General features: G+C 70.8%; 53 protein-coding genes and 1 pseudogene (1 of these 54 only partly in view). 41 read left to right on the top strand and 13 right to left on the bottom strand.

The features are described 5' to 3' along the window. Positions 1–58 precede the first annotated feature (58 nt). From ABZU32_RS33715 to ABZU32_RS33735, 5 genes are all read left to right on the top strand, one after another. Positions 59–1,489: an aminobutyraldehyde dehydrogenase gene (locus ABZU32_RS33715; protein ID WP_354928775.1), complete on the top strand. Its 1,431-nt coding sequence runs from the start codon at positions 59–61 to the stop codon at positions 1,487–1,489. 309 nt (positions 1,490–1,798) lie between these two features. Continuing rightward, the gene (locus tag ABZU32_RS33720; RefSeq protein WP_354928778.1) at positions 1,799–4,906 is read left to right on the top strand and encodes a nitrate- and nitrite sensing domain-containing protein; all 3,108 of its coding nucleotides are present in this window, start codon (positions 1,799–1,801) and stop codon (positions 4,904–4,906) included. A 5-nt stretch (positions 4,907–4,911) separates the two neighbouring features. Further along, complete coding sequence (locus tag ABZU32_RS33725; RefSeq protein ID WP_203968521.1) at positions 4,912–5,325, top strand: roadblock/LC7 domain-containing protein; 414 nt, start codon at positions 4,912–4,914, stop codon at positions 5,323–5,325. Between the two features lie 143 nt (positions 5,326–5,468). Beyond that, positions 5,469–5,810: a DUF742 domain-containing protein gene (locus tag ABZU32_RS33730; protein ID WP_354842385.1), complete on the top strand. Its 342-nt coding sequence runs from the start codon at positions 5,469–5,471 to the stop codon at positions 5,808–5,810. A 13-nt stretch (positions 5,811–5,823) separates the two neighbouring features. Beyond that, positions 5,824–6,387, top strand: coding sequence for an ATP/GTP-binding protein (locus ABZU32_RS33735; RefSeq protein ID WP_354842388.1), 564 nt, complete (start codon positions 5,824–5,826; stop codon positions 6,385–6,387). A gap of 150 nt (positions 6,388–6,537) precedes the next feature. Here the strand turns inward: ABZU32_RS33735 and ABZU32_RS33740 are convergent, their stop codons facing one another. From ABZU32_RS33740 to ABZU32_RS33755, 4 genes are read right to left on the bottom strand one after another with little or no spacing between them, the layout of a single operon-like run. Beyond that, entirely contained in the window at positions 6,538–7,335 is a 798-nt protein-coding gene (locus tag ABZU32_RS33740) for an ABC transporter ATP-binding protein (RefSeq protein WP_354842168.1), read from the bottom strand. A gap of 9 nt (positions 7,336–7,344) precedes the next feature. Continuing rightward, positions 7,345–8,211 (bottom strand): ABC transporter permease, encoded by an 867-nt coding sequence (locus tag ABZU32_RS33745; RefSeq protein WP_354928781.1) that lies wholly within the window; start codon positions 8,209–8,211, stop codon positions 7,345–7,347. Further along, complete coding sequence (locus ABZU32_RS33750; RefSeq protein WP_354928784.1) at positions 8,208–8,981, bottom strand: ABC transporter permease subunit; 774 nt, start codon at positions 8,979–8,981, stop codon at positions 8,208–8,210. The genes ABZU32_RS33745 and ABZU32_RS33750 overlap by 4 nt, the downstream gene beginning before the upstream one ends. After that, positions 8,978–9,967, bottom strand: coding sequence for an ABC transporter substrate-binding protein (locus ABZU32_RS33755; RefSeq protein WP_354928787.1), 990 nt, complete (start codon positions 9,965–9,967; stop codon positions 8,978–8,980). The genes ABZU32_RS33750 and ABZU32_RS33755 overlap by 4 nt, the downstream gene beginning before the upstream one ends. Positions 9,968–10,510: 543 nt before the next feature. Here ABZU32_RS33755 and ABZU32_RS33760 point away from each other — a divergent pair. The 18 genes and pseudogenes from ABZU32_RS33760 (at position 10,511) to dprA (ending at position 30,080) form a co-directional block, all read left to right on the top strand. Further along, positions 10,511–13,732 carry a nitrate- and nitrite sensing domain-containing protein gene (locus ABZU32_RS33760; RefSeq protein ID WP_354928790.1) on the top strand — a complete coding sequence of 1,074 codons (3,222 nt, stop codon included), beginning with the start codon at positions 10,511–10,513 and terminating at the stop codon, positions 13,730–13,732. A gap of 5 nt (positions 13,733–13,737) precedes the next feature. Next, complete coding sequence (locus ABZU32_RS33765) at positions 13,738–14,151, top strand: roadblock/LC7 domain-containing protein (protein ID WP_279339489.1); 414 nt, start codon at positions 13,738–13,740, stop codon at positions 14,149–14,151. A 5-nt stretch (positions 14,152–14,156) separates the two neighbouring features. Then, positions 14,157–14,540 carry a DUF742 domain-containing protein gene (locus tag ABZU32_RS33770; protein WP_354842392.1) on the top strand — a complete coding sequence of 128 codons (384 nt, stop codon included), beginning with the start codon at positions 14,157–14,159 and terminating at the stop codon, positions 14,538–14,540. A 10-nt stretch (positions 14,541–14,550) separates the two neighbouring features. Then, a complete protein-coding gene (locus ABZU32_RS33775; protein ID WP_354842182.1) occupies positions 14,551–15,111 on the top strand; it encodes an ATP/GTP-binding protein in 561 nt (186 codons plus the stop codon). Between the two features lie 124 nt (positions 15,112–15,235). Next, complete coding sequence (gene ffh / locus ABZU32_RS33780; RefSeq protein ID WP_354928793.1) at positions 15,236–16,798, top strand: signal recognition particle protein; 1,563 nt, start codon at positions 15,236–15,238, stop codon at positions 16,796–16,798. Between the two features lie 241 nt (positions 16,799–17,039). Then, the gene (rpsP, locus tag ABZU32_RS33785; protein ID WP_354842188.1) at positions 17,040–17,507 is read left to right on the top strand and encodes a 30S ribosomal protein S16; all 468 of its coding nucleotides are present in this window, start codon (positions 17,040–17,042) and stop codon (positions 17,505–17,507) included. Between the two features lies 1 nt (position 17,508). Next, positions 17,509–17,751, top strand: a complete 243-nt coding sequence (locus ABZU32_RS33790; protein WP_354842190.1) for an RNA-binding protein — start codon at positions 17,509–17,511, stop codon at positions 17,749–17,751. Between the two features lie 143 nt (positions 17,752–17,894). Then, a complete protein-coding gene (gene rimM, locus ABZU32_RS33795; protein WP_354928796.1) occupies positions 17,895–18,410 on the top strand; it encodes a ribosome maturation factor RimM in 516 nt (171 codons plus the stop codon). 40 nt (positions 18,411–18,450) lie between these two features. Continuing rightward, positions 18,451–19,197: pseudogene (gene trmD, locus ABZU32_RS33800) on the top strand (tRNA (guanosine(37)-N1)-methyltransferase TrmD); the annotation flags it as partial. Positions 19,198–19,710: 513 nt separating this feature from the next. Further along, positions 19,711–20,076, top strand: a complete 366-nt coding sequence (gene rplS, locus ABZU32_RS33805; protein ID WP_354842196.1) for a 50S ribosomal protein L19 — start codon at positions 19,711–19,713, stop codon at positions 20,074–20,076. A 268-nt stretch (positions 20,077–20,344) separates the two neighbouring features. Then, positions 20,345–21,166, top strand: a complete 822-nt coding sequence (gene lepB / locus ABZU32_RS33810; RefSeq protein ID WP_354928799.1) for a signal peptidase I — start codon at positions 20,345–20,347, stop codon at positions 21,164–21,166. 149 nt (positions 21,167–21,315) lie between these two features. Next, positions 21,316–22,101: a signal peptidase I gene (lepB, locus tag ABZU32_RS33815; RefSeq protein WP_354928802.1), complete on the top strand. Its 786-nt coding sequence runs from the start codon at positions 21,316–21,318 to the stop codon at positions 22,099–22,101. Positions 22,102–22,231: 130 nt separating this feature from the next. Continuing rightward, the gene (locus tag ABZU32_RS33820) at positions 22,232–22,927 is read left to right on the top strand and encodes a ribonuclease HII (RefSeq protein ID WP_354928804.1); all 696 of its coding nucleotides are present in this window, start codon (positions 22,232–22,234) and stop codon (positions 22,925–22,927) included. Between the two features lie 39 nt (positions 22,928–22,966). Further along, positions 22,967–23,290, top strand: a complete 324-nt coding sequence (locus ABZU32_RS33825) for a DUF2469 domain-containing protein (protein WP_012888569.1) — start codon at positions 22,967–22,969, stop codon at positions 23,288–23,290. A gap of 497 nt (positions 23,291–23,787) precedes the next feature. Further along, positions 23,788–26,034, top strand: a complete 2,247-nt coding sequence (locus ABZU32_RS33830; protein ID WP_354928807.1) for a CehA/McbA family metallohydrolase — start codon at positions 23,788–23,790, stop codon at positions 26,032–26,034. Positions 26,035–26,368: 334 nt separating this feature from the next. After that, complete coding sequence (locus tag ABZU32_RS33835; protein ID WP_354928810.1) at positions 26,369–26,716, top strand: YraN family protein; 348 nt, start codon at positions 26,369–26,371, stop codon at positions 26,714–26,716. Beyond that, positions 26,717–28,264, top strand: a complete 1,548-nt coding sequence (locus ABZU32_RS33840; RefSeq protein ID WP_354928813.1) for a YifB family Mg chelatase-like AAA ATPase — start codon at positions 26,717–26,719, stop codon at positions 28,262–28,264. Positions 28,265–28,949: 685 nt separating this feature from the next. Beyond that, positions 28,950–30,080 carry a DNA-processing protein DprA gene (gene dprA / locus ABZU32_RS33845; protein WP_354928816.1) on the top strand — a complete coding sequence of 377 codons (1,131 nt, stop codon included), beginning with the start codon at positions 28,950–28,952 and terminating at the stop codon, positions 30,078–30,080. A gap of 348 nt (positions 30,081–30,428) precedes the next feature. Here the strand turns inward: dprA and ABZU32_RS33850 are convergent, their stop codons facing one another. Further along, positions 30,429–31,151: a peptidoglycan DD-metalloendopeptidase family protein gene (locus tag ABZU32_RS33850; protein WP_354928819.1), complete on the bottom strand. Its 723-nt coding sequence runs from the start codon at positions 31,149–31,151 to the stop codon at positions 30,429–30,431. A 618-nt stretch (positions 31,152–31,769) separates the two neighbouring features. Between ABZU32_RS33850 and ABZU32_RS33855 the strand changes: the two genes are divergently transcribed. Then, positions 31,770–33,140 carry a CoA transferase gene (locus ABZU32_RS33855; RefSeq protein WP_354928910.1) on the top strand — a complete coding sequence of 457 codons (1,371 nt, stop codon included), beginning with the start codon at positions 31,770–31,772 and terminating at the stop codon, positions 33,138–33,140. Between the two features lie 369 nt (positions 33,141–33,509). Here ABZU32_RS33855 and ABZU32_RS33860 read toward each other — a convergent pair whose 3' ends face one another. Continuing rightward, complete coding sequence (locus ABZU32_RS33860; protein ID WP_354928822.1) at positions 33,510–35,021, bottom strand: MFS transporter; 1,512 nt, start codon at positions 35,019–35,021, stop codon at positions 33,510–33,512. 40 nt (positions 35,022–35,061) lie between these two features. Further along, a complete protein-coding gene (locus ABZU32_RS33865) occupies positions 35,062–35,298 on the bottom strand; it encodes a hypothetical protein (RefSeq protein WP_354928825.1) in 237 nt (78 codons plus the stop codon). A 115-nt stretch (positions 35,299–35,413) separates the two neighbouring features. On the opposite strand from ABZU32_RS33865, the gene ABZU32_RS33870 reads away from it, so the two are divergent. The 6 genes from ABZU32_RS33870 to ABZU32_RS33895 all read left to right on the top strand — a co-directional run bounded on the left by ABZU32_RS33870 (position 35,414) and on the right by ABZU32_RS33895 (position 41,161). Next, positions 35,414–35,992 (top strand): helix-turn-helix domain-containing protein, encoded by a 579-nt coding sequence (locus tag ABZU32_RS33870; RefSeq protein ID WP_354842229.1) that lies wholly within the window; start codon positions 35,414–35,416, stop codon positions 35,990–35,992. Between the two features lie 664 nt (positions 35,993–36,656). Beyond that, positions 36,657–37,649 carry a 30S ribosomal protein S2 gene (gene rpsB / locus ABZU32_RS33875; RefSeq protein ID WP_354928828.1) on the top strand — a complete coding sequence of 331 codons (993 nt, stop codon included), beginning with the start codon at positions 36,657–36,659 and terminating at the stop codon, positions 37,647–37,649. Positions 37,650–37,763: 114 nt separating this feature from the next. Then, entirely contained in the window at positions 37,764–38,597 is an 834-nt protein-coding gene (tsf, locus tag ABZU32_RS33880; RefSeq protein ID WP_354842234.1) for a translation elongation factor Ts, read from the top strand. Between the two features lie 129 nt (positions 38,598–38,726). After that, the gene (pyrH, locus tag ABZU32_RS33885; protein ID WP_248960581.1) at positions 38,727–39,425 is read left to right on the top strand and encodes a UMP kinase; all 699 of its coding nucleotides are present in this window, start codon (positions 38,727–38,729) and stop codon (positions 39,423–39,425) included. A 9-nt stretch (positions 39,426–39,434) separates the two neighbouring features. Continuing rightward, positions 39,435–39,992, top strand: a complete 558-nt coding sequence (frr, locus tag ABZU32_RS33890) for a ribosome recycling factor (protein ID WP_354842238.1) — start codon at positions 39,435–39,437, stop codon at positions 39,990–39,992. A 167-nt stretch (positions 39,993–40,159) separates the two neighbouring features. Further along, positions 40,160–41,161 (top strand): phosphatidate cytidylyltransferase, encoded by a 1,002-nt coding sequence (locus tag ABZU32_RS33895; RefSeq protein ID WP_354928831.1) that lies wholly within the window; start codon positions 40,160–40,162, stop codon positions 41,159–41,161. Between the two features lie 10 nt (positions 41,162–41,171). Here ABZU32_RS33895 and ABZU32_RS33900 read toward each other — a convergent pair whose 3' ends face one another. After that, positions 41,172–42,200 (bottom strand): suppressor of fused domain protein, encoded by a 1,029-nt coding sequence (locus ABZU32_RS33900; RefSeq protein WP_354928834.1) that lies wholly within the window; start codon positions 42,198–42,200, stop codon positions 41,172–41,174. Between the two features lie 108 nt (positions 42,201–42,308). Between ABZU32_RS33900 and rlmN the strand changes: the two genes are divergently transcribed. Continuing rightward, positions 42,309–43,409, top strand: a complete 1,101-nt coding sequence (rlmN, locus tag ABZU32_RS33905; RefSeq protein ID WP_354842251.1) for a 23S rRNA (adenine(2503)-C(2))-methyltransferase RlmN — start codon at positions 42,309–42,311, stop codon at positions 43,407–43,409. Positions 43,410–43,411: 2 nt separating this feature from the next. Here rlmN and ABZU32_RS33910 read toward each other — a convergent pair whose 3' ends face one another. Beyond that, a complete protein-coding gene (locus tag ABZU32_RS33910) occupies positions 43,412–43,666 on the bottom strand; it encodes a hypothetical protein (protein ID WP_354842254.1) in 255 nt (84 codons plus the stop codon). 312 nt (positions 43,667–43,978) lie between these two features. Between ABZU32_RS33910 and rnhA the strand changes: the two genes are divergently transcribed. From rnhA to ABZU32_RS33925, 3 genes are all read left to right on the top strand, one after another. Continuing rightward, positions 43,979–44,464, top strand: a complete 486-nt coding sequence (rnhA, locus tag ABZU32_RS33915) for a ribonuclease HI (RefSeq protein ID WP_354842255.1) — start codon at positions 43,979–43,981, stop codon at positions 44,462–44,464. Between the two features lie 120 nt (positions 44,465–44,584). Next, positions 44,585–44,734, top strand: a complete 150-nt coding sequence (locus ABZU32_RS33920) for a hypothetical protein (protein ID WP_354928837.1) — start codon at positions 44,585–44,587, stop codon at positions 44,732–44,734. Between the two features lie 38 nt (positions 44,735–44,772). Further along, entirely contained in the window at positions 44,773–45,654 is an 882-nt protein-coding gene (locus ABZU32_RS33925) for an LLM class F420-dependent oxidoreductase (RefSeq protein WP_354842261.1), read from the top strand. Here ABZU32_RS33925 and ABZU32_RS33930 read toward each other — a convergent pair. The 3 genes from ABZU32_RS33930 to ABZU32_RS33940 form a co-directional block, all read right to left on the bottom strand. Beyond that, on the bottom strand, positions 45,638–46,444 hold the full coding sequence (locus ABZU32_RS33930; RefSeq protein WP_354928840.1) for a methyltransferase domain-containing protein: 807 nt from the start codon (positions 46,442–46,444) through the stop codon (positions 45,638–45,640). The genes ABZU32_RS33925 and ABZU32_RS33930 overlap by 17 nt on opposite strands. A gap of 205 nt (positions 46,445–46,649) precedes the next feature. After that, complete coding sequence (locus tag ABZU32_RS33935; RefSeq protein WP_354928843.1) at positions 46,650–47,333, bottom strand: hypothetical protein; 684 nt, start codon at positions 47,331–47,333, stop codon at positions 46,650–46,652. Next, positions 47,330–48,292, bottom strand: a complete 963-nt coding sequence (locus ABZU32_RS33940) for an ATP-binding cassette domain-containing protein (RefSeq protein WP_354928846.1) — start codon at positions 48,290–48,292, stop codon at positions 47,330–47,332. Before ABZU32_RS33940 ends, ABZU32_RS33935 begins: the two co-directional genes overlap by 4 nt. 112 nt (positions 48,293–48,404) lie before the next feature. Here ABZU32_RS33940 and ABZU32_RS33945 point away from each other — a divergent pair, with 112 nt between their 5' ends. Further along, positions 48,405–49,508: a DivIVA domain-containing protein gene (locus ABZU32_RS33945; RefSeq protein ID WP_354928849.1), complete on the top strand. Its 1,104-nt coding sequence runs from the start codon at positions 48,405–48,407 to the stop codon at positions 49,506–49,508. 31 nt (positions 49,509–49,539) lie between these two features. On the opposite strand, the gene ABZU32_RS33950 is transcribed toward ABZU32_RS33945, so the two are convergent. After that, positions 49,540–50,040, bottom strand: a complete 501-nt coding sequence (locus ABZU32_RS33950; protein WP_354928852.1) for an Lrp/AsnC family transcriptional regulator — start codon at positions 50,038–50,040, stop codon at positions 49,540–49,542. Between the two features lie 216 nt (positions 50,041–50,256). Here ABZU32_RS33950 and ABZU32_RS33955 point away from each other — a divergent pair, with 216 nt between their 5' ends. The 6 genes from ABZU32_RS33955 to ABZU32_RS33980 form a co-directional block, all read left to right on the top strand. Continuing rightward, positions 50,257–51,690, top strand: a complete 1,434-nt coding sequence (locus ABZU32_RS33955) for a gamma-aminobutyraldehyde dehydrogenase (protein WP_354928855.1) — start codon at positions 50,257–50,259, stop codon at positions 51,688–51,690. 64 nt (positions 51,691–51,754) lie between these two features. Beyond that, positions 51,755–52,906, top strand: a complete 1,152-nt coding sequence (locus tag ABZU32_RS33960; protein ID WP_354928858.1) for an ABC transporter ATP-binding protein — start codon at positions 51,755–51,757, stop codon at positions 52,904–52,906. Between the two features lie 8 nt (positions 52,907–52,914). Continuing rightward, complete coding sequence (locus ABZU32_RS33965) at positions 52,915–54,186, top strand: spermidine/putrescine ABC transporter substrate-binding protein (protein ID WP_354928861.1); 1,272 nt, start codon at positions 52,915–52,917, stop codon at positions 54,184–54,186. A 4-nt stretch (positions 54,187–54,190) separates the two neighbouring features. Further along, entirely contained in the window at positions 54,191–55,045 is an 855-nt protein-coding gene (locus ABZU32_RS33970) for an ABC transporter permease (RefSeq protein WP_354928864.1), read from the top strand. Beyond that, a complete protein-coding gene (locus ABZU32_RS33975; protein WP_354928867.1) occupies positions 55,042–55,917 on the top strand; it encodes an ABC transporter permease subunit in 876 nt (291 codons plus the stop codon). Before ABZU32_RS33970 ends, ABZU32_RS33975 begins: the two co-directional genes overlap by 4 nt. Positions 55,918–55,983: 66 nt before the next feature. Then, positions 55,984–56,601, top strand: the 5' end (the start) of a protein-coding gene (locus tag ABZU32_RS33980) for an FAD-dependent oxidoreductase (RefSeq protein WP_354928913.1). 777 nt of this gene lie beyond the right edge of the window; 618 of the gene's 1,395 nt are visible here — the first part of the coding sequence; the start codon lies at positions 55,984–55,986; its stop codon lies off the right edge, out of view.

Consider the following 56,601-nt stretch of genomic DNA (forward strand, 5'->3'; position numbering starts at 1 on the left):
CCCGCCCCCGCGCCGTGCGCGGGCCGCGGGCCGGCGGCCCCGCCGGAGAGAGAAGCACATGAACCACACCCCCATCGACCCCGCCACCGGAGCGCCGCTGGCCACGGTGCCCGACAGCTCCCCCGAGCAGGTGGCGGGCGCCGTGCGCGCGGCGCGGGAGGCCTACCAGCAGTGGTCGCAGGCGACGCCCGCGGAGCGCTCGCGGGTTCTGCTGCGCCTGGCCGACCTGGTGGAGTCCGACGCCGAGGAGCTGACGCGGCTGGAGGTGGCGCAGACCGGCAAGCCCGCCGCCGTCTTCCGGGACGGCGAGCTGCCGTTCGCGGTGGACAACCTGCGCTTCTTCGCCGGCGCGGCCAGGTCGCTGGACGGGACGGGCGCGGGCGTGCTGAGCGCCGGCTACACCTCGGTGCTGGTGCGCCGCCCGGTCGGCGTGGTCGCCTCCATCGCGCCGTGGAACTTCCCGCTGGTGATGGCGGTGTGGAAGATCGGCCCCGCGCTGGCCGCGGGCAACGGGGTGGTGATCAAGCCGGCGCCGCAGACCCCTGGCACGACTCTGCGCCTGGTGGAGCTGGCCGCCAAGGCCGGCCTCCCGGACGGGCTGCTGCGGGCCGTCACCGGCGACGCCGAGGTGGGAGAGGCCCTGACCGGCGACCCGGGCGTGGACATGATCAGCGTGACGGGTTCGACGGCGACCGGCCGCTCGGTCATGCGGGCCGCGGCCGGCGATCCGGCGGGCGGGCGCTCCGGCCTCAAGCGGGTGCACCTGGAGCTCGGCGGCAAGGCGCCGGCGCTGGTGTTCGGCGACGCCGACCTGGCCGAGATGGCGAGGGGCGTCGCCATGGGCGCCACCTACAACACCGGGCAGGACTGCACGGCGGCGACGCGCGTCTACGTGGAGCGTGAGGTCCACGACCAGGCGGTCGAGGCGCTGCGCGAGACCCTGGCCGCGATCGTCGCCGGCGACCCGTGGGACCCCTCGACCGACATCGGGCCGCTGATCTCGGCGGGGCACCGCGAACGCGTGCACGGGTTCGTCCGGCGGGCCGTGGCGGGCGGGGCGCGCGTGGTGACCGGCGGCACGGTGCCGGAGGGCCGGGGGTTCTTCTACCCGCCCACGCTGATCACCGGAGCCGCCCAGGACAGCGAGGTCGTCCAGGGGGAGATATTCGGTCCGGTGGTCGTCGTGCTGCCGTTCTCCGGAGAGGACCAGGCCGTGCGGCTGGCCAACGACACCCCCTACGGCCTGGCGTCCTCGGTGTGGTCGCGTGACGTGGCGAGGGCCCTTCGGGTGTCGCACCGGTTGGATGTGGGTGTCACCTGGGTGAACGATCATCTTCCGATCGCCTCGGAGGCGCCGCACGGCGGGGTGAAGGGCAGCGGCTTCGGCAAGGACATGAGCCAGGAAGCGGTGCAGGAGTACTCCGTCACGAGGCACCTCATGATCAAACACGCGCCGTCCGAGACCCGTGAGGGCTTCCGTCCCGCATAGTTACGGAAGCGAGTCGACGGTTTTATCCCTAGAAGTACCAGTTTGAGTTGATTGTCCATACATGTTCTGTTGGCCGATCTGGTAGGGGTGTGCTGCAATTACCATCGCCTGATGGATGTCTCGGACGTCTCATGCGCCTCGCGCGTGACGTACCCCCCTGCACGCCAGGCTCGGTGAGAGGTTGCGAAATCAGTGAGGAACCCAGAACCCCGGGGCAACCCGGGGCGAAATGACCGTGTGGAGCGGTCCGAGCCGGCCATGACGGGCACTCCGAAGACAGGCAGCCGTCTGAGGCTGAAGAACTGGCGTGTGCGGTCCCGCCTGATCGCCCTCATCATCGTCCCGACGATCGTCGGCGTCATCCTCGGCGCGGTGCAGCTCACCAACGCCGTCGGAAACTCCGCCGAGTACAGCCGCCTCAGCGAGGTGGCCGCGCTCGTGCAGAAGATCGACGTCCTGGTGCACGAGGTCGACCGCGAGCGCGACCTCACCGCCTGGTACCTCGCCGAGGGACGCCGCCAGGCGCGCCTGAAGAAGGTGCGCGCCCAGCAGGCCGTCGTGGACCGCGCCAGAGAGCCCGTGCTCGCCGCGGTGTCGGCGCTGGACGACACCCACACCGCCCGTGTCCGCGCCGAGGCCGCGCAGATCCGCAGATGGCTGGAAGGCCTGCCGGGCCTGCGCACCCGTATCGCCGCCGGCGTGCCCTCGCGAGCGGCGCTCGGCATCTACTCCAGCCTCATCAACGTCCTCACCTCCATGCAGGGCGAACTGGGCGCCTCCGGCAAGGACCAGCGCCTGTTCGGTGACACCATCGCCCTCGGCGCGCTGAGCCGCGCCAAGGAAGAGGTCTCGCGCCAGCGCGGCCTGATGACGGTCGGGCTCACCACCCTCGGCACCCTGGGCGGCGGCTTCGACTACGACGACTTCGTCGACTTCCCCGGCTCCTGGAGCCGTCAACAGAGCGAGACCGCGACGTTCCTGTCCGAGGCCCAGCCCGCCGACGTCAAGTTCTACAACGACACCGTCCGCGGGCAGCAGATCGACAAGGCCGACTGGATGCGCGCCCTGGCGCTGGCGCAGCTGCGCCAGTTCAAGGAGATCCAGGACCTCGACCCGATCCGCCGCGACGACACCACCATCTGGTACACCTCCACCAGCGCCGTCGCCGACCGCATGCGCAAGGTCGAGGAGCGGCTGGTGGACTCGGTCGTCCAGCAGAGCCAGGCGCTCCAGCAGGAGGCCGGGCGGCAGGCGTTCATCTCCGGCGCCGTCATCATCCTCCTGCTGCTGCTGGTCCTCATCATCACCGCCGTGGTCGCCAGCTCGCTGACCCGCCCGCTGCGCCGCCTGCGCGCCGAGGCTTTGGAGATCGCCGGCAGCCGCCTCCCGCAGACCGTCCAGCGGCTGCGCGAGAGCGGCGACACCGCCCCGGCCGCCGACGTCGTGCCCATCGGCGTCAACTCCAGGGACGAGATGGGAGAGGTCGCCCGGGCCTTCGACGAGGTCCACCGCGAGGCGATCCGGCTGGCGGGCGACGAGGCCCGCCTGCGCAGCAACGTCAACGCCATGTTCGTCAACCTCTCCCGGCGCAGCCAGACCCTCGTCGAGCGCCAGCTCAGTCTCATCGAGGGCCTGGAGCAGGGCGAGGAGGACGAGACCCGGCTCGGCAACCTGTTCAAGCTGGACCACCTGGCCACCCGTATGCGGCGCAACAGCGAGAACCTGCTGGTCCTCGCCGGTCAGGAGACCGCGCGCAAGTGGAGCGACCCGGTGCCGCTGGTCGACGTCTGCCGCGCCTCGCTGTCGGAGGTGGAGGGCTACGAGCGCGTCGACGTGCGCGTCCAGTCGGCCACCGCGGTCACCGGCCAGGCCGTCAACGACGTCGTCCACCTGATCGCCGAGCTGGTCGAGAACGCCGTCTCCTTCTCCCCGCGCGACACCAAGGTCGTCATCACCAGCAACCGCGTCGACGGCGGCGGGGTGATGGTGTCGGTCAGCGACACCGGCATCGGCATGACCGCCGAGGAGGCCGCCGAGGCCAACTGGCGCCTTGCCAACCCGCCGGTCGTGGACGTCTCGGTGTCGCGCCGCATGGGCCTGTTCGTGGTCGGCCGCCTCGCGCTGCGCCACAACATCAAGGTGCAGCTGCGCCAGCAGGATGGCGGCGGGCTCACCGCGATGGTGATGATCCCCGAGTCGCTCCTGTCGGTCCCCGGCGGGCCGCGGATCCCCGGCGCGCCCGCCGAGACCGTCGCCGGCCAGTTCGGCGCCACGACGCAGGCCGCCTCGTTCGGCGCGGGAGGCTTCCCGGCCCCGGCCGGCTTCGAGACACCCGCCTCGCGCGGGATGCGCGCGCCGGTCTTCGGAGCCGACGACCCCGGGGTGGCCGCGGCCCCCGGTCCGCAGAAGCGCGGGCCGTTCGAGCGCGGGCCGTTCGAGCGCGACCCCTTCGAGCGTCCCCCGCTGCCCACGCGCGACCCGTTCGAGCGCCCGCCGGCGGGGCAGGGCAGCGCGTTCGCCGCCACGCCGTCGCCCGGCGACCGCGGGCCGTTCGACCGGGACCCGGCCTCCATGGACGACCTGTTCGACCGCTACTTCGACCCCAACCCGCCGATCGACACCCCCTGGCCGGCCGACGTGCCGGCTCCCGGCACCACCGGCGAGGGCGCGGCCCCCTGGTCGTCGGACCTGGCCGACCAGGACACCGCCTCATGGCCGGCCGTCCCCTCAGGGCCCGGCGGGATGACCGGGCCGCTGACCGGAGGCGGGCCGGTGACCGGCGGTCCCGGCGGCCCCGTCACGGGCGGCTCCGTCACGGGCGGCCCGGCCGGTCCGGTGACCGGCGGGGCGGCCGAGGCCCCGAGGCGCGGCTTCGGGGCGATCCCCGACGACCACACCGGCCCGCTGCCGGTGGTCCACACCTCGGCCCTCGACGACGGGCCGGAGGAGTTCCTGCCGATCTTCGCGGCGGTCGAGTCCGACTGGTTCCGCCGCACCGACCTGGAGCCGGCCCCGCGCGAGAGCGCGCCCGGACTCCCGCAGGAGCCGGCGCTCCCGGTGGAGCGCGAGGCCGAGCAGGCCGTCGTCGTGCAGCCGGCCGAGGGCAGAGGCTGGTCCTCGCCCGCCGACGCCGGCTGGCAGGCCGCCCGGGCGGCCAGCGATCCCTCTCTGGGAGGCGTCACCCCCTCCGGGCTCCCCAAGAGGGTGCCCAAGGCGAACCTGGTGCCGGGGTCGGCCGACCCCGGGCCCTCGGTCTTCACCCCGCAGCCCTCGCTGTCGCCCGACCGGGTGCGCAGCCGCCTGTCGAGCTTCCAGCAGGGCGTGCGGAAGGGGCGGGCCGTCGCCCGCGGCGAGAGCGAGCAGAACGACGACTTTGCCCCCAACTGGAACGTTGACCGCAACAAGGAGGACTCGTGAGGGAGCTGAGCCAGGCCGCCCGTGGAGTCAACTGGCTTATCACAGACTTTGTGAACAATGTCCCCGGTGTGGCGCACACGGTGGTCGTGTCGGCCGACGGGTTGCCGCTGGCCTACTCGGAGGGGTTCCCCAAGGACCGGGCCGACCAGCTCGCGGCGGTGGCCGCGGGTCTGATCAGCCTGACCCAGGGCGCCTCCCGGGTGTTCGAGGGCGGCGCGGTCACCCAGACCGTGGTGGAGATGCAGCGGGGCCTGCTGCTGATCATGTCGATCAGCGACGGGTCCTGCCTGGCCGTGCTGGCGGCGGCCGACTGCGACATGGGCCTGGTCGCTTATCAGATGACGTTGCTGGTGGAGCGTGCCGGTCAGGTGCTGACCCCGGCCGTGCGTGCCGAGCTGCAGGCGTCTCAACCCAGGTGAGGGGCCGATGACAGGAGGACGCTGTGGCACGCCGCGGCTGGACAGATGACGGCGATCCGCTGAGCGGCGGATCGCCGTACCCGCCCATCGAGGACGTCCGCCGGTTCTCCGGCGCGGCGGCCCCGCTTCCCAACCCCGAACCGGTGGAACGCAGTTCCCTGGTCCGGCCGTACGCGGTGACCGGGGGCCGTACCGCCCCCCGGACCTCGCTCGCCATGGAGGCGCTCGTCTCCTCCTCCACATCGTCACATCAAGATCTGTCGACTCTCACTCCGGAGAAGCAGGCGATCAGTACGCTGTGCCGTCAGGTGCGGTCGGTCGCCGAGATCGCCGCGATGCTGCGCATGCCCCTCGGCGTGGCCCGCGTCGTGATCGCCGACATGGCGGCAGAGGGCCTGGTCCAGGTGCACCACCCGCAGCTGGAGACGGGTAAGCCGGACCTCAACTTGCTTGAAAGGGTTCTCAGTGGACTTCGCAGGCTCTAGCCGCGGCCCGGCGCTGACGTCGACGAAGATCGTCGTCGCGGGCGGGTTCGGTGTCGGCAAGACGACCTTCGTCGGGGCGGTGTCGGAGATCGTGCCCCTCACCACCGAGGCCGTGATGACCGACGCCAGCGCGGGCATCGACGACCTGGGGCTGACGCCGCACAAGACCACGACGACCGTCGCCATGGACTTCGGGCGCGTCTCCCTGGACCAGGACCTCATTCTGTACCTGTTCGGCACGCCGGGGCAGCACCGGTTCTGGTTCATGTGGGACGACCTGGTGCGCGGCGCCATCGGCGCCGTCGTGCTTGTCGACACCCGCCGTCTGGCCGACTGCTTCCCGGCGATCGACTACTTCGAAGAGGCCGGCCTGCCGTTCGTGGTGGGCGTCAACGGCTGGGACGGGCACTACCCGCACGCCGACGAGGAGGTGCGCGAGGCGCTCACGCTCGCCCCGCACATCCCCATGGTGCGCACCGACGCCCGCTCACGCGACTCGGTCAAGGGCACCCTCATCGCGCTGGTGGAGCACGCCCTGACGATGCGGGTGGCCGTTCCCGGCTGGGGAGGCCGCTGAACCGGCCGGGCCGCCCGGGCGCGCCCCGGCCGCGCCGCCGTCACGGCGGTGGCGCGTCCTGTACGGGCGATCGTCGCACCGGCCGGCGGAACGTGAGAAGGGGGACGCGGTCCCGGTGAGCCGGGCCGCGTCCCCCTTCCATGTGCGCCTCTAGGCGTCCGCGGGCCGGCCCCCGGCCCCCATGGCGTGGTCCTTGCCGCGCACCAGCCGCCCGACCTCGGCGCGCAGGTGCACGAACGCCGGAAGCTCCCGGGTCGCGATCTGGTCGCGCGGGAACGGCAGGTCCACGCTCAGCTCGCCGGCCACCCGCGCCGGCGACTTGCCGAGCACGACGACGCGGTCCCCGACGTACACGCTCTCGTCGATGTCGTGGGTGATCAGCAGGATGGTCATGCGGTGGTCCTCGCGGACCCGCAGCACCAGGTCCTCCAGGTCCTCGCGGGTCTGGGCGTCCACCGAGCCGAAGGGCTCGTCCATGAGCATCAGCGCGGGACGGTAGGCGATCGCCCGGGCGATCGCCACGCGCTGCTGCATGCCGCCGGACAGCTCCCATGGGTACTTGCCCGACGCGCCCGGCAGACCCACGGCGTCCAACGCCTCCGCCGCGGCCGCCCGGCGCGCCGCGCGGTCCTTGCCGCGCCGGCGCAGCGGCAGGGCGACGTTGTCCCCGACCGACATCCAGGGGAACAGCGACCGGCTGTAGTCCTGGAAGACGACGGCCAGGTCACCGGGGGTGTCCGCGATCTCGGTGTCGCGGATGCGGATGTGGCCCTCGGTGGGCTTGATCAGTCCGGCGATGGAGCGCAGCAGGGTCGACTTGCCGCAGCCGGAGGGTCCGACGACGCTGACCAGCTCGCCCTCGGAGACCTTCAGGTCGATCCCTCCAAGGGCCTGGTGGGCCTTCGGGCCTTCGCCGTACGTGTGACGCAGGTTGACGACATCGAGCACGATGGTTCCTCAGGTTGTCTGCCGGGCACGCCGGTGCCAGGAAAGGACGCGGCGCTCGATCATGATGAAGGACGCGTTCAGCGTGTAACCGAGGATGCCGAGCAGGACCACGCCTCCCCACATCCCTGGCAGGTCGAAGCTCTGCTGCTTGTACAGGATCAGAAATCCGATGCCGTTGACCGCGCCGACGAGCTCGGAGACCACCATGAGGATCACGGCGATCGACAGGCTCACCCTCATCCCGGCGAAGATCTTGGGAGCCGCCGCGGGCAGGATGATGCGGAAGAACCGCTGCGCCCGGGTCAGCCCGAACACCTTGGCGGTGTCGGCGTGGACGCCGTCCAGGTAGCGGGCCCCGTCCACGCTGTTGATCAGGATGGGCCAGATCACCGTGTAGACGATCGTGGCCAGCTGCATCGGCGTGCCGATCTTGAAGATGATGATGAACAGCGGGATCAGCGCGGGCGGGGGAGTGGCCCTGGCGAACTCCACGATCGGGTTGATGTAGTCGTACAGGGCGGAGGACCGGCCAAGGGCGATGCCCAGGGTGATCCCGACGACGCAGGCGAGGATCCATCCGGCGAACAGCCTGCCGAGGCTCGGGCCGAAGTTCGCGACCGCCTCCTCGGTGAGGAACAGGTGGCTCGCGGGCCCGGAGAACCACAGGTCGTACATGCGCACGACGATCGCCGACGGCGGCGGGAAGTAGAACGACTCGGCCTGCCGGGTGGCCAGCTCCCAGGCGGCGATCGCCACCGGGATCAGCCAGACCCGGGTCAGCGCCGTGGCCAGCGAGAGCCGCAGGCTCCCGGAGCGGGAGGAGGGGGAGGGGCCGGTGGAGCCCCGCAGATCCTCGGGGACCGTCGTGACGCTCATGTGGCGCCTCCAGACTTCACCACGTGCCATCGGAACGCCCAGCCGTGCACCTTGACCAGCAGTGCGTTCGCCAGGAGCCCGAGCGTTCCGGTCCAGACCGTGGCCGCGAGCACCAGGTCGGTGCGGAAGCCGGACTGGGCGCGGATCATGTAGGTGCCGATGCCGTCCACCCCTCCGGCCAGCAACTCGGCGCTGACGGTGACGATCAGGCCGATGGAGGCGGCGACGCGCACACCGGTGAGCACGAACGGCGCCGCGCTGGGCAGCGAGACCCGTGCCAGGACGGCGAGCCTGCCGAACCCGAAGCTGCGCAAGGTCTCCTTGGCGACCGGGTCGACGTCCCGCAGGCCGTACATGGTGTTGATGAGGATGGGCCAGATGGCGCCGTACACGACGATCGTCATCTTGGTGCCGTGGTCCCACGCCATCAGCAGCGTGACCAGCGGCAGCAGGACGACCGACGGGATCGGGCGCATGAACTCGACCAGCGGCCGCACCGCGAGCTCGACCTTGGGAAGGCTTCCGAGCAGCAGGCCGAGGGGGGTGCCGAGCAGCACGGCCACGAGCAGTCCACCGCCCCAGACCTCCAGGGTGCCGCTCAGGTAGGACAGGAACTCAGGGTCGACGATGAGCCGGCCGGCGGCCGGAAGCACCGTGGAGATCCGTGGGAGGAGGGCGGGGTCGACCAGTCCTGACCGCCCCACCAGCTCCGCGACGACCAGAAGGCCCGCGACGCCGATGGCGCCGCGGACCGCTCGTGCTCGGATCATTGAGGCAGCGGCACCAGGAGCGGGGCGGCCTCCATCTTGCCCTTGAGGAAGCCGTACTCCAGCATCAGGTCCGGGACCCGCTGGATGCGCGTGGCGTTCAGCGAGGTCGGGAAGACGCCGAGCTTCATGACCGCGGCGACGTCCGGCTTGATCTGGGTGTAGTCGGGCAGCACGGCCTCGACCGCCTTGCGGTCGGACGCGGCGACCTGCTGTCCCTTGAGGATGGCGCGCTGGAAGGCGGCCATGGTCTTCGGGTACTTCTTGGTCCACTCGGCGGTGGCGGCCCAGCCGGCGATCGGGAAGTCCGCCATGGCGCCGGTCATGGTGTCGGCGATAACCCTGGCGCCGTTCTCGCGCTGGATGTTGGACAGGAAGGGCTCGGGCAGCCAGGCGGCGTCGATCTCACCGGAGATGAGCTTGGCCGGCATCTCGGGGAAGGCCAGGGGAACCCACTGGACGCTCTTGTTCGGGTCGAGCCCCGCGGTCTTCAGCGTGGCGCCGACCGCGAGCTGGCCGACGCTGTTGAGGGAGGCGATGGAGACCCGCTTGCCGTCGAGGTCCTTGACCGAGGTGATCTTGGAGTCCTTCGGTACGACCAGGTCGATGACGTCCGGGCCTGCCTGGTAGGCGTCCGCGACCACGCGCCAGTCGCCGGCCTTGGCCTCCTGGGTGGCGAAGATGGAGAAGTAGGCGAGGGCCGCGACGTCCAGGCTGCCGTTGATCAGCCGGGGCAGGGTGGCCGCGGTGCTGGGAGTGATCTCCGTCTTGACCGTCAGCCCTTCCTCTTTGAAGAAACCCTTCTTCTGGGCGATGTAGAGAGCGGAGTGGTCGGCGATCGCCGAGGTCGAGACGTTGATGGTCGTCTTCTCCAGCCCGCTGCCGTTCGCCGGCGCCGCGGAGGATTTCGGCTCGTTGCTCCCGCATGCCGCGAGCGCCAGGCTGGCCAGTAGTCCGACGACGAAGGTACGACCCCTAAGGCTTCTCATTGAGGTGTCCTTTTAGTTGTGGGGGAAGAGTGCCTAGCCCGCCTCTGGGGAAGGCAAAGGTGGCACGGCGAGCGTGAAGCCTAGCGGAGGAAGATCTGCGGTCACACGAAAGCGTGCCCTATGTGGAGGAAGTTGTAGCAAAATCCGCTTTAGTGTGAAATATTGCGATATGTCTGTTTTTGTGACTTTGGAACGGTGTAGACGGCGATGTATGAGCGTGACACGGGTCCGGAGGCGCGGCCGGGGCAGTGATCTCGCACGGCCCCTTTGGCGAGGATCCGTCCGGGCCGAATAATGCTTTGGACCGTTCTAATTACCCATAGCTATTGGTCGACCTCGTAGGCTTATGCTCCAATTGCCCCTTGACTTGCCACGTGTAACACGCGCGTGGCCTTCCCCCCATGAAGCAGACCAGCTGGCGAGAGGTTGCGACCAGTGAGGACAGCAACAATCGAGAGCGGTCGCCGTACCACGCCGGACGCAGCCCAACCGCCTTCGGATCCGGGTGCGCCCACCGACCAAGGAACCAAACCCGAACGGTCGATGGCTCTGCGTAACTGGCGGGTGCGAACCCGTCTCATCGCGCTCATCCTGGTGCCCACCACGGTGGCCGTCCTGCTCGGTGGACTCCGAGTGGCCACCTCCATCCAGAGCGCCACTGAATATGAACGCGTACGGACCGTCGCCGAGTTCGTCACGACTCTGAGCGACCTTGTCCACCAGCTCGACCTCGAACGCGACCTCACCAGCAGGTTCGTCGCCAACGGTCGCCGCGGGACGCAGGCACGCCTGCTCATCCGCGAACAGCAGAGCGACGTCGACGTCGCCGTGCAAAGAGTGCTCGACCGCAAGTCGACGGTGCAGCAGGCCCTGGGCGAGGTCGGCAAGCAGGAGTTCTCCCGCGTCCTCGACCGCCTGTCGGAACTGCACACGCTGCGCGACATCGCGGTGAGCTCCCAGCTCCCGCCCCTTCCAAGCCTTCAGAAGTACGACCTCGTCATCGACGACCTGCTCGCGGTGTTCGACGAGACGGCGCGAGGCAGCACCAACGAAACGCTGGGCTCCAGCGCCGCCGCCTTCGCGGCGTTGTCGCGCTCCGCCGAGCAGGCGTCCAGGCAGCGAGGGCTGATGCTGACGGCGCTCGTGGTCCGCGCCTTCGACAAGAACACGCTCAGCGCCTTCCAGACCGCCAAGTCCCAGCAGGCGAGCGAGCTCAACTCCTTCCTCTTCCTCGCCACGCCGTCCCAGCGCCAGGCGTACTCCGACACGGTCAGCGGCCGGCAGATCGACCTCGCCGCCGCCATGGTGGACCGCGCCCTGTTCATCACCCAGTCCGGCGCCGTCCGGTCACAGACGGGAGGCCCGCCGCAACCCGGATCCGCCACGCTCGACCTCATCGACGGCGGAAACGACGTGCAGGCCTGGTTCGACGCCGCGAGCGACGGCCTGAACCGCATGCACGAGGCCCAGCGGACGCTGGGACGTTCCATCGTCGACCAGGCCGCCGATCTGGCGCGCGCCGACCAGAGCCAGGCCGCCGTCAACATCGGCGTCGTGGCCCTGCTGCTCATCCTGGTGCTGGTCATCACCACCGTCATGGCGCGGTCGCTGGTCAGCCCGCTGCGCCAGCTCCGCCGCGAGGCCCTGGAGATCGCCGGCCGCCGCCTGCCCGAGATGGTGCAGAAACTGCGCGAGTCGGAGGGCAACTCCGGCCCACCCGACGTGAGCCCGATCGGCGTCGGCTCCACCGACGAGGTCGGTGAGGTGGCCCGGGCCTTCGACGAGGTCCACCGCGAGGCGATCAGGCTGGCGAGCGACGAGGCGCAGCTGCGGAGCAACGTCAGCGCCATGTTCGTCAACCTCTCCCGGCGCACGCAGACCCTCGTGGAACGGCAGATCACCCTGATCGACGGCCTCGAGCAGGGCGAGCAGGACGACAAGCGCCTCGGCGACCTGTTCCGCCTGGACCACCTGGCGACCCGCATGCGCCGCAACAGTGAGAACCTCCTGGTCCTCGCCGGCCAGGAACCCGCCCGCCGCTGGAGCCAGCCGGTGGCGCTCCTCGACGTCACCCGGGCCTCGCTGTCGGAGGTCGAGAACTACGAGCGCGTCGCCATGAACGTCCCGGGCGGCGTCTCCATCGTCGGCCAGGCCGTCAACGACGTCATCCACCTGCTGGCCGAGCTGGTCGAGAACGCCATCTCCTTCTCGCCGCGCGAGACCAGGGTCAGCGTCACCGGCAACCGCATCGACGGCGGCGGCGTGATGATCTCGATCACCGACGCCGGCATCGGCATGACCGACGAGGAGCTCGCCCAGACCAACTGGCGGCTGGCCAACCCGCCGGTCGTCGACGTCTCGGTCTCCCGCCGCATGGGCCTGTTCGTGGTCGGCCGCCTCGCGCTGCGCAACGGCATCCGCGTGCAGCTACGGCGGCACGACACCGGCGGCCTGACCGCCATGGTCCTGCTGCCGGAGTCCCTGATGGGATCTCCCACGCATCTCGGCGGCGCCCCGGGCGCGCATTCCGGGGCGCAGGCCCCGGCCTGGTCCGCGATGGGAGGGCAGCCCGCGGGGCAGGGCATGTTCGGCGCGACCCCGCAGACCAGCGGCGCGTTCGACGTGCCGGCGGGCGCCGGCGCCTTCGGCGGCTCGTTCGCCGACGCGGGGGCCTTCGGCGGCCCCAACGGCGCCGGCCCCATGGGCCCGACCACGGGCGGCGGCTTCGGCGGCCCGAGCACCGGCCCCGGCTCTTTCGGCGGCCCGGCGACCGGCTCCGGCGGGTACTCCGGACCCCCCACCGGATCGGGTGGTTTCTACGGCCCCGGATCCGGCGGCTTCGGCGGCCCTCCCACGGGCGGCGGCTACGGCGGACCGCCGAGCGGCCCGAGCTCCTTCGGCGGCCCGGCCACCGGCGGCGGCTACGGCGGCCCGGCCTCGGACGCCTTCACCCGCGGTCCCGCCCCCGACGCCTTCGGCACCCGTAACGGCCCGCCTTCGGACGCCTTCGGCACCCGTAACGGCCCGCCCTCGGACGCCTTCGGCGCCCCCACCGGCGGGCAGGGGAGCTTCGGCCCGTCGGCCTTCGGCGGTCCCCCCACCGGGCCCGGGTCCTTCGGCGGCCCGGCGACGGGAGCGGGGTCCTTCGGCGGCCCGGCGGCCGGAGCGGGCTCCTTCGGCCCGCCCACGGGACCGGGTTCCTTCGGCGGCCCGCCCACCGGGCCGGGCGCGCGAGGCGGCGAGGCGGGCGAACTGCCAGGGCGCCTGCGCCCGCGCCGCTACGACTCCTCCGACCTCGACGCCGTCACCGGCCCCCTGCCCGCCGTGCACACCTCGCCCATGGAGCAGGAAGAGGAGTTCTTGCCGATCTTCGCTTCCGTCGAGTCGGCCTGGTTCCGCAGGGTGGACAGCGAGCAGGAGAAGGACAAGGATCTCCCGGGATGGCAGCAGATCCCCGCCGACGCCGGCTGGCAGGCGGCGGCCGTCGTCCAGGAACCGGTGCGAGACGGCACCACGGCCGCGGGCCTGCCCAAGCGCGTGCCCAAGGCCAACCTCGTCCCGGGGTCGGCGGGCACGCAGGAGGCCGCCGCGTCGCCGCCACCCGCCATGCCGGCGCTCTCACCCGACCGGGCGCGCAGCCGCCTGTCGAGCTTCCAGCAGGGCATCCGGCAGGGCCGGGCGGTCGCCCGCGGTGAGCTGAGCGAGGACGAGGTGGCGTACAACGCCGAGCTGCGGCGCATTCAGGGCGACAAGGAGGACAAGTGAGAGAGCTGAGCCAGGCCGCCCGCGGAGTCAACTGGTTGATCACCGACTTCGTCCGGGGGGTCCCGGGAGTGGCGCACACGGTGGTGGTCTCCTCGGACGGCCTGCCACTGGCCTACTCGGAGGGGTTCCCCAAGGACCGGGCCGACCAGCTCGCGGCGGTGGCCGCGGGTCTGATCAGCCTGACCCAGGGCGCCTCCCGGGTGTTCGAGGGCGGCGCGGTCACCCAGACCGTGGTGGAGATGCAGCGGGGCCTGCTGCTGATCATGTCGATCAGCGACGGGTCCTGCCTGGCCGTACTGGCCGCTCCTGACTGCGACATGGGTCTGGTGGCCTACCAGATGACGCTGATGGTCGAGCGCGCTGGGCAGGTGCTGACGCCGGCCGTGCGCGCCGAGCTTCAGGCGTCGTCCCCGCGGTGACCTCCATGGGCGGCCCGGGCTGGGAGGACGGGTTACGACGCTACCAACAGGAGCCGTCGTCGCCGGTCCGGCCTTTCACGGTCACCGGCGGCAGGACGACGCCGCGGACGCACTTGGCCATGGAGACGCTGGTACATTCCACGATTCCGCCATACCAAGATATTTCCGGCTTGATCCCGGAGTACCAGGCGATCAACACGCTGTGCCGCCAGGTGCGCTCCGTGGCCGAGATCTCCGCGCTTCTGCGGGTCCCGCTGGGCGTGGCCCGCGTGCTGATCTCCGACATGGCCGCGGAAAACCTCGTCCAGCTGCACCAGCCGCAGCTCGACGCCGGCAAGCCGGATCTCAACTTGCTCGAAAGGGTTCTCAGTGGACTTCGCAGGCTCTAGCCGTGGCGGGTTGACCTCGACGAAGATCGTCGTCGCCGGCGGTTTCGGCGTCGGCAAGACGACCTTCGTCGGGGCGGTGTCGGAGATCGTGCCCCTCACCACCGAGGCCGTGATGACCGACGCCAGCGCGGGCATCGACGACCTGGGCCTCATCCCGCAGAAGACCACGACCACGGTGGCGATGGACTTCGGGCGCGTGTCGCTGGACAGCGAGCTGATCCTCTACCTGTTCGGCACGCCCGGCCAGCACCGGTTCTGGTTCATGTGGGACGACCTGGTGCGCGGCGCCATCGGCGCCGTCGTGCTGGTCGACACCCGCCGCCTGGCCGACAGCTTCCCCGCTGTCGACTACTTCGAGGAGGCGAAGCTGCCGTTCGTCATCGGACTGAACGGGTGGGAGGGGCAGTACCCGCACAGCGAGGAAGAGGTGCGCGACGCCCTCACCCTCGCTCCCCACATCCCGATCGTCCGCACCGACGCCCGTCAGCGGGAATCGGTGAAAAGCACCCTGATCTCGCTGGTCGAGCACGCCCTGACCATGCGGGTCTCGGTGCCCGGCTGGCGCGGCTGACGGCGTCCGGCCTCCCCGCCTTCGCTCGATACGCGTGACCGGGCCGCGGAGCGGATAGGCTGGGAGGTCGAGTCGCAGACGCGAAGACCCCGGACGACCCGTAGCGCAGAGGCTGGCCAATCACGTGTTCGAGACGCTTTCCGACCGGCTGACATCGGTCTTCTCCTCCCTCAGGTCCAAGGGCAGGCTTACCGACGCCGACATCGACGCCACATGTCGAGAGATCCGCATCGCCCTGCTCGAGGCGGACGTCGCGCTTCCGGTCGTCAGGGACTTCGTGTCCCACGTCAAGGAGCGCGCACGCGGCGCGGAGGTCTCCCAGGCGCTCAACCCCGCCCAGCAGGTCGTCAAGATCGTCAATGACGAGCTGGTGCAGATCCTCGGCGGCGAGACCCGCCGCCTGCGGTACGCCAAGACCCCTCCGACCGTCATCATGCTCGCCGGCCTCCAGGGCGCCGGCAAGACCACGCTGGCGGGCAAGCTCGCCCGCTGGCTGCGCGAGCAGGGCCACGCCCCGCTCCTGGTCGCCGCCGACCTTCAGCGGCCCAACGCCGTCCAGCAGCTCCAGGTGGTCGGCGAGCGCGCCCAGGTCGCCGTGCACGCCCCCGAGCCCGGCAACGGCGTCGGCGACCCCGTCGCGGTGGCCCGCGGGTCGATCGACCACGCCCGGCGCCAGCAGCACGACATCGTCATCATCGACACCGCCGGCCGCCTCGGCATCGACCAGGAGCTGATGAAGCAGGCCGCGGACATCCGCGACGCCGTCAGCCCCGACGAGGTGCTGTTCGTCGTCGACGCGATGATCGGCCAGGACGCCGTCACCACCGCCCAGGCGTTCATGGACGGCGTCGGGTTCGACGGCGTGGTGCTCACCAAGCTCGACGGCGACGCGCGCGGCGGCGCCGCGCTGTCGGTGCGGCACATCACCGGCCGCCCGATCATGTTCGCCTCCACGGGCGAGAAGCTCGAGGACTTCGACGCCTTCCACCCCGACCGCATGGCGTCCCGCATCCTCGACATGGGTGACATCCTCACCCTCATCGAGCAGGCCCAGCGCACCTTCGACGAGGAAGAGGCCGCCAAGATGGCGGGCAAACTCGTCTCGGGCGACGGCTTCACGCTCGACGACTTCCTCGAGCAGATGATGATGGTCCGCAAGATGGGGCCGCTCAAGAACCTCCTCGGCATGATGCCCGGCATGGGGCAGATGCGTGAGCAGCTCAACCAGGTCGACGAGCGCGACCTCGACCGCGTCGCCGCCATCATCCGCTCCATGACCCCGGCCGAGCGCCAGGACCCCAAGATGATCAACGGCTCGCGGCGCGCGCGCATCGCCCGCGGCTCGGGGGTCTCGGTCACCGAGGTCAGCAACCTCGTCACCCGCTTCTTCGACGCCCAGAAGATGATGAAGCAGGTCGCCGGGGGCATGGGCATCCCCGGCATGCCCGGCGGACGCAAAGGCAAGGCCGCGCAGAAGAAGCCGAAGAAGGGGCGCAGGGTCAGCGGCGACCCCCGCAAGGCCGCCCTCGGCAAGGCGGGCGCGGCCGGCGGAGGGTCCTCGACGCCGCCGCAGCTCCCGCCGGGCCTCGGCGGCATCGGCGGCCTCGGCGGCGGCACGCTTCCGCCCGGGCTGGAGCTCCCGCCCGGCTTCGACCCCTCCAAGTTCCGCCTGCCCGGCCAGAAGTGACCCGCTTCCGCCGACGCCTTCGGTCCGACCGATGCGCCGGCGGGAGAGGTGGTCAGGTGTCATGAGGCGTCGATTCGGACAGGCGTCCAATCATCTGGCACAATGACATGTTGGAACACCGTGACCGTGGGTGCCCTCTCACCCCCGCGCGTCATGTTTGTCCCTCGGGCGGTCATCCCGTCGTGCCCCACTCGACGAGACGCCCGCTCACCCACGCGCGAAATCAGGAGAGACCACACCCGTGGCAGTCAAGATCAAGCTCAAGCGGCTCGGCATGATCCGCAACCCGCAGTACCGCATCGTGGTGGCCGACAGCCGCACCAAGCGTGACGGCCGTGCGATCGAAGAGATCGGCCTCTACCACCCGAAGGAGAACCCCTCCTTCATCCAGGTCGACTCCGAGCGCGCACAGTACTGGCTGGGTGTCGGCGCGCAGCCGACCGAGCCCGTCCTGAAGCTCTTCAAGCTCACCGGCGACTGGCAGAAGTTCAAGGGCGAGCCCGCCCCGCCGGCTCTGCTGGTGGCCGAGCCCAAGGCCGACCGTCACGCCATCTACGAGGCCGCCGCCAAGGAGTCGCTGTCCGGTGACACCGGCACCGGCAACGCCACCACGCAGCGCAAGGCCAAGAAGACCGTGAAGGCCGACGAGACCCCCGCCGCCCCGGCCGAGCCGGCCGCCGCCGAGGAGAAGCCGGAAGGCGAGGCCTGAGGTGCTTGAGGAAGCCCTCGAGCATCTGGTCAAGGGCATCGTCGAGCACCCGGACGACGTCCTGGTCCGCCCCCGCCGCATCCGCAGCGGGCGCGTCCTGGAGGTCCGGGTCCACCCCGACGACCTCGGCAAGGTCATCGGCCGTGGCGGCCGTACGGCCAAGGCGCTTCGCACCGTGATGAACGCCCTGGGCGACGGCAAGTACGTCCGGGTCGACCTGGTCGACCTGAACGAAGCCCGGTAACCAGACCACAGAGGCGAACCACCTCCGCACAGGGGACCCCCGGCACCCGGGCGGTCCCCTGTCGCGGTTGCGGCGTCCCCGCGGGGGCGCCGCGCCCGCCGGCCCCGTCAGGCCGGCCCCTTCAGCCCCTAAGGAGCAGCGACGTGCAGTTGGTCGTCGGCCGCATCGGCCGCCCGCACGGAATCCGTGGTGAGGTGACCATCGAAGTGCGCACCGATGACCCGGACACGCGCTTCGCCCCCGGCAGCGCCCTGGCCACCGACCCGCCGGGCGCCGGCCCCCTGGTCGTCGAGAGCATGCGCTGGCACAAGAACATCCTGCTGCTCGGCTTCGACGGCGTGCGCGGCCGCGAGGGGGCGGAGGCGCTGCGCGGCACCATGCTCGTCATCGACTCGGCGGACATCCCGCCGACCGGCGACCCCGACGAGTTCCACGACCACCAGCTCATCGGCCTGCCCGTCGTCACCACCGGCGGCGAGACCGTCGGTGAGATCACCGACGTGCTCCACCACGGCCAGGACCTGCTGGTGATCCGCCGGCGCGGCGAGGAGGTGTTCGTCCCGTTCGTCAAGGCCCTGGTGCCCGAGGTCGACCTGGTCGCGGGGCGCGTCGTCGTCGACGCCCCTCCCGGGCTGCTCGACTCCGAGGAGACCTCGTGACCGGCACCCGGCGGGCCGCGGGGGCATGCGGGCGGTGACCATGCGCGTCGACATCATCTCGATCTTCCCGGAGTACTTCGCCCCGCTGGAGGTCTCCCTCATCGGCAAGGCGCGCCACAAGGGCCTGCTGGACGTCCGGCTGCACCAGCTCCGCGACTGGACCCGCGACGTGCACCGCACCGTCGACGACACTCCCTACGGCGGCGGCCCCGGCATGGTCATGAAGCCCGAACCATGGGGCGAGGCCATCGACGCCGTCGTCGCGGCGGCGAGCGCGCCGCCCCGGCTGATCGTGCCCACCCCGAGCGGACGGCCGTTCACCCAGCAGGTGGCCCTGGAGTACGCCAAAGAGCCGTGGCTGCTGTTCGCGCCCGCCCGCTACGAGGGCATCGACTCCCGGGTCATGGCCGAGTACGGGGCGCGCCTGCGCCTCGACGAGGTCAGCATCGGCGACTACGTCCTGGCCGGGGGAGAGGCGGCGGTGCTGGTCATCGTCGAGGCCGTCGGCCGCCTGCTGCCGGGGGTGCTCGGCAACGCGGGCTCGGTGACCGACGACTCCTTCGCCCCCGGCGCGATGGAGGGCCTGCTCGAAGGCCCCGTCTACACCAAGCCTCCGGTCTGGCGCGGGCACGAGGTGCCGCCCATCCTGCTGTCGGGCAACCACGGGGCGATCGCCCGCTGGCGGCGGGACCAGGCGCTGCGGCGCACGGCCGCCAAGCGTCCCGAACTGGCGGCGCGGCTCGACCGGCGGGCCCTGGACCGGCGCGACCGCGAGGTCCTCGACGAGACGTCCACGGGTCCGGTCGTCCCCGAACCCCCTGAAACGCCCACGGGTCATGGCGACGCGGTCGTTCCCGAACACCCTGAAACGTCCACGGGTCGTGGCGGCGCGGTCGTCCCCGAACCCCCTGAGACGTCCTGAGGGCGGCCACCTGCCGCCGGCCCTCACGTCGATCGGCCCGGTCTTCGCCCGTACCCTTCGCCCGTGCCCCTTCGTTCCGGCCGGCTGGGCTCGTCCGTCGCGCTCTGTCGCGGTCGGCTCTGTGGACGCGCTCAGCGGGCGGTCGTGTGGCCGCGCTTCGCCGTCGGCGCGGTGGTCGCGCTTCGTTTCGCTTCGAGGCGGAAGATATGGCAGACTGAATCGCTGCTGCCAACTGCCCTGTGGTTGGCGTGGCCGGCCCGGGCAGACGGCCCGGCCTTTGGACGTATCCAGCCCAGCGCTCGTGTCTTCCTCGTCGCCGTGCCTCTGGCATGGCCGGGCGGACCTCCGGGCGCTCGCTAAAATCGAGGAACCGCTGTCATGCACACGCTGATCCAGGAGCTTGAGAAGGCCTCCACACGCAGTGACGTCCCGAGCTTCCGCCCGGGCGACACGCTCGAGGTCCACGTCCGCGTCGTCGAAGGCAACCGGTCCCGCATCCAGGTCTTCAAGGGCTTCGTGCTGCGCCGGCAGGGCGGCGGCGCCCGTGAGACTTTCACCGTCCGCAAGGTGAGCTACGGCGTCGGCGTCGAGCGCACCTTCCCGGTGCACAGCCCGGTCATCGAGAAGATCGACGTCGTCACCCGCGGTGACGTCCGCCGGGCGAAGCTGTACTACATGCGCGACCTGCGCGGCAAGGCGGCCCGCATCCGCGAGAAGCGCGACGCGCTGCCCACCTCCAAGTAAGGCCGGGCGACCGCGACGGCCCGCACCCGCTCAGGGATGCGGGCCATTTCGCTGAAGTCATGCCCACTCGCACCCTGCGGCGGCGTCTCGCCGGGCGTCGGCCTTCGGGCCGGCGCCGGGTCCACTCTTGTTCGGACGCGGAGTTTCTTTGGACGTGATCCCGAGTCGGCGACCCGCCGTGGAGCGCGCATCATTTAGGCTCGACAGCGATGACTAGCGATGGCCAGGGGGCCGGCGTCCGCGCCGCCCCGTCGGGGACGAGGTAGACGTGGTCGCGGAAGACACCAAGCCGTCCGCCAAGGGCGGCAAGGATAAAAAGGGCTCGTTCTGGCGTGAGCTCCCGGTCCTGGTAGTGGTCGCCCTGGTCTTGGCGCTCATCATCAAGAGCTTCGTGATCCAGGCGTTCTACATTCCGTCGGAGTCGATGGAGAACACCCTGCTCGTCAACGACAGGGTGCTGGTCAACAAGCTCGTCTACCACACGCGCGACATCGAGCGCGGCGACATCGTGGTGTTCTCCGGGGTCGACTCCTGGGCCTCGGAGGTCGACGTCCCCGATCCGTCCAACCCGGTCGCGGGCTTCTTCCGCTGGGTCGGCACCGCCTTCGGGGTGGTCCCCGGCGAGAAGGACTACATCAAGCGCGTCATCGGCCTGCCCGGCGACACGGTGAAGTGCTGCGACGCCAAGGGGCGCATCACGGTCAACGGCGTCCCGCTGGACGAGAAGGCCTACCTGTACCCCGACGACCAGCCCTCGCAGAAGTTCTTCGAGATCAAGGTCGAGAAGGACCGCCTGTGGGTCATGGGCGACCACCGTTCGGTCTCCCTCGACTCGCGGTCCCACCAGGGTGACCCCGGTGGCGGGGCCATCCCCAAGGACAAGGTCGTCGGACGGGCGTTCGTCATCGTGTGGCCGTTCGCGCGCGCCACCACCCTGCCGATCCCCGACACCTTCAACCAGGCCGCCCTGAAGACCGTCGCCATGGCGGACGGCGCCGCGCCGCTGCTGCTCGGCTTCGCGGGGGCGTTCCCGCTGGTGGCGGTGCGCCGCCGGTGGGTCGTCCGCAGGGCCCGGGGCCGCGCCGGCTGACCCTCTCCGGCGCCCGCCTCCGCCTCCGTTTCCGCCCGCGGCTCTGACGCGGGGGGCCGGGCGCCGCGCACCGACGTCCCCCCGACCAAGACGAAGGAGACAGGGCCGCTCTCCCCGGGCCTCCCGGCGCCAGGGTGCCCGCGATTCCGATGAGCGTCAGACAGGACAATCCGGACCCTCAGGACCCGGCTCCCGCTCCGCACTCCGCCGATCCCGCCGGCCGGGGCACCGCCGAGGACGTCCCCAGGCCCGCCGAGGGCTCCGAGGACGGCCCCGGGGCCACGGACGGGGCCGGTGGCGCGGACCGAGGCGGCGGCGCGGACGAAGGCGGCGCTCCCGGCGCTTCTGGTGCTCCCGGCGCTCCCGGCGTGGCGAAGGAGAAGAAGAAGTCCGGCTGGCGCGAGTCCGTCGTCCTGGTGCTCATCGGGGTCCTCGCCGCGGTGCTGGTGCGCCTGTTCGTCCTGGACTCCTTCTGGATCCCGTCGGAGTCGATGGAGAACACCCTGCTGATCGACGACCGGGTGGTCGTCAACCGCATCACCGGCGACATCGACCGCGGTGAGGTCGTGGTGTTCACGGGCTGGGACGGCACCACGCTCATCAAGCGGGTCATCGGCGTCGGCGGCGACCACGTCAAGTGCTGTGACGCCAAGGGCCGTATCACCGTCAACGGCGTCGCGCTCGACGAGCGGTCCTACCTCAACCCGCAGGACTACCCCTCCCAGGAGAACTTCGACATCACCGTGCCGAAGGGCCGGCTGTGGCTGATGGGCGACCACCGGGCCGCCTCGGAGGACTCCCGCGCGTTCATGAAGAACCGGTACCACGGCACGATCTCCACCGGCGACGTGGTCGGCAGGGCCTTCGCCCTCTACTGGCCCCTGTCCCGCGTCGGCACCCTCCCCGTCCCGGAGACCTTCGCAAAGGTGCGATAACGTACCCCTCCCTTCGATTGGGGCGTAGGCTTGTGTTCATGGTCGCGCTCGCATCGCCGTTCTCCGGCCGAAGGGCCCGACCCTCACGCGGGTCCGTTCCCTCGCGGCGGGGCGCCGAGCCGCACGCCTCATGACCGTCACCTACCGCCCGCGCCCGAGCGTCGTACGGCGGGACTCCGGGCTCTACGGCTACGAGCGGGCGCTCGCGCGGCGCGGGCTGTCGCCGATCGCCGGGGTGGACGAGGCGGGCCGAGGCGCCTGTGCCGGGCCGCTCGTGGTGGCCGCCGTGGTCCTGCGGTCCGAGATCGACGGCCTGGCCGACTCCAAGCTCCTCACCCCCGCCCGGCGCGAGGTGCTGTACGACCGCATCCTCGCCACGGCCCGGGCGGCGCAGGTCGTCGTGACACCGCCCGAGGAGATCGACACACGCGGGCTGCACAAGTGCAACATCGCCGGGATGCGGCGGGCCGTCGCCGGTCTCGGGTGTGATCTCGGGTACGTTCTGATCGACGGGTTCCCGGTGCCCGGCCTGCCCGCGCCGTCGTTGGCCGTGTGGAAGGGCGACCAGGTCTCGGCGTGCGTGGCGGCCGCGTCCATCGTCGCCAAGGTGACCAGGGACCGCATGATGACCTCGCTGGACGATCTCTATCCCCAGTACGGCTTCGCCGAGCACAAGGGATACGTCACGGCCGGTCACCGGCGCGCTCTGGCCGCCCACGGCCCCAGCCCGCATCATCGATTCTCCTTTGTGACGGTGAACTCGGTGGTGCGGTCAGGAGCGGGTGGCGAGATAGGCGACAATGAATTGGGGGCCGGTGTCCTCTGATGGGCGGCACCGGGGGAGGAAGGGAAGTGGAGGACCGGGATGAGCGCAGAGGATCTCGAGAAATACGAGACCGAGATGGAGTTGCAGCTCTACCGGGAGTACCGCGATGTGGTCGGTCTCTTCACCTACGTCGTTGAGACCGAGCGGCGCTTCTACCTGACCAACTCCGTCGATCTCGACGTCCGCACGGCGGAGAACGGCGATGTCTTCTTCGACGTCAAGATGCAGGACGCCTGGGTCTGGGATATGTACCGCCCTGCCCGCTTCGTCAAGAATGTCCGAGTAGTCACCTTCAAGGACGTCAACGTCGAAGAACTGGCCAAGCCCGACCTCGAGATGCCCAAGGAAGGCTTCTCCAACTAACACACGCGAACCCCTCACCCCGCCTCCTCGGCCGCGCTCCCGCGGCCCCGGCGGGGCCACCGGCCGATTCCGGCCGCTGCCGGCCTGGCGCTGGTCGCGTCTTCCGTGCCGCGCGGGGCGATCGTCGAACCCCGGCCGCGGCGCCCAGTGCCGGCCCATCTGTCCCCACCACGCGGGGCCGCCGGCCTCCCGGCGGCCCGCGTCTGGCCGTCGACGGGGGCCGCTCGCCCTCCCCCGCGCATGGACACGCCTTTCCGTGCCGGCTCTGAGCGGGGGGCTACCGACCTCAGCACTTCAGCAGTAGGCAACTCGCTCCGTGTGCTGTCTGCGCGTCGCCTTCCTACGGCTGTACGGCCGCCGGGGATCCCGGCAGCGACTCGCGGCTGTACAGAGGCGATCCGAGGGAGGAAGAAACCTCACCTGTCTCCCGGGACCTGCGGCCGGGTCGCCTCCTGTCGATGTGACCATTGCGGCACAACGGTTCCCGGGAGGACGAGTTGACCGACGATCCCCTGCTTCCGCAGGTCGTGGCCAAGGCGCTGCGGGAGTACCGCGATGCGCTGGCCGAGCACGGAATCACCTGGGGTGAGCCTCCCATCGCGTACGTCAGGGCCATGAGCCCGTCGCGGTTCGTCGACGACGAGGCGTTCTCTCGGGCCGCCTCCGACCGCGTGCGAGCCGAGTGTCCGGACGCCACCGCCGCCGAGCAGGAGGCCCTCCTGCGCGAGCTGGACTTCGACGAGGTGCTCAGGGACGCGCTCCACGGAGAGCCGCTCGATGGGAGGCCGATCAATGGATCGCTCGACGAAAAGCCGCTCGACGAAAAGCCGCTCGACGGGAAGCCGCTCGACGGGAAGCCGCTCGACGGGAAGCCGCTCGACGGGAAGCCGCTCGACGGGAAGCCGCTCGACGGGAAGCCGCTCGACGGGAGGCCGCTCGGCGGGGACCTGCCCGATGGCCTGGCCGTGCTGCGGCTCACGCACGGAGGCCATCGGCTGGACGGCCGGCCGCGTACCGTGCTCGAACCGGGCGGAAGGCCACTCCCGCTGGCCCTGCTGATCGACAACGGCCGCGCGACCGAGGCCGAGATCCGCGTCGGCGGACGAGCGCACCGCGTCGCCCCCGGCGGGGCCCGGCTGGTCGAGCTCGACACCGCGACCGAGGTGACGGTCGGCGCTGAGCGGGTCGACCTGTCCGATCTGACCCGTCTCGCCCCACGGGCGCGGCTGCGGGTCCGCGCCGGGTTCCCCTGCCGGTGGAGTGTATGGAGCGCCGGCGGCCAGGGTTGGTACCCCGAGGGCGCCCCCGCCAGATACGACCACCACAACGTGCCGTACTTCCACGGCGACGACATCGCCCTCGACGTACCCGCCGAGCCCCTGACCGTCCGCGTGACCCGAGGCATGGAATACGACTCCGCGGAGACCATGATCACCCCTCGCGGGGAGACCGTGGTCGCACCCTGCGCGGAGACACTGGTCGAGTTGAGACCGGCGCGGGTCCACGACGCGGCGGCCAAGGGATGGTACGGCGCGGACCTGCACGTCCACCTCAACTTCGCCGGGGACGTCGTCGCCACCCCGGCGATGGCGGCGGCCATGCAGCATGGCGAGGACCTGCACGTGCTCAACCTGCTCGCCGCGAACGTCTCCGGCCGGCGCGTCTATGACCGGGAGGCGCTGGAGCACTGGGCGGGCGAGGACCTGCCGTGGTCGGACGCGACCCACATCGCCCGCATGGGCGTCGAGTACCGCAACGACATGTTCGGGCACCTCCACGCCTTCGGGCTGACCGCCCCGCCGGCCCGCTACCACAGCGGGTTCGACGGCACCGCCGACTGGCCGCCCACCAGCACGGCCTGCGAGGAGCTCCACGACCTCGGCGCGATCGTCGGCTACGCGCACTGCTTCCACTCGCCGATCGATGCCCCGGAGGACATCATCGGCACTGGACGGCCCGCCTGCACGGCGCGGATGGCGGTGGTCGACGCCGCGCTCGGCCTGGTCGACAGCATAGAAGTGCTGCACTTCTCCTCGGCCGCCGGATCGTCGGCGGTGTACCGGAGGCTGCTCGGCGCGGGCAACCGGCTGGCCGCCGTGGCGGGCACCGACTCGATGCTGTCGTTCACCCGTCAGCGGATCGAGCCGGTGGCGAGTCCGCTGGGCTGGGAGCGGACCTACGCCAAGGTGGACGGGCCGCTGACCGCCGCCTCCTACGCCGACGCGGTGCGGCGCGGACGCACGTTCGCCACCACGGGGCCCTTCCTGGAGCTCACCGTGGACGGTCACCACCCCGGGGACACGATCGACCGCGCCCTCGGCGACCGGGTGAGAGTCACGGTCAGGGTGATCGGACCAGAGGTCGAGCGACTCACGATCCGCACCGCGACCGGCATTCTCGCCGAGGGCCCGCCCGAAGACCTCACCACCGCGGATTCCACGGCCGAGTTCAGCGTTGAGTTCACCGTCGGTGAGCCCACCTACATCGTCGCCCTCGCCGAGGGCGGCCCGCACCCGCGCTCGCTGTTCACCCACGTGTTCGCGCACACCAGCCCGGTCTACGTGGACGTGCGCGGCCGGCGGGTGTCTCGGGCCGAGGACGTCCACTGGTGCCTCGAGTGGCTCGACCGGCTGGAGCGACTGATCCGAGAACGGGCACGCCTGGACACCAGTGGGCAACTCGACGACCACCTCGGCCGGATCGAAGAAGCCAGACGCGTCTATGCCGCCCGCCTACGCCCCTGACCTTCCTCCACGCCCACCCCCCTCGAAGATCGCCCCCACGCCGACCCCCAGTGCCGAAGCCGGTGGCGCGCCTGGTTGTGCTCTGGCTCACAGCAGCGAACCGCCGTCGTCTGTCCACAGCCCCGAAATAGCCTCAAATATCATCATTCGGAGTCGTTTCGCCGTGGCGCGGCATTGAAAATCAGCCGCGTATCAGGACATTTCTCTCCTCACATCGGCGTCTGTGGACGCGTATCCCACCACCAGCCGCGTGGTCTGTCCACAGAAACTCGTTCGGCGAGCCGGGCGGCAGGCGGCGTGCGCGAAGGTCGGGGCCGGAGGTGGTCCCATGGCCATGGCACACGAGCTTGGACGGCACGGCGAGCAGCTCGCCGTCGACTATCTGCGGGCGGCGGGCCTGCGCATCCTCGAGCGCAACTGGTGCTGTCCCGAGGGAGAGATCGACATCCTCGGGCGTGAGGGCCCGGTCCTCGTGGTCGTCGAGGTCAAGACCCGCTCCGGGCGCAGCCACGGCTCCGCCTTCGAGGCGGTGACCGCGGCGAAGCTGGCCAAGCTCCGCACGGTCGCGGCCCGCTGGCTCAGTGGCCAGAGCGAGTGGTTCTCCTCCATCCGCATCGACGTGATCGCCCTTGAGCGCTTCGCCGGCGAGTTCTCGATCAGGCACGACCGGGGGGTGTCGTAGATGGCCGTCGCTCGCACGCGGTGTGTCGCGCTGGTGGGCGTGAGCGGCCACGTGGTGGAGGTCGAGGCCGACGTGGGCCACGGCATCGCCGGCGTCCACCTGATCGGCATGCTCGACACCGCGCTCAGCGAGGCCCGCGATCGCGTCCGCTCGGCCGTCATCAACAGCAGATATCCCTGGCCGGACGCACGGGTCACCATCAGCCTGTTCCCGGCCAGCCTGCCCAAGCGCGGCAGCCTGTTCGACCTGGCCATCGCGGTCGCCCTGCTCGGAGCCGCAGGGGTGATCCCCAGGCAACGCGTCGCACCGCCCTTCTTCCTCGGCGAACTCGGGCTGGACGGCTCCCTGCGGCCCGTGCGAGGCGTACTTCCCGCCGTGCTCGCCGCGGCGGAGGCCGGCGCGCAGTGCGTCGTGGTCCCCATGGCCAACGCCGAGGAGGCATGCCTGGTCCCCGGGATCACCGTGGTGCCCGTCCTCACGCTCGCCGAGTTGGTCGAGAACCTCCGCGCCGGTGACGAGGCATGCCTGCCGGTCATGCGGGAGGCAGAGCAACCCCCGCCGGGCGCCGCCCCCGAGGCATTCGAGGGTCCGGCCCTCGATCTGGCCGACGTCGCCGGGCAGGCCATGGCCCGCCGGGCTCTGGAGGTGTGCGCCGCCGGCGGCCACAACCTGTGGATGCTCGGCCAGCCCGGCACCGGCAAGACGATGCTGGCCGAGCGTCTGCCCACCCTGCTGCCGCCCCTCGATCGCGACCAGGCGCTGGAGGTCACCGCCATCCACTCGGTCGCGGGCGCCCTGCCGCCGGGCCGCCCGCTGCTGCGGCACCCGCCGTTCATGGCGCCGCACCACACCGCCACCGTCGCGGCGATCGTCGGTGGTGGAAGCGGCGTCATCCGGCCGGGTGCCGTCTCCCTCGCCCACCGCGGTGTGCTGTTCCTGGACGAAGCACCCGAGTTCCCGGCGCGCGTGCTCGACTCGCTCCGGCAGCCGCTGGAGTCCGGGCAGGTCACCGTCGCACGGGCCATCGGCACGGTCACCTTTCCCGCCCGGTTCATGCTGGTGCTGGCCGCCAATCCCTGTCCCTGTGCCCAGCCGTCAACCCCCGAGAGTCCCTGCCAGTGCACGCCCCACCAGCGGCGGCGCTATCTGGCCCGGCTCTCCGGCCCGCTCGTCGACCGCATAGACGTCAAGGTCAAGCTCGCGCGCTCCACCCGGCGTGAGTTGCTGTCCGATCGCCAGTTCATCGAACCGAGCGCCGTGGTGTCCGAACGGGTGGCGCTGGCTCGCGAGCGCACGCTCAAGCGGCTCGCGGGCACTCCGTGGAGATGCAACGCAGAGATCCCCACGGCGGCGCTCCACGCCGACTACCGCCTCGCCGCTCCGGCGATGTCCCCCCTGTACCGCTGCCTGGACACCGGCGAACTGAGCGCCCGAGGTCTCGACCGCGTCATCCGCCTGTCCTGGACCCTCGCCGACCTTGTGGGCAAAGACCGCCCCGAGCTCCGAGATACCACCGCCGCCCTCGCGTTATGGCTGGGCACCGACTAACCCCTCCTCCCTCCTCTCCCCTCCAGAGGCCCCAATGCCCATCCCCACCCCCCTCCCGCCCTCACATCCACCCGGTGCACTCCAACCCTCCAGCCACCACCAGCCCTCCGCCGTCTGCTCTGGCAGACCACCCGTCCCGGACTCCGCTCTGTATGCGAGGTCTTTCCATGCCGATAGAGATGTCGCCCTATGTACCACCGAAGTGGAGCACGGGTCGTGCAGCGTTGGGGGCGGCGGTTCATCGGCCATCGACGCGACCCAAGCCGTGGACGTGCCACAAGCCGCCGGCACGTCGCCGGGAGTCGCCGCGGCATCCTCCGTGCCGGCCGAAGTCATCTCCGCGGATGCCCGGTCGCCCGCGCCGGTCACCGCGGCCCCCGCGCGGTCCCAGGCGGACACCGCCCTCACAATGCCGACCGCCGGGGACATCAAGGGGCCTTCCGCACCGCCACGTGATGGGACCGTCCTCTCATCCATGCCCTCTGCGGAGGGAGCGGTCGAGCTATCCGTGTCGCCTGGGGGCGAGGCCGTCATCTCGGCTGTACCGGCCGGGGCCGTCAGTGGAGGCGCTGGTGAGTCCCTGGTCGGTCGGTCGTCCCCCGGTCGCCGGGGTGATTCTCCGGGGAGAGGCGGTAAGGGCACCTCCTTCCAGCGTGGTCCCGGGAGGCTGGCGAGGGTCACATTGATGCGTATCTCCGACGCTGGTGACGGTCTCATGGGCAGGCTGATCGCCGCTTACGGGCCCGAGGGCGCGTTGGGGCAGGTGCGACAGGGGCGGCTCGATCCCTGCTTCGTCGATGAGGTGACCTCCGGTAGGAGCAGACCACCGGATGTGGACCGTCACCTCAGGGCGTGGCAGGCCAGGCTTCAGGCGGCCGATCCGCTGGCCGACCTCGGCGAGGGCGAACGGCTGGGCGCACGCCTGATCGTTCCCGGAGACCTGGAGTGGCCGACCCAACTGGACGATCTCGGACCTGAACGTCCTGTCGCCCTCTGGCTGCGCGGAGACGCGGATCTCCGGTTCTCCTGCCTTCGTTCGGTGGCGATGGTCGGTTCCCGCGCGGCCACGCCGTACGGCGCTCACGTCTCGGCGGAGATGAGCGCCGACCTGTCGGAGGGGGGTTGGAGCGTCATCTCGGGAGGCGCCTACGGGGTGGACGCCGCCGCGCACCGCGGCGCCCTGGCCGGCTCGGCCTCGAGCATCGCCGTACTCGCCTGCGGCATCGACATCGTCTACCCCGCCGCCAACCATGATCTGTTCGCGGCGGTTCGCAGGAAGGGGGTGATCGTGAGCGAGTGCCCGCCCGGGGTCCGCCCCACCCGGCCGCGCTTCCTCATCCGCAATCGGGTGATCGCGGCGCTGGCCCGAGGCACCGTCGTCGTAGAGGCGGCTCTGCGCAGTGGAGCGCTGAACACCGCCGCGCACGCGGTCGCTCTCCACAGGCATCTCGCCGCGGTGCCGGGTCCGGTCACCTCCGAGATGTCCGCGGGGTGTCACCGGCTGATCCGCAGAGCCGAGGCCGTATGCGTCACCTCGGCAAGGGACGTGATCGAGTTGGTCGGTGCCATCGGTGGTGACCTCGCACCCGAGCCCCGGGGACCGGTGCTGCCACGCGATCGCCTTGACGAGGAGACCCGGGCCGTGCTGGAAGCGGTGCCGGCGAGGTCAGGAGCCGGTCCTGCGACGATAGCCGTAGCAGCCGGCGTGGATCTCGCGACCGTTCTCAGTCGCCTCGGAGCCCTGGCGGCGGCGGGATATGTCGAGCGCTCAGACCGCGGCTGGCGCCTCCGCCGCATGGCTCGAAACGAGCGCTAACCCCGGCCACCTGCACCGACACCGTCCACAACGTCACGTGACAGAAGCTGAGGGGACGTCCACCTTGACGCGCCTCGGCGGAGATCGTCTCGCTTCCGCGGGACGGGAGGCCGGTCTGGGGTATCCGCGTTGATCGGCCTGGGGAAGGTGCTCGGCGAGGTCACGTGACGGAAGCAGTCGCGTTTCCACCTTGACCGGTCGCCGCTGCACGTGATCGGCGCCGATTGGACCGCCTAGCTCGTCGGCGGCGTGATGCCGAGGTTGCACTGTGGGGCTGTGTGCTCGTGCTCCCGCGAGTGGGAGTTTGGAGTTACCGCTGCCTTGAGTCGCTTCAGGTCATTTTGCTGGTCATGGTCGGGCGGGGGTGTCTGCGGGCCAGTGGGGGAGGAGTCGTACTTGGCCGTGGGCGACGAGGAGCAGTGGATCGAGGTAGCGCCACTTGTCGATCAGGCCCCAGTGCAGGCAGGGGGACGTGCAGTGGGAGGTGGATGCTTCGACGGTGCCGATGGTCTGGCCGAACGTCACCCTCTGTCCACGCCGGACCTTCGCGTGCACCGGTAGGTACGTCGTGCGCAGCCCGTTCGGATGCACGATCATCACCACGCCACGGCCGGCGAACGGCCCCGCGTAGCCGACGATGCCGGGGCCCACCGCCCTCACCCGCTGTCCAAGGCGTACGGCGAGATCGGTTCCTCGGTGCCCGGCGAGCCACGGCCGCGCCGGGGGAGCGAAATGGCGCAACACCCTGACGTGACCCTCCACAGGCGGGCCCCAACGGGCCTGATCACCAGGGGCGTCTGAGGACGCCGTTCCACCCGGCGCCGAGGGCGGCGAGGGGGCCGAGGTGGGTTGGGTGGCGAGGAGCGGCGAGACGGTCGAGGTGGGTGGGGTGGCGAGGGGCGACGGCGCCGCCGCAGTGGGTCGGGTCAGGGACGGCGGGGTGGTCGAGGCGGTTCCCAGGGCCATGGCGGTGGCGGCGGCTGGGGCGACTTGCGGGTGGGGTGGGGACGCGGATGCGGCGATGACGACGGTGAGGAACGTCAGGGCCAGGCGGACGGTCGAAGGGCGCATGGCAGGAGACTGTCCTGGAGGAGGCCGCCATGGTCTGGCTGAACCGGATTCTGTGCATAACCGCGCGAGCGCGGTGAGTACGTCGGGTCTGTGGCCGGCGTCGTGTTGAGGTCAGGGGGAGCGGTGGAGGTCAGAGAGATCATCGGTGGCCTGGCGGCGGAGGTCGGGATGGACCTGCCGGCAGTGCGTGTGGTCGGCGATGATCCGATCCTTCCCTCCGTGTTCCGCGTCGGGGCGGCCGCGGCCGCCTGCGTCGGCGCGGTGACGGGCGCCGTCGCGACGTATTGGTCGCAGAATCCGGGGACGGTGGCCGGGGCCGATCTGCGGGAGGTGGCGGTCGACGTGCGGGAGGCGGCGGTCGCGTTCCGGGACGAACGGTATTTCCGCATCGACGGGATGACCCCTGATCTCTGGGCGCCGCTGTCCGGGGACTATCGCACGGCCGACGGCGGATGGGTCCGTCTGCACTGCAACTTCGATCATCATCGGGACGCGGTGCTGCACGCGCTGGAGTTGCCCCGAGGTGCGGACAGGGCCGCCGTGGTCGCCGCCTGCGCCGGGCGTGCGGCCTTGGACGTGGAGGAGGCGGTAACCCGGGCAGGGGGATGCGCGGCCGCCATGCGGAGCCGCGCGCAGTGGCGGTCGCATCCACAGGGCAGAACCGTGGAAGGACTCCCTCTGATCGGCCTCGGTCCCCTTGATCGCAGTCCCGTCATCGGCTCGGTCCGGGGCGTTGAGAGCGCTATCACTGATGTGGTCAGAGGCGGTGACGGTGGTGTCCCTGGCTTGGCCCAGGGCGATGACGGTGTAGCGACCGGTTCGGCCGGGAGTAGTGACGGGGGTGCGACCGGTTCGGCCGGGGGCGGCAGTGCTTTCACTAGTTGGGCCGGGGGTGGTGGCCGGGATGTCATTGGTCTGGCCGGGGGCGGTGATGGTAGTGGGACCGGTGCGGCCGGGGACGGCAGTGCTTTCGCTGGCTTGGCCGAGGGCCGCGGCAGTGCGGTGACTGGTTGGGCCGGGGGCGGGGAGGCTGCTGCGACCGGTTCGGTCGAGCGTGGACGCAGTGCAGCCACGGGTTCGTCCGGAAGCGGTGGGAGTGGTGTCACGGGTCCGGCCCTGGGTGATGGTCGTGCTGTCACGGGTTCGATCCATAGCGATGGGAGTGCCGTCGCCGGGGCGGTTGGCAGGCCGGGGGCGCGGCCGTTGGCGGGGGTACGTGTGCTGGACCTCACTCGGGTGATCGCCGGCCCGGTGGCGACGCGGACGCTGGCGGCGTACGGGGCCGAGGTCCTGCGGGTCGGCGCGGCACATCTGCCGGAGGTCCCGGGGCTGGTGATCAGCACGGCGCTGGGCAAGCGATCGTGCGAGATCGATCTGCGCACTGCGGAGGGGGCCGCGGCGTTCAGAGCGTTGGTGATGGGTGCGGACGTGGTCGTCCAGTCCTACCGGCCGGGGGCGCTGGCGCGGCTGGGCTTCGGGCCACGTGAGCTGGCGGCCATCCGGTCGGCGGGCGCCGCGGGCACGCCGAGGGGGCCGGGGCTCGTCTGCGTGGACATCTCGGCCTACGGTTCGCGTGGGCCGTGGTCACGGCGACGGGGGTTCGACAGCCTGGTCCAGATGGTCTGCGGTATCGCACACGAGCAGGGACAGGGGGCTCGTCCTGTGCCGCTGCCGGCCCAGGTGCTCGACCATGCGACCGGCTGGCTCGCCGCCCTCGGGGCGATCGCCGGCTTGCTGCGCCGGCAGCGGGAGGGCGGGTCATGGCATGTCGAGCTGTCCCTCGCTCGTACCGCCCTCTGGCTCGACCGGCTCGGCCGGGTCGACGGGATGGCGGTCGGCGAGCCTGAGGTGGACGACCTGCTGGAGGAGATGGACAGCTCATCCGGCACGCTCACCTACGTCCGTGCCCCTGGGGCGATCGGCGATGTCCGGCCTTCCTGGACCACGCCGCCGCCCCGGCGCGGCGAACACCTTCCCGCCTGGAGGTGAAGAGCTGGGGGCGGTCCGATCCGGACAGGGCTCTTTGCGAGGGCTGAAGTCGGTGCGTGGTAGCGAGATCCGGGCCGAGCCGGAGATGGCTTCGTGGGTGGTGGGCTTCGCCGTGGCAGGCGTTCTGCCGGCGCGCCGGTCCCAGGTGAGCGGATCTCGCCGGGGGCCTCTAAGTGGTGGGTTTCGCTGCCGTGGTGGGGTGGTCAGGGAGGTGGTCGCACCGCCGCGGCGGAGTGATCGGGGAGGTGGCACTTAGGCCGGGATGAGCGGTGGGGTTCACGTTGGTGGGGGCGGTGGGGTTCAAGCCGGGGTGATTGGTGGGGTTCAGGCTGGTGGGGCGATGGGGGTCAGGCTGGTGGGGCGGTGGACTCAGGCCGGGGTGGGGCGGTGGGGTGCGGAAAGGGCGTGGCGGAGGGGTGAGGACCAGACGAGGGACACCGCGAGGAGGACCACGAAGGCGCACGCCCACATCGTGGGACGCAGGCCGAGGAACTCGCCGAGCACGCCGCCCGCGACACCTCCCAATGTCATGACGCCGAGCGTGGAGACGGTCATGGTCGCGTTCACCCGGCCGAGCATGTCGGGCGGGGACTCGCGAAGCTGGATGGTCCCGTAGCAGACGCTGAACAGCACCGCCGCCATGCCGCTGACCGCGAAGGCGCCCATCAGCAGCGGAACCAGCACGCCAGCCGAGCCGTGGGCGGAGGCGATCGCGACGAACTCGAGGGGGAAGAGGGCGACGGCGATCAGGATGGTGCGGTCTTCGGTGAGACGGCCGGTCAGCCGGGGGGCCGTCACCGCGCCGAGCAGGCCACCGACGCCGGACGCCGCCACCAGCAGCCCGACCGCACCCGGTTGCATCCCGAGGGTCCGCACCGTGAACAGGACCAGAAGCGCCATCTGAGCGGCCGAGGCGAAGTTGATCAGCACTCCCGCGCCGATCAGCGTCCTCAGTGTGCCGTGCCTCATGACGGTCAGCATGCCTTCGCGCGTGTCCCGCAGAAGGCTCGTCCGGGTGCCGATGGTCGCCTCCGCCGCGGCGTCGGTCTCGATCTCGATGCTGGTATCCGTCCCTCTCGTGGTGTCACGCATGAACTTTGTCGCGGTGGCGCCGCTGGTGGTGCCGGAGGCGGCGCTGCTCCTGGTGCCGGCGCTGTCCCTGCTGTGCGAGGCGGTGGCGGTGCTCATGGCGCCGGAGGCGGTGCTGGCGCTTGTGGCGGTGCTGTCGCTCGCGGCGGTGGAAGACGTGCTCTCGGGGGTGGTGAGGGACGTGCTCCCGGAGGTTGTGGCGGTTTCGGGGGGTCGGAGGGAGTGGAGGAGGAGGGCCGAAACGGCGAACGACGCCGCGTCCGCGACCAGGGCCAGTGGGGCGGTGATCGCCTGAACCAGCAGGCCGGCCAGTCCCGGGCCGCAGATGCCGGCGGTCGAGTAGACCATCTGGAAGCCGGCGATCGCCGCCGTGCGCTGCTCGCGCGCGACGACGCTGGGCAGGTGCGGGAACCAGACCGCCCGGTAGAAGACCGAGCAGGTGCCGACCACCAGGGCGACCGTGATCAGCCAGGGCACCGTCAGCAGGCCGGCCAGCCAGCCGAGCGGCACGGTGAGCACGGCGGCTCCCGAGACGACTTCGCACAAGACCAGCAGGGGACGGTGCCGGCGGAGCCGGTCGGCGTACGCGCCGGCGGGCAGGCCGATGAGCAGGTACGGAAGTGACGTCGCGGCCGTCAGCAGGCCCATCTGGACCGGAGTGGCGTTCAGCAGAGCGGCGGCGGTGAGGGGGACGGCCAGGCGGGAGACCTCGGTGCCGGTCTCGGACACCGCACGGGCGGACCACAGCAACCGGTAGTCCCGTTGCCGTCGGAGGGGGAGAAGCTCGACCATGAATATGAAAGTAATGCTTCACAACTCTGAAAGCCACCCTTCATGGATGGCGGATTCCGCGGAGTTCCGACCTGAGCCGGGTCGGATGGAGACGGCGGAGGTCCGGGATGCGCGGCTCGGCGGGTGGTGAGGGGTGCACGTTGGTGGTCATGGTCATGCTGGCCATGAAGGCGAAGGCGGGGCGTTGTAGGGTGCCGCGCCCGGCGGGGACGTCGTGGGCGTCGGGCTCGGCGGGTCGTGAAGGGTGCACGGTGGCGGTCATGGTCATGCGGGGCATGAAGGCGAAGGTGGGGGCGTTCTAGGGCATCGCGCCCACGGGGGCGCCGTGGGCGTCGGGCTCGGCGGGGGCAGGGGCGGGGCGGTGGGGGTGGGGACGCATTACGGTTCGTTGTATGAGTCAGCGGAACCATCTGGTCGAGGACCCGCGGGCCATGCGGGCGCTCGCGCATCCGGCCAGGCTGGCGATCCTCGGCCGGCTTCAGACGGAGGGGCCCGCGACGGCGACCGAGTGCGCGCGGGTGGCCGGGCTGTCGCCCAGCGCGTGCAGCTACCACCTGCGCATGCTGGCCAAGTACGGGTTCGTCGAGGACGCGCCCCCGCGCGGCGACGGCAGGGAACGGCTGTGGCGCGCCCCGCACCGGGGGATCACCATCTCCGAGCCCGACGAGTTGACCTCCGAACTCGTCGAGGCCAAGAACGTGCTCTCCAGGACCGTCGTCGACCAGATGGTGGAGGAGACGTTCCGCTACTTGGAGTCCAGCGCGCGCGAGTCGAAGCAATGGCGGCAGGCGGCGCTGCTCGCCCACATGCTGCTTCGGGTCAACGCCGAGGAACTCGCCGAGCTCGGTGAGCGGGTGACCGCGATCCTCGAGCCCTATCTCTCCAAGTCGCGCTCCCCGGAGGAGGCTCCGCCGGACGCCCGTCTGATCAGGGGGATCGTCCACCTCTTCCCGCACTCGCCCGCTCCCTGACACGCGACGGGGTCCGGGACGCCTGGGGCGGGACCGAGTTCGATGTCCCTGGCGCAGGGTTCGGTGGGTGTCTTGCGGCGTGGGGTTCGCTGATCGGGGGCGTCCGCCTCTTCCGGTATTCGGCCGTCCCGTGGGGGGGATGGGGTCCGGGCGCCGTGGGGTGGCACCGGGTTTGATGTCCCTGGCGCAGGGTTCGGTGGGTGTCTTGCGGCGCGGGGTTCGCTGATCAGGGGGGTAGTGGCTATTTCCCGCGCTCGGCCGTTCCCTGGCGGGGGGCGGGGCCGGGCCCCTGGGCGGGACCGAGCTGGATGGTCCGTGCGCGAGGTGGGCGCGGTGGCTTCCGGTGCGATGTCTGCGTTCTGTCTCTCTGGCGCAGGGCCGGGGGGCCGCCTGGCGCGGGGCCGGGTCGACGCGCTCGACGGAGGGCCATGCCGTGTCGCCGAAGAGGAAGCCTGTGCGGTGGGCTGGGGGCGGCCGGGTTCCGGGTACACTTTTGGTGGCTCGCCAAGCGGGCCGACTTCGCACGCCCACAGGCGATTCGTCCTCTCGGTCCGGGTCTCGACTCGGATGGGACGACTCAGGGCGTCAGGGCGGGAGCCATGCGCTTCCGCGGACAACCGAGAAACGCGCCCCTGCGGCGCTCTACCCAGGAGGACCATCACTCATGGCCCCCGTCGTCACCATGCGGCAGATGCTCGAGAGCGGCGTCCACTTCGGGCACCAGACCCGGCGCTGGAACCCGAAGATGAAGCGCTTCATCCTCACCGAGCGCAACGGCATCTACATCATCGACCTGCAGAAGTCGCTGGCCTTCATCGACCGCGCCTACGACTTCGTCAAGGAGACCGTCGCCCACGGCGGCACCATCCTGTTCATCGGCACCAAGAAGCAGGCCCAGGAGGCCATCGCCGAGCAGGCCGCGCGGGTCGGCATGCCCTACGTCAACCAGCGCTGGCTGGGCGGCATGCTCACGAACTTCTCCACCGTGCACAAGAGGCTTCAGCGTCTGAAGGAGCTCGAGGAGCTCGACTTCGACAACGTGGCAGGCTCCGGGCTCACCAAGAAGGAGCTCCTGATGCGCCGCCGCGAGAAGGACAAGCTCGAGCGCACCCTCGGCGGCATCCGTGACATGGCCCGCGTCCCGAGCGCCGTGTGGGTCGTCGACACCAAGAAGGAGCACATCGGGATCAGTGAGGCTCGCAAGCTGAACATCCCGGTCGTCGCGATCCTCGACACCAACTGTGACCCCGACGAGGTCGACTACCCGATCCCGGGCAACGACGACGCGATCCGCGCCGTCAGCCTGCTCACCCGCGTGGTCGCCGACGCCGTCGCCGACGGTCTGATGGCGCGTGCCGGCGCGACGACCCGCGGCGACGACAAGCCCGCCGCCGTCGCCGAGCCGCTGGCCGAGTGGGAGCGCGAGCTGCTCACCCGCTCGGACGAGGAAGCCGCTTCGGAGGCTCCGGCCGAGGCCGCCGCCCCGGAGGCCGCTGAGGCCCCTGCCGCCGAGGCCGAGGTCGCCGAGACCGCCGAGACCGAGGTCGCCGAGACCGCTGAGGCCGCCGAGACCGCCGAGGCCCCCGCCCAGCAGGACGCCGAGGCCGCTCCGGCCGCCCCCGCCGCCGAGGCCGAGGGCACCGAGCAGCAGGGCTGAGACCCCGTCAGGCCGTACGGGCACGGCGCCGTACGGCGAGCAATGCTCTTCACGGGTGGGTGTGCCTCACAGGGCGCACCCACCCGATCCACGACGACTCGACGAGGAAAGACAATGGCTTCCGTGAACATGGCCGACGTCAAGCGGCTTCGTGAGCTGACCGCCGCCGGCATGATGGACTGCAAGAAGGCCCTGGAGGAGTCGGAGGGCGACTTCGACAAGGCCGTCGACATCCTGCGTGTCAAGGGCGCCAAGGACGTCGGCAAGCGCGAGGCGCGCACCGCCTCCAACGGCCTGATCGCCGTCAAGCACGAGGGCGAGTCCCTCGCGGCGCTGCTCGAGCTCAACTGCGAGACCGACTTCGTCGCCAAGGGCGACCGCTTCCAGGAGCTGGCCGCCCGGGTCGTCGAGCACATCCTCGCCACGCGGCCGGGCGACGTGCCGAGCCTGCTGGAGTCCGACCTGGACGGCAAGAGCGTCAAGGAGCACCTCGACGAGGCCAACGCGGCGCTCGGCGAGAAGATCGAGATCCGTCGTTTCGTCGTGCTCGACGGCGGCTTCGTCGCCTCCTACATGCACAAGACCGACCCGCAGCTTCCCCCGGCCGTGGGCGTCCTGGTGCAGCTCGACACCCCGAACGCCGAGCTGGCCAAGGACATCGCGCAGCACACCGCCGCGATGGCCCCCAAGTACCTCAGTCCCAACTCCGTCCCGGCCGACGTGATCGAGAAGGAGCGCACGGTCTTCGAGCAGATGACCCGCGAGGAGGGCAAGCCGGAGGCCGCCATCGGCAAGATCGTCGATGGTCGCATCAACGGCTGGTACAAGGACTTCACCCTCCTGGAGCAGGCGTTCGTCAAGGACAACAAGAAGACCATCGGCAAGCTCGCGGCCGAGGCCGGGGTGAAGGTCCTGGGCTTCGCCCGCTACAAGGTCGGTCAGGCATAGGCTTAGCCCCGAGAGGGACCTGACCAGCTCATCATCACCACCGAGGAGGCCGCCGTCGTGCAGGAGAACCATCGATCCGCTACGCCGGCGGCTTCGTCGTACGACGGGCCGCTCCGCTGGAAGCGCGTCATGCTGAAGTTGTCGGGCGAGGCGTTCGCGGGCGCCGAGCCGCTGGGCATCGACCCGGTGGTGGTCGCCAAGCTCGCCGACTCCGTCGCCGAGGCCGTGCGCGAGGGCGTGCAGGTCGCGGTGGTCGTCGGCGGCGGCAACATGTTCCGCGGCGCCGCGCTGTCCGAGCGCGGCATGGACCGCGCCCGCGCCGACTACATGGGCATGCTGGGCACGGTCATCAACTGTCTCGCCCTGCAGGACTTCCTGGAGAAGCGCGGCGTCGAGACGCGCGTGCAGACGGCCATCACGATGCAGCAGGTCGCCGAGCCGTTCCTGCCCCGGCGCGCCATCCGCCACCTCGAGAAGGGGCGGGTGGTCATCTTCGGCGCCGGCCTCGGCTCGCCGTTCTTCTCCACCGACACCTGCGCCGCGCAGCGCGCGCTCGAGGTCGGTGCGGAGGCCGTGCTCAAGGGCACTCAGGTCGACGGGGTCTACGACTCCGACCCGCGCAAGAACCCCGATGCCGTCCGCTTCGACCAGCTCGACTACAGCGAGGTGCTGACGCGGGGCCTTGGAGTCATGGATGCCACCGCGATCAGCCTGTGCATGGACAACGGCCTGCCCATCGTGGTCTTCGACCTGATGGGCGAAGGGAACATCCTGCGGGCTGTCCGCGGTGAGAAGATCGGCACGCTGGTGAGTCCGGCAGGGAAATAGGGAGCCGCTGTGATCGACGAAACCCTCTTCGAAGCCGAGGAGAAGATGGACAAGGCGGTCGCGGTCGCCAAGGAGGACTTCGCGGCGATCCGCACCGGCAGGGTCAGTCCCTCGATGTTCAACAAGATCAATGTCGACTACTACGGGTCGCCGACCCCGGTGCAGCAGCTGGCCTCGTTCCACGTCCCCGAGGCCCGCATGGTCATCATCCAGCCCTACGACAAGGGTTCGATGAGCGCCATCGAGAAGGCGATCCGTGACAGCGACCTCGGGGTCAACCCCGGCAACGACGGCGCGGTGATCCGGGTGGTGTTCCCCGAACTGTCGGAGGAGCGCCGCCGGGAGTACATCAAGGTCGCCAGGAACAAGGCCGAGAGCAGCAAGGTCTCGGTGCGCAACATCCGCCGTCACGCCAAGGAGACCCTCGACAAGATGGTCAAGGACGGCGACACCGGTGAGGACGAGGTGCGGCGGGCCGAGAAGGAGCTCGACGACCTCACTCAGAAGCACGTCGCCAAGATCGACGAGCTGCTGAAGCACAAGGAGTCCGAGCTGCTCGAGGTCTGAGCAGGACGGCGGTTCACAGGTCAGGTTGGGGCGCTTCCACTCCGGTGTTGGCCGTGGGGGAGCGCCCTTGCCTCGTTCGACGCCCATCGCGCCCCCTCCCCGCCTCGCGGCGGCGCCGGCGGGAACGGGCGGCCGAGCGTGGTCGTGCCAGGAGAGTTGGGATCACTGTGGAAGGTACGGCGGCGGACGGTACCGAGCCGGCCGGCGGCCAGAGGCCCGACGAGCGTCCGTCCGCGCCTCCGGGCGCCGCACATCGGAACGCCACCGCCGAGGCCGCGGGCTCCGCGCAGGACCTCGGGCCGCAGGGCCCGCGCCCGGCCGGCGAGCCCGCCGGTGGTTCGCAGGGTGGTGGGCGGCCGAAGGGCATTCGTACCGGGCGTAATCTGCCCGCCGCGATCGGGGTGGGCGTCGTCCTCGGGGCGCTCGTGCTGGTGTCCCTCTACACCGTCAAGGCGCTGTTCCTGCTGGTGGTCCTGGCCGCGGTGGGCATCGGCGTCGTCGAGATGGCCCGCGCGCTCGCCACCCGCGACGCCCAGGTGCCGATGCCGACCGTACTGACCGGCCTGGTCGCCATGCTGGCGGGAGCATATTGGGGCGGCACGATCTGGCTGCTGGGCGCCTTCACGCTGACGGTGCTGGTCCTGCTCGTCCAGCGCATGCTCAAAGGCGCCGAAGGGTACGTCCGCGACGCCTCCGCCGGTGTGCTGACCGCGGTGTACCCGGCGCTGATCGCCGGGTTCGTGCCGCTCATGCTGAGCCATGAGGATGGCGCGGACCGGGTGGTGATCTTCGTCGCCGTCACCGTGTGCAGCGACATCGGCGGCTACTTCGCGGGCATCCTGTTCGGCAAGCACAAGATGTCGATCATCAGCCCGAAGAAGACCTGGGAGGGTTTCGCCGGGTCCGTGCTCGCATGCGTGCTGTGCGGGGCGCTGCTGGTGCGCTTCCTCCTGGAGGGCCAGCTCTGGCAGGGCGCCGTTGTGGGGGCGGTGGTCGCCGTGTGCGCCACGCTGGGCGACCTCGTCGAGTCGGTGATCAAGCGCGATCTCGGCATCAAGGACATGGGGAACGTGCTGCCGGGCCACGGCGGGCTGATGGACCGCCTGGACTCGCTGCTCGCCACGCTGTTCCCCGTCTGGCTGCTCCTGGCGATCTTCATCCCCTCCTGACGGCCCGCCGTCAGGGGACGCGTGCGGACAGCGGCAGCGCCTGGTGGCCGTGCTCGGCCACGGCGTGCAGCTCCTGTTCGGTGACCGGGGCGAGCCAGAGCCACCGCACCTCGTCGCCGCTGAAGGCGAACCCCGACAGATCGGGCAGCCCCGGCACGGCGTCGATCAGCACCACCCCCTGGTAGGCGGGTCCGAGCGGGAACGACGCCGCCTCGCGGTACCAGCGCGCCGTGTGGCCGTGCCCGAGCCAGGTCACCGAGTGCCACGGGTAGCGCGCCAGCCACAGCAACAGCTGCGCCGCCTCGGTCGCCTCGCTCCGCGTGGCGACCGCGAGCTCGATGCGCGCGTGGGTGTCCGGCCGGTCGTACTGCTCGACGGTGGGCATGCGCTGGCAGCTCATCCCCACGGTGGACAGCACGGTGTATCCGTCCTGCGGGCGTTCGGTGATGCCCACGGCCGGCAGCCGGTCGCCGCCGACGTCCCAATATCGCGCGGCCGGGCCGACGCGGGCGTCCAGGTGGCTCATCACGAACTGCTGGAACGACGGCCAGGCGGCGTCGCCGTGCCGCCATTCCCAGTACGAGCGGGCTTTGGCGATGCGCGGGGCCAGCCCTTCGAGGGCCTCGGCCAGCGGCCAGGCGAACGGAGACTCGCTGACGACGTCCCTGGCGTAGCCGGGCATGCCGCGTTCGAGGTCGGCCCACCCGGGAATGACGGCCAGCAGGTCGCCGTTGCGGTACAGGGCGGCGCCGTCGCCCTCCTCGAACCACAGCACTTCGAGCTCCTCCGCCGTGAACGGCGGGGTGCCCTCGGGGACGCGGGTGGTGCCGAGCGGCATGACGGGGGTCTGTCCGGACTCGATGCGCACCAGATCGACCGAGGAGGGTGCGGGGCCATGGTTGGCGAGCCACACGGCTCCGTGGATCCCGCCTTCGGCGTCGCGCAGGTAAGCTACCGAGGACAGCCCGTCGTGTTCGACGGTCACCACGCGGCTACCGTAGGGGCTGGTGTCGGTGAGGACGACATCGGTGGTGCCCAACGCATATCCGCCTTTCCGGTGAACGTCTCCCCGTTCGGCCGACGATCGCAATAGATCACACGGAATGGCTGTCCGCTGCAGCTTCCGGCAAACCGTTAAGAGAAGGACATGTCCGCCGAGCTAACCTTTGTCGCCCCCCGACGGGCGAAGCCGTCACGCCACCTGGCCGACCTGTCCATGGCGGAGCGCCGCACGGCCGTCGCCGAGCTGGGCGAGAAGCCCTTCCGCGCCGACCAGTTGTCCCGGCACTACTTCGAGCGGCTGACCACCGACCCCGAGCACATGACCGACCTGCCGGCGTCGTCGCGCGACCAGCTCGTGACGCGCCTGATGCCGAATCTGCTGACCTCGGTGCGCGAGATCACCTGTGACGAGGGCATGACCCGCAAGACGCTGTGGCGGCTGTTCGACGGGGCGCTGGTCGAGTCGGTGCTGATGCGCTACCCCGACCGCGTGACGATGTGCGTGTCGTCCCAGGCCGGGTGTGGCATGAACTGCCCGTTCTGCGCCACCGGGCAGGCCGGCCTGACCCGCAACATGTCCACGGCCGAGATCGTCGAGCAGGTCGTGTCCGGTGCCCGCGCCCTGGCCAGGGACGAGGTGCCCGGCGGGCCCGGGCGGGTGAGCAACATCGTCTTCATGGGCATGGGCGAGCCGCTGGCCAACTACAAGGCCGTGATCGGCGCCGTGCGCCGCATCGTCGATCCCGCTCCCGAGGGCCTCGGCATCTCCGCTCGTGGCGTGACCGTCTCCACGGTCGGGCTGGTGCCCGCCATCGACAAGCTCGCGAACGAGGGGCTGCCGGTGACGCTGGCGGTCTCCCTGCACGCCCCCGACGACGAGCTGCGTGACACGCTGGTGCCGGTCAACACCCGCTGGAAGGTCGGCGAGGTGCTGGACGCCGCCTGGAAGTACGCCGCCACCACCAAGCGGCGCGTCTCCATCGAGTACGCCCTGATCAAGGACATCAACGACCAGGAGTGGCGGGCCGACCTGCTCGGCCGCCTGCTCAAGGGCAAGCTGGTGCACGTCAACCTGATCCCGCTCAACCCGACCCCCGGCTCCAAGTGGACGGCCTCCCGCCCGGAGGACGAGCGGGCCTTCGTCCGCCGCCTGGAGTCGCACGGCGTGGCGGTCACCGTCCGTGACACCCGGGGCCGCGAGATCGACGGCGCCTGCGGCCAGCTCGCGGCCGCGCCGGAGGCCTGAGGTCACATATACCTGATCGTGTTCGCCAGCAGCGCGAGCAGGAGCAGGGTGCCGGCGCCGATGACGACCATGCGCCAGAACGCCGCCCACGCGGCCGACTTGGCGCCGGGGATCTTGCCGGCGGCATCGGCGGCGGCCTTCGCCGCCTTGCCCCAGCCCGCCCAGGTGTCGAGCGCGCGCTGGAAGTTGCGGCCGACGATGAACAGGATCGTCGCGATGACGATGATGATCAGAATGCGGCCGTCCGAACTTTCCATGGCGTACTCCCGCGGGGACGATTCCTGGCCCAGGTATGCCGAATTTATGGCAAACGCCTTCGCCGTGTGGGCGAAAGCCGGCGAGGACATCGGCCCAGGTCCGCTCGGCAAAGTAGCCATATACTGAAATATGCTCTTCATTCAGGTGAAGGCTTGCTTATCGGTTGATCTACGGATAATTGCCGTCATATCCGCCATATTCTGGCCGTCAGGTGAAGAGCCGAGAACTCATCGCCCTGTCCGCCGGACGGCGCGGCGGGAGTGGTAAGACTGGTGCCGACCGTGAGACGTGATGGGCGGGAGCGCGCGGCTGTGCAGGATGACGGGAAGACGGCCGGGCGGGCCGTGGACATCTACACCGACGGCGCGTGCAGCGGCAATCCAGGGCCCGGCGGCTGGGGGGCGGTGCTGCGCTACGGCCGCACCGAGAAGGAGATCTTCGGCGGCGAGGCCGGCACCACCAACAACCGCATGGAGCTGATGGCCGCCATCATGGCCCTGGAGAGCCTCACCCGGCCGGTCACCGTGCGCCTGCACACCGACAGCACCTACGTGCGCAACGGCATCACCCAGTGGCTGCGGAGCTGGAAGCGCAACGGCTGGCGGACGGCCGGCAGGCAGCCGGTCAAGAACGTGGACCTGTGGCAGCGGCTCGACGCGGCCGCCGCCCGGCACACCGTCGAGTGGCTCTGGGTGAAGGGCCACTCCGGTCACCCCGAGAACGACCGCGCCGACGCGCTGGCCCGCCGCGGCGCCGAGCAGGCCCGCGCCGATCAGGGCGCCCCGCACCCCGCCTGACGGGTCCCCGCGCGGGAGGGGGCGTGAGAAAACATCCTTAATGCGGCTTTTTGTGTAGTTCGCTGGACGACCCGCTGGGAACCTCGGAGCAACTCACACCGATCGTCCGAGGAGGCCGACATGCGCGCCCTGATCCCCGCCGGCCCCCGCCAGTTCGTCGCGGCCTTCGTCGAAGGGCTGCGGGTCATCGCCCGCCACACCCGCGCCTCGCGCCGAACCGGCCGAGACCGGAGGGCGCGAGGGGTTGAGGCGTCACGGGGCACGGAATGATGGCAGCGAGTCAACCGGACGGCCGACGGGAGCCACGCATGCGCATCGGTGTTGTCTTTCCCCAGACCGAGATCGGCTCGGACGCCGGCGCGGTGCGGGCGTACGGGCAGGCGGTCCAGGAGCTCGGCTACCGGCACGTGATGGCCTACGACCACGTCGTCGGCGCCGACCCCGAGGTGCACCGCGACTGGCGCGGCGTGTACGACGTGCACACCACCTTCCACGAGCCGATGGTGCTGTTCGGGTTCCTCGCCGCGCTCACCTCGCTGGAACTGGTCACCTCCATCATCATCCTGCCGCAACGGCAGACGGCCCTGGTGGCCAAGCAGGCGGCCGAAGTCGACCTGCTCACCTCCGGCCATTTCCGGCTGGGCGTTGGCCTGGGATGGAACGCGGTCGAGTACGAGGCCCTCGGACAGGACTTCGCCGTCCGCGGCAGGCGCGTCGAGGAGCAGGTGGGCCTGCTGCGCCGGTTGTGGACCGAGCGCACCGTCACCTTCCACGGCGAGTACGACCGGATCACCGGGGCGGGTCTCGCGCCCCTGCCGGTGCAGCGGCCGATCCCCCTGTGGTTCGGCGCGCAGTCGCCCCCGGCCTATCGGCGCGCCGGACGGCTGGCGGACGGCTGGTTCCCGCAGATGGGTCCCGGGCCGAGGCTGGTGGAGGCCAAGGCGGTGGTCGACGAGGCCGCGCTGCGGGCGGGGCGCGACCCCTCCACTCTGGGCATGGAGGGACGGGTGAGCTGGCAGGGCGACCCGGAGGAGGTGGCCGGCCTGGCCCGCCAGTGGCGGGAGGCCGGCGCCACGCACATCGCCGTCAACACCATGAACGCGGGCCTGGCGGGGGTGGACGGACACCTCGCGGCGCTGGAGACCGTCGCCGCGACGCTCGGACTGCGCGAGGTCAGGCCCGGCAGATGATCTCGCCGTGGACGACGGTGAACCAGGCGTCCTCGTGAGTTCCCCACTCCTGCCAGGCCTCGCTGATGCGTTGAAGGTCGCTCCGCGTGGCGCCGTAGGCCAGGGCGTGGTCGGCGAAGGCGGAGGCGACGACCCGTTCGGCCCACAGGCCGCTCCACCAGGCGCGGTCCGCCGGGGCGGCGAAGCACCAGACCGACGCGGTGGCGGTGACGTCGGTGAAGCCGGCCTGGCGTGCCCATGAGAGCAGCCGCCGACCGGCGTCGGGCTGTCCGCCGTTGGCCGCCGCGACCCGCCGGTACAGCTCGCGCCACTCGTTGAGCACCGGCGACTCCGGATACCAGGTGAAGGTGGCGTAGTCGGAGTCGCGGGCCGCGACCAGCCCTCCGGGGCGGCAGGCCCGGCGCATGGCGGCCAGGGCGCCGACGGGGTCGGCGACGTGCTGCAGCACCTGATGAGCGTGCACCACGTCGAACGAGCCGTCGGGATGGTCCAGGTCGTACAGGTCGCCGGTCTGGAAGGTGAGGTTCGTCAGGCCGGAGGATGCGGCCGCGTCCCTGGCCTGGGCGACGATGCTCTCGCTGGTGTCCATCCCGACGACGCGGCCGGGGGCGACCAGGTGGGCGAGGTCGGCGGTGATGGTGCCCGGGCCGCAGCCGACGTCCAGCAACGACATCCCGGGCCGCAGGTGCGGCAGCAGGTAGGCGGCGGAGTTGGCCGCCGTCCGCCAGGTGTGGGAGCGGAGCACCGACTCGTGGTGCCCGTGGGTGTAGACGGCGCGTGGTGCCGGCATGTCGATCAGTCTCCTCGGTAGCGCGATACCCGGAGACTATGCGGTCATCCACATCGTGAACATATTCGTCTTGCATCGCGAGACAAGATGACGTCGCGCCGGCGGTGAAGCAGGTGGCGGCAGGCGAGCGCACGAGTACGCCGGGCATGCCGGTCAGGCCGCTCGCCACGGTGACGTGGGCGGTGCGGGCGTGAGGGGCTGGTGGCTAGGGCCGGGTGCGGCGCAGGCGGATGTAGGCGGCCAGGGCCAGCGCGCACCAGAAGGCGGTGATGACGGCCAGCTCCGGCAGATGCCCGCCCAGGAAGCCGGGCCGTCCGGCGGCGCGCATCCAGCCGATGATCGGGACGGTCAGCCAGGCGATCGGGGCGAGGCTGACCAGCAGCATCGCCACGTACCCGCCGAGCAGGGCCAGGGCCGAGACCCCCGGGTCGGGCAGGATCGGGCGGCTGGTCAGCGCGCCGAGGGCGGTGCCGGTGACCAGCGACAGCACGTGCAGCGCGAGCCCGCCGAGCAGCACGACGGCGCCGGGTGTCCCGGTGAAGCCGATGGCCAGCGGGACGGCCAGGGCGAGCGCGGCCAGCACGGCGTTCACGGCCGCCGAGGCGGCCAGGCCGCCCGCCACCTCGCGTCCGGGGCGCCCGGCGGCGGTGGCGGAGATCAGTCGTTGCACGTCCGGCTCGGCGTCGAGCAGCCCGCGCGCCGCCCAGGCGAAGACGGGGACGAGCAGCGCCGCCGAGTCGGCGTAGGAGGACAGCTCCGTCCCGGGCGCCACCCGCACGGAGTACAGCACGATCATGATGGCCAGCAGCCCGGCGAACGGGTGGAGGACGCGGTGTGACCGCACGTAGGTGGCGATCTTGAACTGGGTGAGGGAGACCGTGGCTCTCATCGCGCCTCGCTTCCGGCGTGCGGCAGGGGGCGGACCACGGCCGGGTAGCCGTCGGCCCGGAGCTTGCGGACGACCGCCTCGGCCTCGCCGGCCTCCACCGCGATCTCGATGACGACGGTCGCGGCACCCATGGCCCCGGACGGGACGCCGGCAGGCGCGACCGGCGGGGACGGGGCGCCGGCAGGCGTCACAGATGGCGACGGTGAGAGTGTGGCCGGCGGGGACGGCGCGTCCGCCGTTGCGGCCGGCGTGGGGAAGGCGTCGGCGGAGGCGACACGTGGGGACGGTGTGCTGGTGGACGCGGTCGGCGGGGACAGGGCGCCGGCGGCGGTGGAGAGGGTGTCGGACGGGGCGTCGTGGCCGAGGGGGCGGACCGTCCGGTCGCCCACGTGCAGGCGCAGGACGCCCCGGTGCCCGGCCAGGCCGTTCTGGTGGTCGCTGACCACGACGATGCCGCCCGTCGCCACGACCTCCTCCATGATGGCCGGCAGCTCGGCGCGGGCCTGCGCGTCCAGTCCGGAGAACGGCTCGTCGAGGATGAGCAGGCCCGGCGGGGCCAGCAACGCCTGCGCCAGGCCCACCTTGTGGGCGCTCCCCTTGGACAGGTCGCCGAGGGGCACTTCCAGCAGCGCCGCCATGCCCAGGCGCTCCACCCACGGGTCGATCGCCGCCGGGGTGAGGCCGCGGACGCCGGCCATGCGGGCCAGGTAGGCGGCCACCGTGAACGGCTGCTCGACCGGGAAGATCTCCGGCGCGTACCCGACGACCGGCGGGCGGCCGGTGACGTGGCCCCGCGTCGGGGGCGTGGTGCCCGCGAGCAGTCTCAGCAGTGTGGACTTGCCGGCGCCGTTGCGCCCCGTGACCTCGGCGATCGTGCCGGGCGCAAGGTCCAGGCCGACCTCGTGGAGGACCCAGGGGGCGCGACGGGCGTAGCGGAAGGAGAGGTTCGCGAGCCGCATAGGTCGGCAAGCCTACCGGTCGGCGGCTAACTTCCTGGATTTCCCCATGTCATACGTTCAGAATGGTAAAGGAGGGAAATAATGGCCGGGGTGTGAACCTGGAGGATGTGGCGTGAACCGCTTTCCCCGCGTGCTCGGCGTGCGGACCGGCTATGACCCTGACCAGGTCGACGCGCTTATTCAGCGCATTGAGGCGACCCTCGGCCGCGGCGTCCTGGACGGCCCGCCGATCACCGCCGAGGAGATCCGCTCGGCTCGCTTCAACGCCAAATTGGGGGGATACAACGAGACGGCCGTCGATTACGCGCTCGACGCCTTCGTGATCGCGGTGGAGATCCGCGGCGATACGGCCGCGACGGGGGCTCCCGGCTCCGCGCCTTCACCGTCCGCCGCCGCTCCCGTGGCCGCGTCGCCCGCCGCCGCCGCGGAGTCCGCCTGGCCCAGGCCGGCGGCCCCTTCGGAGTTCGCCCGGCCCAAGCAGGCCGCCCCGTCCGACCCCGCCTGGCCGAAGCCGCCCGGTCCGCCGGAGTCCACCCGGCCGAGGCCGGCGTTCGAGCCGTTCCGTCCCGCTCCGGCGTCCGGCACGCCGAGGCCGGCCTCCCTGTTCGAGCCGGCCGACCCGCTGTCCGCGCCGGCCTTCTCCGCCCCGCAGGCCGCCCCGGTGCCCGAGCCCTCCGTGGCCGCCCCGATGCCCGGGCCGTCCGTGACCGCGCCGCCGTCCGGGGCGCGGGACGGCCAGGCGACCGCGGAGGGCGCCACAAGCAGGGTGGGCGTCAAAGGCGCGAAGGGTTCCAGTGGTTCGGAGGAAGACGACGACGCGCCGACGCTGCCGGGAATGCCCAAGGTGACGGCACGCGGCCCGGCCGCGCCGAAGGCGGGGGAGGCGTCCTCCGAGCGGTCCGGGACGGGCCCGCCGGCCGCGGCCTGGCTGGAGGAGCAGGCGGCGCGGGTCGAGCGCGTGCTGTTCCGGCCCGCCCGGCTCGGGGCCGGCTACAACGAGGACGAGGTGGACGTCTTCCTCGACCACGTGGTCGCGACCCTGCGCGGCACCGGTGACCACCCGTTGACGGCCGAGCAGGTGAGGAAGGCGACCTTCTCCACCGTCGTGTTCAAGACCGGTTACGCCGTGACCCAGGTGGACGCGTTCCTCGCCGAGATCGCCGGCGTCCTGGACCGCCGCGAGGCCCTGGTCGGGGAGCAGGGCCAGCCCGTGTGACGGCGTGCGGCGGTGGCGGGCCCCGTGCCGGTCAGCGGGTGCCCCAGGAGTAGGTTTGCTTGCGCAGCTTGAGGTAGACGAAGGTCTCGGTGGCGCGCACGGTGGGGATGGCCCTGATCTTGCCGAGGATCTCCAGCAGGTGGCTGTCGCCCTCGCAGACGACTTCCACCATGATGTCCAGCGAGCCGGCCGTGAGGACGACGTAGTCGATCTCGTCGATGGACGACAGTTTGTCGGCGACCGTCTCCAGGTCGCCCTCGCACTTGATGCCGATCATGGCCTGGCGCGGGAAGCCGAGGGTGAGGGGGTCGGTGACGGCCACGATCTGCATGACGCCGGCGTCCAGGAGGCGTTGCACCCGCTGGCGCACGGCGGCCTCCGAGAGCCCGACGGCCTTGCCGATGGCGGCGTAGGGCTTGCGCCCGTCGGTCTGCAACTGCTCGATGATCTGCTTGGAGATCTCGTCCAGCACCACCGGACCCGGCTTGGCGTCGTGGTTGTTGTCCCGTCGCGCCTTCGGCGGCGTCGTCATCTCCGCGTCCTTCCTCAGCACCCGAGACCGCTACAGCGCGGCGATTACGGAGTTGTTCCCGCCATGTTGCGGTCCTGGTGCGACATGTTGTCAGCTCGTCGTGCCCTGTCAAGCGAATTCGTAGCAATTTGATATATTCGCGACGAAATCCCTTGTCGTAGCCCCTGGCCTCTGTCAGAGTCGCGACAACTCAGCCACCTCCAGAGGAGGTCAACGTTGACCAGCCGTCTGCAGAACTTCATCAATGGTGAGCTCGCGGACGCCAAGAGCGGCCAGTTCTCCGACGTGATCGACCCGAGCACGGGGGAGGTCTACCTCCAGGCGCCGGTCTCCGGGCAGGAGGACGTGGACGCGGCCTACGCCGCGGCGCTCGCCGCGTTCGAGTCGTGGGGCCAGACCACCCCCGGCGAGCGCGCCGGCCACCTGCTGAAGATCGCCGACGCCATCGAGGCGCGGGCCGACGAGCTCGTCGAGGCCGAGTGCCGCAACACGGGCAAGCCGCGTGTGCGCATGGCCGAGGACGAGATCCCGCCGGCGGCCGACCACTTCCGCTTCTTCGCGGGCGCCGCGCGCACGCTGGAGGGCCCGACCTCCGGGGAGTTCCTCGCCGACCACACCTCGGTGATCCGCCACGAGCCGATCGGCGTGGTGGGCCAGGTGACCCCGTGGAACTACCCGATGATGATGGCGGTCTGGAAGATCGCCCCGGCGCTCGCGGCCGGCAACACAGTCGTGCTCAAGCCCTCCGACACCACCCCGGTGTCCACGGTGAAGCTGGCCGAGATCATCGGCGAGATCCTCCCGCCCGGCGTCTTCAACGTCGTCGTCGGCGACCGTGAGACCGGCGCGAGGGTGGTGGGCCACCCGTCGGCGTCGATGGTGGCGATCACCGGCTCGGTGGGCGCGGGCGTCCAGGTCGCCAAGTCGGCGGCCGACGACCTCAAGCGGGTGCACCTGGAGCTGGGCGGCAAGGCGCCGGTCGTCGTGTTCGAGGACGTCAGGGACATCCCCGCGGTGGCCGAGGCGATCGCGGGCGCCGGCCTCTACAACGCGGGCCAGGACTGCACCGCGGCCTGCCGGGTGCTGGTCCACGAGAGCATCCACGAGCCGTTCCTCGCCGCGCTGGCCGAGGCGGCGGCGGCCACCAGGACCGGCGGCCTGGAGGTCGAGGACGCCTTCTACGGCCCGCTCAACAACGCCGGCCAACTGGCCAGGGTCGAGGGCTTCCTTGAGCGCGTGCCCGGTCACGCCAAGGTCGTCACCGGCGGGCGGCGCGTGGGCGACAAGGGGTACTTCTTCGAGCCGACGGTGGTCGACGGGCTCCAGCAGGACGACGAGATGATCCAGACCGAGGTGTTCGGGCCGGTCATCACGGTGCAGACCTTCTCCGACGAGGCCGAGGCGCTCACCAAGGCCAACGACGTGAAGTACGGCCTGTCGGCGTCGGTGTGGACCTCCGACCACGGCCGGGCCATGCGGATGTCGCGGCGGCTGGACTTCGGCGTGGTGTGGGTGAACACCCACATCCCGTTCGTCTCTGAGATGCCGCACGGCGGGTTCAAGCACTCGGGCTACGGCAAGGACCTGTCGGTCTTCGGCCTGCACGACTACACCCGGGTCAAGCACGTCATGCACTACATCGGTGAGTGATCACCGAGCACCACACGCACTACATCGGCGCACGCCGCCGACATAGGTAAGGGATAAGCCTGGAATGACGGATATCCAGGCGGGCAAGGAGGCGGCCTCCGCGGTCGCCTCCGACATCTCCACGGTGCCCGCCATCGAGCTCGACGGGGTCGTCAAGGAATACCAAGCGCACGGGGAGATCGTCCAGGCCGTCAAAGGGGTCAGCCTGTCGATCTCCGAAGGCGAGTTCTTCTCCATGCTGGGGCCCTCGGGCTGCGGCAAGACAACCACCATGCGGATGATCGCCGGGTTCGAGGACCCCACGCGGGGCGCCGTACGGCTGCAGGGGCAGGACGTCACCGACGTCCCGCCGAACAAGCGCGACGTGAACATGGTCTTCCAGTCCTACGCGCTGTTCCCGCACATGAACGTCTGGGAGAACGTGGCCTTCGGGCTGCGGCGCAGGCGCGTCCCCGACCAGGAGCTCAGGCGGCGGGTCGGCGAGATGCTGGAGATCGTGGACCTCACCGGCCGCGAGAAGCGCCGGCCGCGCGAGATGTCCGGCGGTCAGCAGCAGCGGGTCGCCCTGGCCCGGGCGCTGGTGAACCACCCCAGGGCGCTGCTGCTGGACGAGCCGCTCGGCGCGCTGGACCTCAAGCTGCGCCAGGCGATGCAGATCGAGCTGAAGCGCATCCAGCGCGAGGTGGGCATCACCTTCGTGTACGTGACCCACGACCAGAACGAGGCGCTCACCATGAGCGACCGCATCGCCGTCATGAACGACGGCCTGGTCGAGCAGCTGGCCGGTCCGAGGGAGATCTACGAGCGGCCGGCGACCAAGTTCGTCGCCGGGTTCATCGGCACCTCCAACCTGCTCGCCGGCACGGCCGAGCGGGTCGACGGGGGCATGGCGATGGTGCGGCTCGGGGAGCGTGACCGGGTGCTGGTGCCGGTCGCCGAGGGGACGGGGCTGGACGGCCCGGTCGAGGTGACCGTGCGGCCCGAGAAGATCAGGATCTCGCGGGAGGAGCCCGTCGCGGACCTCAGCGCCGTACGGGGCACCGTGGCCGAGGTGGCCTATCTCGGCACCTACAACAGCTATGCCGTGAACCTGGCGGGCGGGGCGGAGTTCACGGTCTTCGAGCAGAACGCCAACGACAGCAGCATCACGGCGGAGCGCGGTGACTCCGTCTGGCTGTCCTGGCAGCCGCACCACTCGTACGCGATAGGAAGTTGAACCACCTCATGACCCCTCCTCGTGATCTCGCGTTCCTGCGTGGCCTGACCCAGCGTCGCGGCCTGCCCCCGAACCGTGGCGGCGACGGCGTCAGCCGGCGTGACGCCCTGCGCCTGGCGGGCCTGTCGGCCGCCGCGATGGGCCTGGCGGCCTGCGGCGTCCAGGGCAAGAAGGTCGAGCCGCCCAAGCCGAGCGCGGCCGCCGGCTACTGGGCCGACAAGACCAAGAACGGGACGCTGCGCTTCGCCAACTGGCCGCTCTACATCGACAAGGACGGCAAGAAGTACCCGACCCTGGAGAAGTTCACCAAGGAGACGGGCATCAAGGTCACCTACCAGGAGGCCATCCAGGACAACTCCACCTGGTTCGGCAAGATCCAGCCGCAGCTCGCCGCCGGCCAGGACATCGGCTACGACCTGATGGTGATGACCAACGGCATCCAGCTCACCCGGGCGATCGCGCTCGGCTACCTGGTGGCGCTCGACCACGAGAAGCTGCCGAACTTCGCCGCCAACGCGGGCGCCAAGTACAAGAACCCCACCTACGACCCGGACAACACCTACACGATTCCGTGGCAGTCGGGCATCACCGGCATCGCCTACAACCCCAAGTACGTCGACGGGGAGATCGCGAGCATCCAGGAGCTCTGGAACCCCAAGTACAAGGGCAAGGTCGGCATGCTGCTCGACACCCAGGAGATCGCCAACTTCGGGCTGTTCGCGCTCGGCATCGACCCGGACAAGTCCACCCAGGCCGACTGGGAGAAGGCCGGCCAGAAGCTCCAGCAGCAGCGCGACGCCGGGCTCGTGCGCAAGTACTACGAGAACGACTACGTGGACGCGCTGGTGCGCGGCGACATCTGGATCTGCATGGCCTGGTCGGGTGACGTGTTCCAGCAGATCGCCGAGGGCCAGGATCTGAAGTTCGTGATCCCTCAGGAGGGGGGCACGATCTGGACCGACAACATGTGCATCCCCAAGACCGCGCAGAACCCGGTCGACGCCCTGGCCATGATGGACTACGTGTACAAGCCCGAGGTGGCGGCGGCCCTGGCCGAGTACATCAACTACATCACCCCTGTGCCCGGCGCCCAGCAGGTCGTCAAGGCCGACGCCGCCAAGGCGAGCGGGGAGGACAAGAAGTCGCTCGAACTGCTGGCGAGCAGCCCGCTGATCTTCCCGTCGGAGTCCGACCTGGCCAAGCTGCGCACCTACAAGACCCTGACGCCGGCCGAGGAGAAGGTCTTCGAGCGCATCTTCCAGCCGATCGCCCAGGGCTAGCGCCATGAGACGCAAGCTCGCGCCCTACCTGCTCATCCTCCCGGGCGGGCTGTGGCTGGTGCTGTTCCTGGTGGTCCCGCTGGTGTTCATGGCCTCGGTCTCCACCCAGGAGGGCGACGTCGTGTACGGCTTCGTCCAGACCTTCCACCTGGCCAACTACACCGACGCGCTGGTGCAGTACAAGACGCAGTTCCTGCGGTCGGTCGGCTATGGTCTCGCCGGCACGGTGGCGGCCATCGCGCTCGCCTACCCGGTGGCGTACTGGATCGCCTTCAAGGGCGGCAGCCGCAAGTCGACCTACCTGCTGCTGGTGCTGCTGCCGTTCTTCGTGTCGTTCGTGCTGCGCACGGTGTCGTGGAAGTTCCTGCTCGCCGACGACGGCATCCTGCTGCAGCCGCTGAAGGACGCGGGGATGCTGCCGGCGGACTTCCACATTTTGGCGACCTCGGTCGCGGTCATCGGCGGCCTGACCTACTGCTACATGCCGTTCATGATCCTGCCGATCTACGTTGCGCTGGAGCGGGTGGACCCCCGCGTGGTGGAGGCGGCCCACGACCTGTACGCCACGCCCCGCGAGTCGTTCACCAAGATCGTGCTGCCGCTGTCCCTGCCGGGGGTGTTCGCCGGAGTGCTGATGACCTTCGTCCCGATGACCTCCGACTACGTCAACGCCGCGATCCTCGGCGGCCCGGCCAACACGATGATCGGCAACATCATCCAGACGGAGTACCTGACGAACAACAACTACCCGGTCGGCGCCGCGCTGTCGTTCACGCTGATGGCGGTGATGCTCGTCGGCATCTTCGTCTACGCCCGGGCCCTCGGCACCGAGAACGTCCTCGAGGCGGCGGCCCGATGAGCGGCCCGGCGAGCACCCCCGTGAGCACCCCGGTGAGCACCGCGACCGCGCCGCGGGCCGAGGCGCCCGCGCCGGGGCCGCCGCGCCGCGGACGTTCCCGCAAGGGCGACCGCGTGCTGTTCGCCTACACCTGGCTCGTGCTGGTGTGGCTGTTCCTCCCGATCGCCGTGATGATCGTGTTCGGGTTCAACGACACCAAGAGCAAGTCGAACGTGAGCTGGCAGGGCTTCACCTTCAAGTGGTGGGGGCGGCTCGGCGACTACCCCGAGCTGACCGGCGCCCTGTGGAACTCCATCTCGATCGCGCTGATCGCCACGGCCGTCACCACCGCGCTCGGCACGCTGATGGGCATCGCCCTCGGCCGCTACCGCTTCCGCGGGCAGGGGGCCACCAACCTGGTCATGTTCGCGGCGATCTCCTCGCCCGAGCTGGTCATGGGCACTTCGCTGCTGTCGCTGTTCATCAGCATGGGCGTGCAGACCGGCTACTGGACCGTCGTCATCGCGCACGTGCTGTTCTCGGTGTCGTTCGTCGCGGTGACCGTGCGGGCCCGGGTCGTCGGCCTGGACGGCTCGGTGGAGGAGGCCGCGCGCGACCTGGGCGCGTCGACCTGGATCACCTTCTGGCGGGTCACCTTCCCGATGATCCTCCCGGGTGTCATCTCCGGGGCGCTGCTGGCGTTCGCGCTGTCGATCGACGACTTCGTCATCACCCAGTTCACCAGCGGCACGACCACCACCTTCCCCCTGTGGATCTACGGCGCCGTCCGCATCGGCGTCCCGCCACAGGTCAACATCCTCGGCACGCTGATCTTCGCGGTCGGCGTGGCGATCGCCGTGATCAACACGGTGACCTCCCGCCGTCGCACCTGACGCGGGAGACCATCACCCGGCCACCCTGCCGGGACATACGACGCAGTTCGTAGGGACGTGAAATTCGTGGATCCGCTGAAAGCACTGGCTGACGCGGAGCGTAAGCCGTACTGGTTGGACAGTCCGGACAAACCCGAGCCGCTGCGGCGGCTCTTCGAGGAGACGGCCGCCGACCTGGCCGTGGTCGGCGGCGGGTTCTCCGGCCTGTGGGCGGCCCTCATGGCCAAGGAACGCGACCCCTCGCTCGACGTCGTCCTGCTCGAGGGCCGGCGCGTCGGCTGGGCCGCCTCCGGGCGCAACGGCGGCTTCTGCGTCGCCAGCCTCACCCACGGGCTCGCCAACGGCCTGGCGCGCTGGCCGCAGGAGATCTCCACCCTCGTGCGGCTCGGCCGGGACAACCTCGACGAGATCGAGCGGACGGTGGCCCGGTACGGCATCGACTGCGCCTTTGAGCGCACCGGCGAGCTGCACGTGGCCACCGAGCCGTGGCAGCTCGACGGCATGGCGCAGGACGTGGAGATCGCCCGCGAGCTGGGCATGGACCACCGTCTGCTCGACCGGGACCAGGTGCGCGCCGAGGTGGCCTCGCCCACCTACGCGGGCGGGCTGTGGGACCGTGACGGCTGCGCGATGCTCGACCCGGCGCGGCTCGCCTGGGGCCTGCGCGAGGCGTGCCTGTCGCTC

Source organism: Sphaerisporangium sp. NPDC005288 (assembly GCF_040607475.1).
Taxonomy (GTDB): Bacteria; Actinomycetota; Actinomycetes; order Streptosporangiales; family Streptosporangiaceae; genus Sphaerisporangium; species Sphaerisporangium rhizosphaerae.

What these genes read in the sequence shown, in the direction of transcription:
- ABZU32_RS33715 (WP_354928775.1), top strand. Translation starts at nt 59, where the DNA reads ATGAACCACACCCCCATCGACCCCGCCACCGGAGCGCCGCTGGCCACG.
- ABZU32_RS33745 (WP_354928781.1), bottom strand. Translation starts at nt 8,211, where the DNA reads ATGAGCGTCACGACGGTCCCCGAGGATCTGCGGGGCTCCACCGGCCCC.
- ABZU32_RS33750 (WP_354928784.1), bottom strand. Translation starts at nt 8,981, where the DNA reads ATGATCCGAGCACGAGCGGTCCGCGGCGCCATCGGCGTCGCGGGCCTT.
- ABZU32_RS33755 (WP_354928787.1), bottom strand. Translation starts at nt 9,967, where the DNA reads ATGAGAAGCCTTAGGGGTCGTACCTTCGTCGTCGGACTACTGGCCAGC.
- ABZU32_RS33760 (WP_354928790.1), top strand. Translation starts at nt 10,511, where the DNA reads ATGGCTCTGCGTAACTGGCGGGTGCGAACCCGTCTCATCGCGCTCATC.
- ABZU32_RS33770 (WP_354842392.1), top strand. Translation starts at nt 14,157, where the DNA reads ATGGGCGGCCCGGGCTGGGAGGACGGGTTACGACGCTACCAACAGGAG.
- rplS (WP_354842196.1), top strand. Translation starts at nt 19,711, where the DNA reads ATGCACACGCTGATCCAGGAGCTTGAGAAGGCCTCCACACGCAGTGAC.
- lepB (WP_354928802.1), top strand. Translation starts at nt 21,316, where the DNA reads ATGAGCGTCAGACAGGACAATCCGGACCCTCAGGACCCGGCTCCCGCT.
- ABZU32_RS33820 (WP_354928804.1), top strand. Translation starts at nt 22,232, where the DNA reads ATGACCGTCACCTACCGCCCGCGCCCGAGCGTCGTACGGCGGGACTCC.
- ABZU32_RS33825 (WP_012888569.1), top strand. Translation starts at nt 22,967, where the DNA reads ATGAGCGCAGAGGATCTCGAGAAATACGAGACCGAGATGGAGTTGCAG.
- ABZU32_RS33835 (WP_354928810.1), top strand. Translation starts at nt 26,369, where the DNA reads ATGGCACACGAGCTTGGACGGCACGGCGAGCAGCTCGCCGTCGACTAT.
- ABZU32_RS33840 (WP_354928813.1), top strand. Translation starts at nt 26,717, where the DNA reads ATGGCCGTCGCTCGCACGCGGTGTGTCGCGCTGGTGGGCGTGAGCGGC.
- dprA (WP_354928816.1), top strand. Translation starts at nt 28,950, where the DNA reads ATGCGTATCTCCGACGCTGGTGACGGTCTCATGGGCAGGCTGATCGCC.
- ABZU32_RS33850 (WP_354928819.1), bottom strand. Translation starts at nt 31,151, where the DNA reads ATGCGCCCTTCGACCGTCCGCCTGGCCCTGACGTTCCTCACCGTCGTC.
- ABZU32_RS33855 (WP_354928910.1), top strand. Translation starts at nt 31,770, where the DNA reads ATGCGGAGCCGCGCGCAGTGGCGGTCGCATCCACAGGGCAGAACCGTG.
- ABZU32_RS33860 (WP_354928822.1), bottom strand. Translation starts at nt 35,021, where the DNA reads ATGGTCGAGCTTCTCCCCCTCCGACGGCAACGGGACTACCGGTTGCTG.
- ABZU32_RS33865 (WP_354928825.1), bottom strand. Translation starts at nt 35,298, where the DNA reads ATGCCCCGCATGACCATGACCGCCACCGTGCACCCTTCACGACCCGCC.
- ABZU32_RS33870 (WP_354842229.1), top strand. Translation starts at nt 35,414, where the DNA reads ATGAGTCAGCGGAACCATCTGGTCGAGGACCCGCGGGCCATGCGGGCG.
- rpsB (WP_354928828.1), top strand. Translation starts at nt 36,657, where the DNA reads ATGGCCCCCGTCGTCACCATGCGGCAGATGCTCGAGAGCGGCGTCCAC.
- tsf (WP_354842234.1), top strand. Translation starts at nt 37,764, where the DNA reads ATGGCTTCCGTGAACATGGCCGACGTCAAGCGGCTTCGTGAGCTGACC.
- pyrH (WP_248960581.1), top strand. Translation starts at nt 38,727, where the DNA reads ATGCTGAAGTTGTCGGGCGAGGCGTTCGCGGGCGCCGAGCCGCTGGGC.
- rlmN (WP_354842251.1), top strand. Translation starts at nt 42,309, where the DNA reads ATGTCCGCCGAGCTAACCTTTGTCGCCCCCCGACGGGCGAAGCCGTCA.
- ABZU32_RS33910 (WP_354842254.1), bottom strand. Translation starts at nt 43,666, where the DNA reads ATGGAAAGTTCGGACGGCCGCATTCTGATCATCATCGTCATCGCGACG.
- ABZU32_RS33920 (WP_354928837.1), top strand. Translation starts at nt 44,585, where the DNA reads ATGCGCGCCCTGATCCCCGCCGGCCCCCGCCAGTTCGTCGCGGCCTTC.
- ABZU32_RS33925 (WP_354842261.1), top strand. Translation starts at nt 44,773, where the DNA reads ATGCGCATCGGTGTTGTCTTTCCCCAGACCGAGATCGGCTCGGACGCC.
- ABZU32_RS33930 (WP_354928840.1), bottom strand. Translation starts at nt 46,444, where the DNA reads ATGCCGGCACCACGCGCCGTCTACACCCACGGGCACCACGAGTCGGTG.
- ABZU32_RS33935 (WP_354928843.1), bottom strand. Translation starts at nt 47,333, where the DNA reads ATGAGAGCCACGGTCTCCCTCACCCAGTTCAAGATCGCCACCTACGTG.
- ABZU32_RS33940 (WP_354928846.1), bottom strand. Translation starts at nt 48,292, where the DNA reads ATGCGGCTCGCGAACCTCTCCTTCCGCTACGCCCGTCGCGCCCCCTGG.
- ABZU32_RS33950 (WP_354928852.1), bottom strand. Translation starts at nt 50,040, where the DNA reads ATGACGACGCCGCCGAAGGCGCGACGGGACAACAACCACGACGCCAAG.
- ABZU32_RS33960 (WP_354928858.1), top strand. Translation starts at nt 51,755, where the DNA reads ATGACGGATATCCAGGCGGGCAAGGAGGCGGCCTCCGCGGTCGCCTCC.
- ABZU32_RS33965 (WP_354928861.1), top strand. Translation starts at nt 52,915, where the DNA reads ATGACCCCTCCTCGTGATCTCGCGTTCCTGCGTGGCCTGACCCAGCGT.
- ABZU32_RS33970 (WP_354928864.1), top strand. Translation starts at nt 54,191, where the DNA reads ATGAGACGCAAGCTCGCGCCCTACCTGCTCATCCTCCCGGGCGGGCTG.
- ABZU32_RS33975 (WP_354928867.1), top strand. Translation starts at nt 55,042, where the DNA reads ATGAGCGGCCCGGCGAGCACCCCCGTGAGCACCCCGGTGAGCACCGCG.